The organism is Caballeronia sp. LZ065 (assembly GCF_031450975.1).
Classification (GTDB): domain Bacteria; phylum Pseudomonadota; class Gammaproteobacteria; order Burkholderiales; family Burkholderiaceae; genus Caballeronia.
On the sequence record NZ_JARUXV010000004.1, the window covers coordinates 1042054 to 1099724 of the forward strand.

The window sequence follows — 57671 nt, forward strand, 5'->3', positions numbered from 1 at the left end:
CGTCGGCAGCGACACGGATGCGCTGAACGTGGCCGTCGAACTGATGGCGCGCGGGGTGCGCATTGTCGCGGTGATTGAGCAAGCGGAGGCGATTCTCGGCGATGCGGCGCTCGCGTCGCAACTCGAAGCGGGCGGCGCGCGCCTGCTCGTGCGTCATGCGGTGCGGCACGCGCACGGCGACGCTTATGGCGTGACCTCCGTTGAAGCGGCATCGCTGGACACAGACACATCGACCTCCTTCGATTGCGACACGGTCCTGCTTGGCATCGCCGCTTTGCCCGCGATCGAACTGCCCGAAGCAGCCGGCTGCGCAACGGCGTTCGACGCCGCGCGCAGCGGTCATGTCGTATGCGTCGATGCGATGCAGCGCACGTCGCTGCCGTTCATTCATGCAGCCGGCGATTGCGCCGGTGTATGGGCCAGCAAGAGCCGCGATGAAGACATCGCGCGGGAAGAAGGCCGCCGCGCGGCGCGGGCAGCGCTCGATGCGTTGGGCGCGACATCGGACAGTACCGCCGCAACGACGCCGATAGAACCCGACACGCCCGCCTACGACATCGCGCAGGCCCGCGTGGCATGGGTCCGGGCGAGCGTCGTGGGCGCGGCGGGCGAGCCGTTCGTGTGCCAGTGCGAGGAAGTGACCGCGCGCGAAATTCTCGATGTGCGTCCGCCGCGCTATCTCGACTGGCATCCCGCCGATGCCGCGCACGACACGCGCGGCGTCGCCGGGCTGGCGCGGAGCGGCCCGCCGAATCCCGATGCGGTCAAGCGCCTGACACGTGCCTGCATGGGTCCGTGTCAGGGCCGCCGCTGCCGCGAACAGGTGGCGGCGCTCCTGGCCATCGGCTCGGGCTGCGCGCTGCCGCAGATTCCGCTCGCCACCTTCCGAGCGCCAGTGCGTCCGCTCGCGCTGCGCCAGCTGGCGGAGGTCGCCGAAGCCTCATCGACCGCCGCGCATTGGGACAGCTGGTTCGGCATGGCCTCGCAATGGGTGCCGTTCTGGCGCGTCGAGCCGCTCTATCGTGCGGGCACGCGCCAGGTCGGCGAAGCGGTGGCAAGCGAATAGCGTTCGATGCCATGGCTTCCCACAGCAACTCTCAATCGCAATCGAGGCACGCAGGCATGAACACATCGGCAGCAGGCACAAGCACGGACGGCGGCACGGTCAAGGGCGCATCGGTCGTCATCGTCGGCGGCGGCGTGACGGGATTGTCGGCGGGATGGTGGCTCGCGCGCGAGGGCATCGACGTGCTGGTGCTCGAAGCAGGCATGCTGGGCTGGGGCGCGTCGGGGCGCAATGGCGGCGGCTGTTCGCATCATCACAGCCCGCTTTTCATGGAAGAGCAGCGCCTCTGGCCGATGATGGACGAACTGCTCGGCTATCCGACCGAGTTCTGCCGGGAACGCATCCGCATCGCGCTCGACGAACAGCAGTTCATCCTCTACCGGCGCGCGCTGGAGAACGGCGAGCATCACGGACTGCGCTCCGACGTGCTCGACGCCAAGCAGGTGCGCGAACTCGTGCCGCTCGCGGGCGACAACGTGCATGCCGGTTACTTCTATCACTTCGGCGGTCATGCGAATCCGCATCGCACGTTGCAGGCTTATGCGTGGGCGATGGAGGATCACGGCGGACGCATCCTGCAACATACGCCGGTGACGGGTTTCGTCTCGCAAGGCGGACGCGTTTCCGCGGTCAAAACGCCCGCAGGCGAATTTGCCTGCGACCATCTGGTGATCGCGGCCGGACCGCATACCGGTGTGCTGGCGGCGCAGCTCGGCATCGACGTGCCGCTGGCGGCCGCGCGCGCGGAGATGATCGTCACCGAGCCGCTGCCGCTCATGCCGCTGGGCGGCATCGACGGCAACGGACTGTATGGACGCCAGACGCTGCGCGGCAATCTCGCGTATGGCGGCGGTCCGCACGAATGGCTCGCGCTCGACGACGTCCCCAAGGTCCGCCCGCATTCGACGCCGCTCCAGTGCAGCATCGCGGCCCGGCTTGCGGCGCTGCTGCCGAAGGCCGCGCATGCGAAGGTCATCCGCAGCTGGGCGGGCTATATCGAGAACACGCCGGATGGACGGCCCGTGATCGATCGACCGGCAGCGCAGGGCAACGTGACGGTCGCGACCTTGTCGAGCGTGGGCTTTGGGTTGTCGCCGGCGAGCGGGCACGCGATCCGCGATCTCGTCGTGGACGGGCATTGCGGGTTCGCCGATTTGTCGTCGTTGTCGCTCGCGCGCTTCGCCGAGCTGGAGCCTGAGTGGCGCGAATTGCAGGGCTGGCTGCCCTTGCCGTTGCGCGCCACGGCGCCGGTGCTCGAAGCGGCGTAGAGGCTCAAGACCGCGGCTGCGCCGCGCGCAACTCCGTCGGACTGATGCCATACGCCCGGCGCACCCAGCGCGCCAGATGTGACGGCGACGCAAAGCCCGTCGCCACCGCCACATCGGCTACGGGCACGCTCGAATATGTCAGCATGTCGTGCGCGCGCTCCAGCCGCAATTGCACGTAATAGCGCGCGGGGGTGGCGTTCAGATGCCGCAGGAAGAGCCGCTCCATCTGCCGCGACGTCATGGCGATCGCCGAGCCGATATCGTTGATCTGCACCGGCGTCTCCACGTTCGCACGCATCATCTCGATCGCCCGGCGAATGCCGCGCGGCAGGCTCGCGTGATTCTGGTCGCGCCAGCCGCGCTGGTTGTCGGCGGTGTCGCGCATGCGTTCATGGTGGAACTGGTTGGCGACGCGCACCGCCAGATCGCTGCCATGCTGCGTCTTGATGAGCTGCAGCATCATGTCCATCGCCGCGATGCCACCCGAGCACGTCATGCGGTCGCGGTCGATGTCGAACAGCCGGCTGCTGCACAGCAGATCGGGAAAGGCCTCCGTGAAGGCCGGCAGGTTCTCCCAATGAATGGTGCAGTGATAGCCGTCGAGCAGGCCCGCGAGCGCGAGCAGCCAGGTTGCCGTGGACAGCGAGCCGATCACCGCGCCCGTGCGCGCCGCCCGCTTCAGCGCCGCGACGAAGGCCGGTTCCTGCGCGGGCGCGAGACGCAGGCCGCCGCAGATGAACACGTAGTCGGCCTCCTTGACCACGTCGTCGAACCGGCGCGTTGCCAGCGTAATGCCGTTCGATGACTCGACCGGCTCGCCATCGAGGCTCGCGAGCGTCCAGCCATACAACGTTTCTCCAGCAAGGCGATTGGCCGAGCGCAGCGGCTCGATGGCGGACGAAAGGCTCATCATCGAGAGGCCTTCGGCCAGCAGGAACACGAACCGGCGCGGCGGCACGGCGGCGGATGAAGAAGAGTGAGTGACCAAGGCGCGCGACGTGGGGTTGACGATGCATGCCTTCGCTGAGCAGCAAGCGCACCCGCGAAGACGCCGTGTTCGAAGCTTGTGCCCGCTATTATGGCGCGCAGGAGGAAGCCATGCGAAATACATTCGTCGGGGTGGACCTGCGTGCCTTGCAGGCATTCGTCGCCGTGTGCGAGACGCGCTCGATGACCGAAGCCGCCCGCGTGCTGGGCGTCACGCAGAGCGCAGTGAGCCAGCTGATCGCCGCGCTGGAGCGTGAACAGGGCGTCGCGCTGTTCGACCGCGAGTTCCGGCCCGTGCGGCCCAACGCAGCGGGACGCATTCTGTTCGAGCAGGCGGGCGGGTTGCTCGAACATGCGCAGGCGGTCTCGCACAACGTGCGGACGGCGACGAGCGAAGGCGTGTCGAGCCTGCGCATCGGCTGCGTGGATTCGTTCGCCGCCAGTGTCGGGCCGTTCATCGTGCAGCGCCTGTCGGAGCGCATGAAGACGCTTTCGATGTGGTCCGGTCTCACGCCGATCCTGAGCGAACAACTCGCCAACCGCGAACTCGATCTCGCCATCTGCACCGAAGCGACACTCGATCCACGGCGCGTCGAATTGCGTCCGCTGTTTTCGGAGAGCTTTGTCGCCGTCGCGCCGAAGGCGTTCTGCGCGGAACGCACGCCGCGCGACTTTCATGACGTCGTGCGTGAACTGCCGCTGCTGCGCTACACCGGGCGCTCGTTGATCGGGCAACAGGTGGAGCGGCTGGTCAAGCACATGAACTTCCATGCGCCGAACCGCTACGAGTTCGATGACACCGATCCGCTGCTCAGCCTCGTCGCGTCCGGCTTCGGTTGCGCGATTACTTCGCCGCTGTGCCTGTGGCAATCGCGTGCGCATCTGCCGGACGTGACGGTCGTGCCGCTGCCTCTCACGCGCATCGGGCATCGTGACTTTTACATCCTCACGCGGCGTTCCGAATGGTCCGCGATGGCCGAAGCCGTGTCGCGCGAGTCCATCGCCGTGACGCGCGACGTGATCGCGCCCAGACTGCATGCGGCCCTGCCCGGCATGCCCGCGCATCTTTTCAATGCCCATGCGGCAGAAGCCGAAGCAGCGTGCAATGCAGCATCGAATTAGCCCAACTGCTTCAAAACATAAGAGTTGCTGATTCGGCAAACCGCTTTATGGCGAGCACGCGTTCGCCCCTACCATCGATGGCGGACCAGACCACGCCGGGCACGCCGCCGGTTCAAACCTTTCATTCGGACGGACATAACGATGACCAGCAATCGCCGTACATTTCTGAAGCAGGCTTCCTGGATCGGCGCCGCCGCGGCCACGGCGGGCATCTCGGCGGGCTTCGCACCGCTGGCGCGCGCGGCGGCCGTCCCCGTCAACTACGGCGGCTCGGCGTGGCTCGGGCATTACGCGGCCTATGTCGCGATGAAGACCGACATCTTCACGAAGCTCGGCATCGACTGTCGCTGGCAGTCTTTCTCGACCTCCTCCGCGCGCATGGGCGCGGTGATGTCCGGCAACCTCGATATCGCGGGCACGGGCGTCGTCTCGGCGCTCGCGCTGATGGCCAACGGCGCGAAGCAGTTCCAGCTCATCACCACGCCCAACAACTTCGGCAAGTCCGAAGGCCTGCTGGTGCATGCGAATGTGAAGTCGCTCGCGGACCTCAAGGGCAAGAAGATCGGCGTCACGTATGCGTCGAGTTCGCATGTGTTGCTGCTCGACGTGCTGCGCCAGGCCAACATGGACCCGAGCAAGGACGTCAGCATCATCAACTTGCCGGCCACCGAACTGCTCACCGCCTATCGCGGCAACCAGATCGACGCCGCCGCTGCGTGGACGCCGACCTTCGACCGCATCCGCGCCCTGCCCGACACAAAGCTGCTGCTCGACGACTCGTCGTTCTCGCTCTACAAGCAGTTCCAGCTGACGCCGGGACCGGACGTGCTGCTGGTCCGCACGGCGTTCGCGAGCGCGCATCCCGAGGTGCCCAAGGCTTTCCTGCAAGGCATCGCGCAAGCCAACGACCTGATGACGCAACAGCCCGAGAAAGTCGCGCCGATCCTGATGACGCTCACCAGCCTGTCCCAGGACGAGCAGATGGCCGTCCTCAAGCAGACCCAGTGGTATTCACACGCGCAGCAAAAGGCGCTCTTCGTGGGCAACGGCGGCAAGCCGGGGCCGTTCGTGGACGGCGTGCAGAAGCTCTCGGACATGCTCGTCGATTTGAAACAGATCGATCAGTCGCCGAAGGTGGCGGACTGGATCAACGCCACTTATCTCTGAGCGCGCGCGGATGGCCTCCAATCGTAGATGGCGTGACGGCGGCGGTCTCTTCGTCGTCAGCGCATGCTCGTTGATCGGCTTCCTGCTGCTATGGGAACTCATCTGCCGCGCGGGACTGGTCGACGCCGTGTTCCTGCCTGCGCCGTCGCAAGTGCTGGCGCGCGGTATTCGCATGTGGAACCAGCATGCGCTGCTCGATCACGTGCTCGCTTCGACGCGCCGCGTGATGGTGGGCTTCCTTGCGGCCGCGCTGGTGTCGATCCCGCTTGGCATCATGCTCGGCACGTCGCGCGTGGCGCGCGCCGTGTTCGATCCGCTGCTGTCGTTCCTGCGCCCGCTGCCCTCGATGAGCTGGATCCCGCTGTCGCTGCTGTGGTTCGGCATCACCGAAACGCAGAAGTACAGCATCGTGTTCATGGGCTCGTTCGCGCCCGCGCTGCTCTATGTGATCGACGCGACGCGCAGTATCGATCCGATCTTCATCCGCGCGGCGCGCAATCTCGGCGCGAACCGCTGGCAGGTCATGGTCGAAGTGATCCTGCCGGGCTGCATTCCGCAGATCCTGTCCGGCATGAAGGTGATTCTCGGCCTCTCATGGACCTGCGTGATTTCCGCTGAACTCGTCGCCGCGCAACAAGGCCTCGGCTTCATGATCATGAACGGACGCGAGTTCTTCCAGACCGACACGGTCGTGCTCGGCATGGTGCTCATCAGCATCACGGTGCTGATTACCGATGCCGTGTTTCGCCTCATCGAACGCGGGGTGCTGTCATGGCAACGATGAATGCGCCGATGATCCGCCTCGAAGGCGTCGCGAAAAGCTATGGCGCGCTGCAGGTGCTGAAGGAAGTCAACCTCGATATCGCCCGGGGCGAATTCGTCGTGCTGCTGGGCGCATCGGGTTGCGGCAAGTCGACGATGCTCAACGTGATCTCCGGCTTCGAGCAGCCGACGCAAGGACGCGTGCTCGTCAACGACAAGGTCGTGAAGGACATCGAGCCGGCCTGCGGCATGGTGTTCCAGCAATACGCGCTGTTCCCGTGGAAGACGGTCAGCGAGAACGTGGCGTTCGGTCTCAAGATGCGCGGCGTGAGCAAGGCGGAGCGGCGCGAAGCCGCGCGCCGTCATATCGAGGCGGTCGGCCTGAAGGGCTTCGAGGACAGTTATCCCGGCAGGCTCTCGGGCGGCATGAAGCAGCGCGTGTCGATTGCGCGCGTGCTCGCCAACGACCCCGACGTGATGCTGCTCGACGAACCCTTCGCCGCACTCGACGCGATGACCCGCCAGGTGCTTCAGGAACAGCTGCTTTCGCTGTATGAGAAGAGCGGCAAGACCATCGTCTTCATTACGCATTCGATCGACGAAGCGCTGATGCTCTCCACGCGCATGATCGTGATGGGCGCGAAGCCGGGGCGCATCGTGCAGGACATCCACAACGACCTGCCGATGCCACGCTCCGCCGAAGTGCAGCTCTCGCCCGCGTATCTCGAGATGAAGAAGTCGATCTGGGAAACCGTGCAGGCCGAAGTCATGAAGGGGCTGGAAGGCACCGTCTGACACCGTGGCGTGCCCGCGCTTCTGCTTAGCATCGTTGTTCCTTATGCACGCCGCGCGGCAGAGGCGGCGCGGCACACTGCATCCATCATCCGCATCACAAAGGAAGCGCAACCGTGAATACTTATGACGTGGTGGTGATCGGCGCCGGCGTAGTCGGCACGTCGGTCGCGTTCCACCTGCAAAAGCTCGGCGCGAAGAACGTGCTCGTGCTGGACCGCGCGACCATCGGCGCGGGCACGACCTCGCAATCGTCGGGCATTCTGCGCACACATTATTCGGTGAAGGAAAACGTCCAGCTCGCGCGCAAGTCGTGGGCCGTGTTCAACGACTTCGCAGCGTATCTCGGCGATGACGAAGCGTCGTGCGGCCTCGTGAAGAGCGGCTACATGATCGTCGCGGCCGAGGGCGACAAGGTCGAGCCCCTGCGCGCCTCGCTCGAACAGCAGCAGCAACAAGGCATTCCGCTCGAATTGCTGAGCGCGCAGCAGGCGCACGAACTGATGCCGATCGCCCGTTTCGACGATGCCGCGCTGATCGGCTTCGAACCCGAAGCCGGTTTCGCCGATGCCTACCTGACCGCGACGAGTTTCGCGCGCGCCGCACGGCGCGGCGGCGTGACGATTCGCGAGAACGTCACGGTGAACCGTCTGTTGATCGAAAACGGCAAGGTGCGCGGCGTCTCGACCAGTGCGGGCGATTTTGCCGCGCCGATGGTCGTCAGCACGCAGAACATCTGGACGCCGGAACTCGCCGGCTGGACCGGCCAGGCCTTGCCGGTCTCGCCCGAACGTCACGCGGTGCTCGCGCTGGAATGCGAAGGCGCGGCTTACACGTATCAGATGCCGGTGTTCAAGGACCTCGCGTCGCCGGGCATGCTCTATTACCGCAGCTACGGCGGCAATCAGATGCTGGTGAGCGAGGGCACCGCCGGCGAAAAGCTCGACCACGCCGACACCGAACAAGGCGACATTTCGATGGACTATGTCGTCGAAGTGGGCGCGCAGGTCGCCGAGCGCTTTCCGGCCTATGAGGCGGCGGGCATTGCCTCGTCGTGGACCGGCGTGTACGACGTCACGCCCGACTGGAATCCCGTGCTTGGCGGCTTGCCCGGCATCGAAGGGCTGGTGATCGGCTACGGCTTCTCCGGTCACGGTTTCAAGCTCTCGCCGACCGTCGGCCTGGTGCTCGCGCAAGCCGCGCTCGGCCTGCCGACCGAGGTTTCGCTCGCGCCGTATTCCATCGAACGTTTTGCGACTGGCGCCTTGCTGACCGGCAAGTACGGCGTCGGCGCGGTTTCCTGAAGGAAGGTCCAGGCATGAAAGTCATGGCAGCAGTGAAGCGTGTCGTCGATTACAACGTGAACGTCCGCGTGAAGGCGGACCACAGCGGCGTGGAGACGAGCAACGTGAAGATGTCGATGAACCCGTTCGACGAGATCGCCGTGGAGGCCGCCGTGCGGCTGAAGGAAGCCGGTCACGCCAGCGAAGTAATCGCGGTGACCTGCGGCCCGGCGCAGAGTGCGGACACGCTGCGCACGGCGCTGGCCATCGGTGCGGATCGCGGCGTGCACATCCACACGGATGTCGAATTGCAGCCGCTGGCCGTCGCGAAGCTGCTGAAGGCCGCGGTCGAGCGGGAACAGGCGCAGCTGGTGATTCTCGGCAAGCAGGCCATCGACGACGATGCGGGCCAGACCGGCCAGTTGCTCGCCGCGCTGCTCGACTGGCCGCAGGCCACGTTTGCCAGCCACATCGAGATCGGCACGGACACGGCCACGGTCACGCGTGAAGTGGACGGCGGGCTTGAAGTGATCGAACTCACGTTGCCGGCCATCGTCACCACGGATCTGCGTCTGAACGAGCCGCGCTACGTCACGCTGCCCAACATCATGAAGGCCAAGAAAAAGCCGGTCGATACGCTGAGCCCGGCGGATCTCGGCGTCGATCCTTCACCGCGCCTGAAGACGCTCACCGTGAAGGAACCGCCCGCGCGTCAGGCGGGCGTGCGCGTGACCGACGTGGCCGCGCTCATCGACAAACTCCGCAACGAAGCGAAGGTAATCTGAATGACCACTCTCATCATTGCCGAACACGAAGGCGCGCGCATCAAGGCCGCGACGCTCAACGCGGTGAGCGCCGCGCAGCAGTTGCAGAACGGCGTACATGTGCTGGTCGCGGGTCACGATGCACGCTGCGCGGCGGAAGCGGCGAGCGCCATTGAAGGCGTGGAGCGCGTGATCCTGATCGACGCGCCGCAACTCGCCGACGGCCTCGCCGAACCGCTCGCCGCGCAGGTGCTGATGCTGGCGCCGTCGTACACGCATCTGTTCTTCGCGGCGACGGCGACGGGCAAGAATGTCGCGCCGCGTGTGGCCGCGAAGCTCGATGCCTCGCAGATCTCGGATGTCATCGCCATTCATGACGCCGATACCTTCGATCGCCCGATCTACGCCGGCAATGCGATCGCCACCGTGCAGTGCGGCGATGCAATCAAGGTCGCGACGATCCGCACCACCGCGTTCGATGCAGCCGCCGCGTCAGGCGGCACCGCGCAAATCGACACGCGCGAAGCGGTGAGCGTGACCGGACGCGCCCGTTTCGTGCGCCGCGAGATCGCCGTGAGCGAGCGGCCCGAACTGACCTCGGCGCGCATCGTCGTGTCGGGCGGGCGCGGACTCGGCAGCGCGGATAACTTCGCCATCCTCGACCCGCTCGCGCACAAGCTCGGCGCAGCCGTGGGCGCGTCGCGCGCGGCCGTGGATTCGGGCTTCGCGCCCAACGACTGGCAAGTCGGGCAGACGGGCAAGATCGTCGCGCCGCAGTTGTATGTCGCGGTCGGCATCTCGGGCGCCATCCAGCATCTGGCCGGCATGAAGGACTCGAAAGTCATCGTCGCGGTCAACAAGGATGGCGAGGCGCCTATTTTCAGCATCGCGGACTATGGACTCGTCGGCGACTTGTTCGAGGCCGTTCCGCAACTCACGCAAGCGTTATGACCCGCGCGCGCCCTCACGCGCCCGTCAGATAGCCGCCGTCCACGGGCAAGGTGACGCCCGTGACGAACGCGGCGGCCGGCGACGCGAGAAACGTCGCCGCGCCCACCAGATCGTCCGCCTCACCCCAGCGTTTGAGCGCGCTGCGCGCCGCGATCTTGTCCGCCTTCGCCGGGTCCTGCCACAACGGCTTCGTCATGTCCGTGCGATGGTAGCCCGGCGCCACCGCATTGACGCGCACGCCCGCCGGTCCGAACGCATGCGCCAGCGCGCGCGTCAGCCCGACGATGCCCGACTTGCTCGCGCAATACGCGGGCACGTCGGCGTCGGCCATGAAACTCAGCATCGACGCAATGTTGATGATCGCGCCGCGCCGGGCTTCGAGCCGGTCGCGCGCCGCCATCGAAAGACGCATCGCAGCGCTCAGGTTCACGTCGAGCACTTCCTGGAAGACGGTGTCCGTGTACTCGTCTGCGGGACGCGCGACGCCCGCGGCATTCACCAGCACATCGAGTTCATCCAGTTGCGCGACGAAGTCCACGATGTCGCCGGGACTACGCACGTCGAGCTTCTCGAAACGGATACCTTCCAGCGTGCGGTCCGCGCGCAGGGCCGCGAGCTTCGTATCGGAACTGCCCGTGGCAATCACCCGCGCCGAGAGCGCCGCAAAGCCGCTTGCAATCGCGAGGCCGATACCGCTCGTCGCGCCCGAGACGAGCACCGTACTGCCTTCAAAAAGTCCTGCGCGAAATGCCTGTTCCATGTGATCGTCCTCGTTCAAAGGGTGGTGGCAGGTTCAGCGTGATCCATCAACGCGGCGTAACGGTCCATCGCGTCGAGCGCGGCGACGACCATGCCGGGATGCACCGGATACGGCTCGTTATGAATGATTTCACCCTCGCGGCACGCACGCTCCGCGACGCGCAGCAAGGCCGCGCGGTCCGCCCCGTCAACGTGGATGTCGGCGAGACGCGTCGGCAAGCCCACCGCCTTGCAGAACGCGAATACGCGGCGGCGTTCGCTGTCCGCGCACGGCCACAGGAACAGCGAAGCCAGCGTGCCGATCGCCACCTTCTCGCCATGCAGGACGCCATGCGCGCTGTCGAGTTGCGCCAGTCCGTGATGGATCGCATGCGCCGCCGCGACGCCGCCCGATTCGAAGCCGAGTCCTGACAGCAGCACCGTGGCTTCCAGCGTCGCGTCGAACGCGGGCGTCACCGTCTTGCGCCTGCAATCGGCGACAGCATCGACGGCATGCGCGAACAGCGTGTCGCGGCACAGCCGCGCGGCCTCGAAGGCGAGCGCGGTGCCCACGCCGCCGCATAGATTGCGCGCGCCGGAGCGCCGGCAGGCATCGGCTTCGTAGAAGGTCGCGAGGGCGTCGCCGATCCCCGCGATGAAAAAGCGCACCGGCGCCACGACGATCAAGGCAGTATCGAGCAGCACGAGATCGGGATTGCGCCGCACGAAGCGGTCGCGCACCACGCGCCCCGCTTCGTCGTAGATGACGGCGAGCGCGGAACACGGCGCATCCGACGCGGCGATGGTCGGCACGCAGACGAACGGCAGCCGCAGATCGTCCGCCGCCGCGCGGCCGATATCCACGACCTTGCCGCCGCCAAACGACACGACAATATCCGCGCCGCATTGCCTGACCCACGCGGCAGCATCGGCGATGGCGCGTTCGGTGCAGGCGGCGTCCTGCTTGCGCATCTGCACGCGCACGCCGTTGGTCTTCGCCAGCGCGGGTTCGAGCAACGCGGCAACGCTGCTGTCGACGAGACACGCCGCCTGCGTGCCGAGCCGCGCGAGTTCCGCGCCGAGTTGCTCGAGCGCGCCCGCGCCCTGCACGTAGCGCGACGGAAAGATACTGGTTCTAGGCATGATCGTCCGTCTGTCCGGAGAGGGAGAAATCAGTGAGTCCAAGCGCCCGCGCCAGTTCGTGCGGCGTGAAGACGATCTGCGCTGGCGGCGGAAACAGCGCGGCGCCGGCTTCGTCAGGCGGCCAGCCGAGCACGCGCATGTTCGCGGCGATGGCCGCGCGCGCGCCGGTCGGACTGTCTTCGACGACGATCACCTCGGCGGGCAGCGCGCGCATCAGCCACGCGGCGCGCTCGTAGGGCTCGGGGCTGGGCTTGCCCATGCGCACGTCGTTGGCGCTCACGGTCACGAGTTGCGGCGCTTCGAGGCCGAGCGCGCGCAGGTTGGCTTCAAGCAGCATGCGCGACGCATTCGACACGATGCCCTGCGCGATGCCTGCCCGTTGCGCCGCGCGATACACCTCCAGCGCACCCGGACGCGGCACGAGATGCGGCGCGCCGTCGAGATAGGCGCGGGCGCGAAACGCCGACCACGCGGCAAACGGCGTGGACAAACCGAAACGCTCGCGGCACAGCGCATGCACTTCGCGCCCGGTCTTGCCGAAAATGAGCGGATGCATTTCGTCGCCCGCTTCGATGCCATGTTCCGCCAGCACCGCGATCAACGTGCGCAGATGCAGCGCCTCGCTTTCGGCGAGGGTGCCGTCCATGTCCCAGAGAATGGCTTTGATCATTGTGCGTGCTCTTGAGAGTCGAGGGCCAGCCGGTCGAGGTCGTCGTAGAACTGCTGCGCGTTCAGGTACAGGCGCTCAAAGATCGGCATCATGCGGTCGTAGGTGTCGCTCGCGCGCTCGTCGGGCAGCACTTCCTGCTCGAAGCTCACGAACGCGTCGACGGCGTCGGCGAGACGCGCGAATTGTCCGTGCGCGGTGGCGGCGAGAATCGCGCAGCCCGTCACGCCGCATTCCACCTGCGTGGGCACCAGGATCGGCGTGCGATACATGCTCGCCTTGATCTTCAGCCACAGCGATGCCTTCGCGCCGCCGCTCGCCGCCACGAGCCGATCCATCTTGGCGCCGTCCGGTTGCAGCAGCGCAATATGCCGCCGCACGCCAAACGCGACGCCTTCCAGCACCGCGCGATGCAGATGCGCCAGTCCATGCTTCGCCGTGATGCCGAAGAACTGCGCGCGCGAATTGGTGTGCTCGCCGAGACGCTCGCCAGTCAGGTACGGCAGGAAGAACAGCCCTTCGGCGCCCACCGGCGCGCTCGCCGCCTTCTGCGCGACACTTTCGTAGGACAGCGCGTTTTCGTGGAAGGCGCGGCGCGCCCAGCGCATCGCATCGCCGCCGGAATCGAGCAGCATGAAGCGGCCCCACGAACCATCGCAGGTCACGAGGTTCGATACTTCGGGATGCAGCATCGGCGTATCGGCGATCACAGTAATGATCGACGACGTGCCCGTGATGTCCGACGCCTGGCCCCCGCCATACACGCCCGAGCCCAGCACCGACACTGGATAATCCGCGCCGCCGACCAGCACCGGCGTGCCTTCGCGCAGGCCCGTCGCGGCGGCGGCTTCCTTCGTCACGGCGCCGAGCAGGTCGAGCGGCGCGCGGATCGGCGCGAGCTTCGCGGCATCGAGTCCGAGCAGGTCGAGCATGTCGCGCGACCACGTGCGCGTGACCGGGTCCATCAGGAAGCTCGTCGATGCATCGCTCCAGTCGCAGGCGCGCTCGCCGGTCAGGCGGAAGTTCACATAGTCCTTCGGCATGAACACCGTGGCCGCGCGTTCGTAGGCCTCCGGATCGTGCTCCTTGATCCATTGCAGCTTGAATGCGGGCCACGCGGGCGTCGCGGGATTCGCGGTCTTTTGCAAGTACGATGCCGCATCGTGCTGCGCGCGGAACTGCGCGACCTGACCGAAAGTGCGCTTGTCGTTCCAGAGCGGCGCGGTGTCGCGCGTGAGCTGCCCGTCGGCGTCGATCAGCACCGTGCCGTGCATCTGCCCGCACGCGCACACCGCCACCACGTTTGAAGCCGCGCCGGGCACGCTGTCAAGCGCCTGTCGGATGGAACGCGCCGCGCCCGCCCACCAGTCGGCGGGACGTTGCTCCGACCAGCCGTAACGCGGCACGATCTGCTCGTGCTCATGCGCCGCGATGTGCCGCACCACGCCGCGCGAATCGACGAGCGCGGCGCGCACGCTGCCCGTGCCCACGTCGATCGCGAGATAGAAGGTCTCCATGTCATTTACCCATTCTTGCGCGCCGAAGGTCCGATACGCCACGCGCAACCGGTCTGCGCGCGGTGTATCGACAGTGCGCCGTGTTCACGTTCAATGTCGATGCGTAGGTCGATCGCTTCGGGCGCGAGCGTATTGAAGTCGAACAAGCCGTGATGATGTGCGATCAGCGCGGGAATGTGCGCGGCGCGCGCGAGTTCCACGGCTTCGTCGAGCGTGAAGTTGCCCGGCACGCCGTTGCCACTGCGCGCGGCGTCGCGGCCATTCACCGGCAACAGCGCAACATCGGGCGCGGCCTGCCGCACGCGCTCGTGCAACTGCGGATACGGCACGCAGTCGCCCGAATGATAGAGACGCACGCCATGCAACTCGATCACATAGCCAAGCCACGGATGACGCCCCGCTTCGTCCGTGTCGAGCGTTTCATGCGCGGACGCGATCGGCGACACCGTGCAGCCGTCGAAGAGCGGCACGCGCTGTCCCGCATCGACCGGGATCAGTCGCTCGCGGCCCGCGCCGGTGCGCCTGAGCGCTTCATCGAGCGACGCTTCCGGCACGACGAAGCGCAGCGACGGAAAACGTTCCGCCAGCGGTTGCAGCGTGCCCGGGTCCATGTGGTCCGTATGCCGGTGCGTGCACAACACGGCATCGAGGCGGTCGAAATCATGCGGCGCGATGGGCGCGGGCATCATGCGCTCATGCGGAAAGCGTGTGCCGCGATACTTCTGCGCGAGCGAGTCCGACAGATACGGATCGATCAGCAGCCGCGCTTCCAGCGTCTCGATGACGAAGCCCGCCTGGCCCAGCCAGTACAGCACGACCTCGCCTACACCCGGCGCATGACGGGCATCGGTCAGACGCGCGGCGAGCGGCGTATCGAAGGGTTCGGCGTGCATCACCAGCACACGTAGCCGCCGTCCGCGAGCACGATGGCGCCCGTCATCAGACTCGCCGCATCGCTGGCGAGGAACAGCGCCACGGAGGCCACTTCGTCCACGCGTCCGAGACGATTCATCGGCGTGCCGCCCACCCAGTGGCGATACATCTCCTCGTTCTCTTTCTTGTACACGTACTGGTTCATTTCGGTGTCGATATAGGTCGGCGCGACCGCGTTCACGCGCACGCCGCGCGCGCCCCATTCGGCAGCCAGCGAGCGCGTCAGGTGATGCACGCCCGCCTTCGACGCGTTGTAGTTCGCTTGTTCCTGCGGCCGGTTGACAATGAAACCCGACATCGAGCCAACGTTTACGATGCTGCCGCCGCCGCGCTCCAGCATGCCCTTGCCGAACGCGCGGCAAGCACGGAACACGCCATTCAGGTTCACGTCGATCACGCGGTCCCACACTTCGTCGCTCATGGTTTCGGCGGGATGGTTCGAGATCGCGATGCCCGCGTTGTTGACGAGCACGTCCACGCGTCCGTGCCGCGCGACCACGGCGTCGTTGACGCGTTGCGCGGCGGCGGGATCGGTGACGTCGAACAACTCGCCTTCCGCCTGCGCGCCCGACGACGTCAGTTTCGCGAGCGCTTCGTCGAGCGCTTTCGCGTCGAAGTCCGTCAGCACGACGCGCGCGCCCGCTTCGGCAAGCGCTTCCACAATCGCGAAGCCGATGCCGCGCGCCGCGCCCGTCACGACCGCGATCTTGCCGTCGAGCCGGAATTTGTCCATATACATGTTCAGCGTCCCCTTGGTGACGAGTGCCGTTACGAGCTTGCGCGCGGCGCGGGCTTGCCTGCGTCGGCGGCGATGCGGCAGATTTCATCGAACGCCGGACCGCTTGACGCGATCTCCCGATGAAACACTTCCGCGATCACGCGTGTCCAGCCATAAATGAAGTAAGTCCAGCCGTCTTCCACCTGCAAGCGCCGCTCGCGCTCCTGCGCGCGCGCCTGATCGAGAAACACCAGGTCGCCGCGATAGTTCAGATCCCACGCGATAGCGCGTTCAGGAAACACAGCCGCATCCGTCAGCGGCGAACCGGGCGCGTCCTTGCCCAGCCCGGTCGCATTGATCACGAGCGCGCCGGGAGACAGCCGCGCGAGCACTGCGTCATTGTCCTCGGGGCGCGGCGCGGTCACGTACTCGCACGGCACGCCGAGATCCAGTTCGCGATGGATGCGTTCGATTTCCTCCAGCCGCCCCGCCGAACGGTTCGACACGATCACCTTCGACGGCCGGTCCGCGCCGCGACTGCGCTGCATCAGATGCCAGGTCAACGCGATGGTCGAACCGCCCGCGCCCATCGAGAAGACTTCCGCGCCCGTGGCCGCGAAATGCCCCTCGGGCAGGAAGCCGTCGAGCGCGAAGCCCGACGTGATCGGATCCTTCGCGTGGCAGACGAACTTGCCGTCGCGCTTCGAAAGACAGCTCGTCTCGCCCATGATGCGCGCGTAGTCGTCGATCTCATCGAACAGGTCGCGGCAGGCCGCATACAGGTCGATCTTGTGCGTCGTAACCAGCGCGCCGACTGACAACGGATCGTCGCGCAGGAAACGCACCGCCTCCCGGTAGGCTTCCGGGCTCGAATGCGGCTTGAAGTCGATGCCCTTGATCTCGACATCGCCCAAACCCAGATGTTTGGCCCATGCCGGAAACACCCGCATGATCGAACTCTGCGCCGTCGTCACGCCGATGAAATAGAAGGTCGGCCGGCGTGCTGCTTCGTATGTCGTCGTTGCAACCTGACTCATCGCGGGGCTCCTTCGCTCGCGCGCTCGATCAACTGGTCGATGTCCGCGCCGCTGCGCGCCACATATGCCGGATTCGGTTCGGTGCGATAGCCGCCCGCGCCGTCATCGACGACGCGCAGCTTCATGCCGTTCGACTTCTCGATGATCGCGTAGTCCTGGCCCGAATCGGCGGGATAACAGAACAGCATCACGAAATCTTCGCCGCCGAGATTCACCGAGCGATGGATCCAGCGCGGCGGCACATAGCACACCGTGTTCGCGCGTATCTCGATGATGCGCGTGTCGCCGTCCGGCGACTCCATCAGCATCAGCCCCGAGCCCTTCAGGCCGAAGTACAGCTCCGGCCGGTCGATGTTCGCGTGGATATGACCGCGCGTCATGAAGTACTCGTTGCCCACCTTGCCCGGGCTCATGCGGGTCACGCCGGTAATGAGATCGCCGGGCGCCGCGCTCGGGCGATGGTCGGTCACGTCGTACACCACATCGTCACCGCGTTGGGCCGCGAGCGCGGCGAAGGCGGCGGCGTCGGCATAGAGGCCGTCGAGATCGCGCAGGTGCTTCCGGTAACGCGTGTCCGTGCCGTTCATGAGACCGGTCTTCAGATCGACGTCGAATGCTCGGGGTTCAGGCCAGCTCATGAGGCGCTCTCCAGGATCAATGTCCCGCCGATTCTAACGTTACTTTTAGTAAAGTTAAAAGATAAGTTTTTGCGTTTTATGACCGGGTTTTCCCCAGCAAATTGCTGCTTCACAGCAATCAAACGCTAGTGATACGATCTGTCAACGTTCACATAACTAACGATATTCGTTGGCGCTAGGGCAAGCATGTCCGCCTCGCCGGGAGACATCCATGCACGATTCAGATTTGCCTGCGGTAGTGGCCGCGCTGCATGAGGCGCTCGGCGCCGGCATCGTGACGCTGCCCGCTGATTTCGCCGGCCGCAAGCACGCCGACTGGAGCCGCACGCCGAGCGCCGATCCCATCGCGTTGATCCGGCCGCGCACGACCGAGCAGGCGGCCACGGCGCTGCGCATCTGCCATGCGCACCGGCAAGCGGTGGTCACGCAAGGCGGCCTGACGGGCCTCGCGGGCGGCGCGTGCATGCTGGGCGGTGAGGTCGCGCTGAGTCTGGAGCGCATGACCGGCATCGAGGAGATCGATGCCGTGGGTGCTGCGATGACGGTGCTGGCCGGCACGCCGCTGCAAACCGTGCAGGAAGCAGCCGATGCCGCCGGCTTCATGTTCCCGCTCGATCTCGGCGCGCGCGGCAGCGCCACCATCGGCGGCAATCTCGCGACCAATGCGGGCGGGAATCGCGTCATCAAGTACGGAATGATGCGCGAGCAGGTGCTCGACCTCGAAGCGGTGCTGGCGGACGGCACCGTGGTCGGCGGCCTGCGCAAGATGATCAAGAACAACACCGGCTATGACCTGCGCAATCTGTTGATCGGCAGCGAAGGCACGCTCGCGGTCATCACGCGCGCGGTGCTGCGGCTGCGTCCGAAGCCGCGCGCCGTTTCGACCGCGTTCTGCGGCGTGAGCAGTTACGACGCGGTGACCGCGCTGTTGCACGCCGCGCAGGCGCATTTGCCCGCGGGCGTCTCCGCATTCGAAGTGATGTGGCCGGGCTATTACGACTTCGTGCTCAGCCGTCTGCCGGAATTGCGTGCGCCGCTCGAAGAACGGCACGCGTATTACGTGCTGCTGGAGAGCAGCGGCGCGGACCCGGCGCGCCAGGCGGAAGCCTTCGAGGACTTCCTCGGCGAGATGCTCGAAAACAGCGTGATCGCGGACGCGGCGCTGGCCGCGAGCGAAGCGGACGCCGCCGCGTTCTGGGCGATCCGCGACGCGCCCGGCGAATATCCGCGCCTGATTCCAGGCCGCGTGTCCTTCGACGTGAGCTTTTCGATCGCCGATGTCGGCGCAGCGGCGCGCCGTGCCGAAGCGAAACTGCGCGAGCAATGGCCGCGCGCGACGATCCTCATCTACGGCCATCTCGGCGACGGCAATCTGCATATCGTCGTGCAGGAACCCGACTGGCCCGCCGATACCGCGCCGCGCGTGCAGGCGGTCGTGTATGGCGTCACGGCGGAGTTCGGGGGTTCGGTGTCGGCGGAGCATGGCATCGGGCTCAAGAAGCTCGGCGTGATCGCGCTGTCGCGTACGCCCGCCGAACTCGCCGCCATGCGCGCGGTGAAACACGCATTGGACCCGCTGAATCTGCTGAATCCCGGAAAGCTGCTTCCGGCCTGACCCGCTTCATTCGACGACGCAGCAGTCGATCACTCGCATCACACCCGCGCGCTCGCGCTCATAAAGGAGGAGACATGTCCCGAGTCATGAAGAAAGCAGCCGGCGCCATCGCACTTGCGGTTGCGGCCCTTGCGCTGTCGTCGTCCGCGTTCGCCGCCGACAAGATCAAGGTCGGCATCTCGATGAAAGTGCTCAACGCGCCCTACTTCGCCGCCGCGATGGAATCCGCCAAGGCACGCGCCACCGAACTGGGTCAGGACGTCATCGTCGCCGACGCGCAGGGCAAGATGCAGAAGCAGATTGCCGACGTGGAAGATCTCGTGACGCGCGGCATCAAGGTGCTCATCATCGATCCCGCCGATCCGAAGGGCCTCGTCAACGCGGTGAACGCCGCAACGGCTGCCGGCGTGAAAGTTGTCGTGATCGACAGCACGCTCGATCCGAAGGCCAACTATCTGACGCTGGTGCAATCGTCGAACCGCGAGAACGGTTCGCTGGTCGGCCAGTGGGTCGTCAACACGATGGGCGACAAGCCGCTCAAGATCGCGCTCATTTCCGGCGAAAAGGGCAATCCGGTGGGCAAGGAACGTCGCGACGGCGTCCTTGAAGGCATCATCGAAGCGCAGCTCGCGAAGACCGGCAAGGTCAACGTGCAGGTGGTCGGGCAAGGCTGGGGCAACTGGTCCGACGAAGGCGGCCTGAAGGCGATGGAAGACCTGCTGGTCGCCAACAAGGACATCAACATGGTGCTCGGCGAGAACGACAGCATGGTTCTCGGCGCGCGCCGCGCGATTGAAAGCGCGAACCGCCAGGGCATCACGCTGGTGGCGGCGGCGGACGGCCAGAAGGAAGCGCTCGCGCTCATCAAGCAGGGCAAGTACGGCGCCACGGCGCTCAACGACCCGGCGCTGGTCGCGCGCACGGCCGTGGATATCGGCGTGAAGGCGGCGCAAGGACAGGCCGTGAGCGTGCCGAAGATCTCCTATACGCCTTCGGCCGTCATCAGCAAGGACAACGTCGACAAGTTCTACAACCCGAAGGCGATCTTCTAAAGCCGGACCGACCGCACGCTACACGCGCCGTCATGCGCGCGCAGCGTGCTGGAGAACCCATCATGCTTCCGTTTATCGCTCTCTCGGGCATCGCCAAGCGCTTCGGCGGCGTGCACGCCATCGAGGGCATCGACTTCGACGTCCACGCGGGCGAGGTCCATGCGCTCGTCGGCGAGAACGGCGCGGGCAAGTCCACGCTGATGCGCGTGATCGGCGGCGGCCATCAGGCGGATGCGGGCACGATTCGCGTCGAAGGCCGCGAGATCACGTTCCGCAATCCGCATGCGTCGCTGGCCGAAGGCATCGCCGTGATTCATCAGGAAACCGCACTCGCGCCCGATCTTTCGGTGGCCGAGAACGTGTTCCTCGGCGCGATGCCCGCCGTGCTCGACTGGCGCGCGCTGCGCACGAAGGCTCGCGCGTTGATCGAGAGCCTCGGCTTCGAGATCGATCCGGCCGCGCTCGTCGAAACGATGTCGGCGGCGCAATGCCAGGTCATCGAGATCGCCAAGGCGCTGAGCGGCACGCTCAAGCTGCTGGTGCTCGACGAACCGACCGCCGCGCTCGCGCCATCGGACGCGAACCGTCTGCTCGATATCGTGCGCGACCTGAAGGCGCGCGGTGTGGGCATCGTCTATATCTCGCACCGGCTGGAAGAAGTCTTCGCGATCGCGGATCGCATCACCGTGCTGAAGGACGGCAAGCGCGTCGATACCGTCACGCCCGGCGAGATCACGCGCGACGAACTGATCCGCAAGATGGTCGGCCGCCCGCTGTCCGTTCTGTTTCCCGAACGCCATGCGACGCTCGGCGCCGACGTGCTGAAGGTGGAAGGGCTGACGCGCGGCCGCGCCGTGCAGGATGTGTCGTTCTCATTGCGCGCCGGCGAAGTAGTGGGCCTGGGCGGGTTGATCGGCTCGGGACGCACGGAAGTCGCACGGCTCATCTTCGGCGCGGATATGCGCGATGCGGGGCATATCGAGCTGAAGAACAAGCCTCTCCACGCGCGCTCGCCGATGGCCGCAGTGCGCGCGGGCATCGGCTTCGTGCCGGAGGACCGCAAGGGCCAGGGCGCGGTGCTCGGGATGCCGATCCGCATCAACGCGACGCTCGCCGCGCTCGACTCCGTGAGCGGCCCGTTCGGCTGGCTGGCCTTCCGGCGCGAGCGCGCGGCGGTGGCGAAGCTGATGGACGCGCTGCGCATCAAGGCCCGCTCGATGGACGCGGATGTCTCCACGCTGTCCGGCGGCAATCAGCAGAAGGTCGTGCTGGCGAAGTGGTTCCACGCCGACGGCGATCTCATCATCCTCGACGAACCTACGCGCGGCGTCGACGTGGGCGCGAAGGTCGAGATCTACACGCTGGTCAATCAACTGGCGGAACGCGGCAAGGCCGTGCTGGTGATCTCGTCGGATCATCAGGAACTGATGGGCCTGTGCGATCGCATCCTCGTGATGGGCGAAGGCCGCATTCGCGGACAACTGAATCCCGACGACTACAGCGAGGAACGCATCCTCGCGCTGTCGCTGCAACGCGAGGCCGGCGAAGCGCCCTCGCTCACTCATACCCATGCGGAGATGACATCATGAACCAAAGCGCCGCCACGCCGGAATCGTCCAACGCGCGCACGCAGCGCGCTACGGCCGCCTCATGGTGGACCGCCGCGCGCCGCTTCAACACGGTCGCGATTCTTCTCGTGCTCGTGATCGCGGCGTCGTTCGTCTCGAGCGACTTTCTCTCCGTGCCGAACCTCGCGAACATCTCGCGGCAGGTGGCGGGCGTCGGCATCATGTCGGTGGGCATGCTGCTCGTCGTGCTCACGGGCGGCATCGATCTCTCGGTGGGGTCCGTCGCCGCGCTCGGCAGCGTGCTGTGCGCGCTGCTGATCCCCGAACACGGCCTGTGGTTCGCGCTGCTCGCCACGCTCCTCACCGGCGCGCTGTGCGGCTTCGTCTCGGGCGCGCTGGTGGCGTGGTTCCGGCTCACGCCGTTCGTCGTCACCCTCGCGATGATGACCGTGGCGCGCGGCATCGCGCTGATCGTGTCGAACGGCTCGCCGATTCTCGTCGACGATCCCGGTCAGGCGCTGCTCGACTTCGGCCGTCATTCGTATCTCGGCATTCCAGGTCCGACACTCGTCATGCTGCTGGTGTTCATCGGCGGCGGCGTTGCGCTGAACCGGCTGCGCGCGGGCCGCGTGGTGCGCGCGATCGGCTCCAACGAGGAAGCCGTGCGCCTGTCCGGCGTGCCGGTCGCGCGTCACGTGCTCGGCACCTATGTGGCGTCCGGCGTGCTCGCGGCAATGGCCGGCATCATCTCGACCTCGCGCGCGGGCGTCGGCGCGCCGACCGTCGGCGTGGGCGACGAACTGACCGTGATCGCGGCGGTGGTGATCGGCGGCGCGAGTCTCGCGGGCGGCAAGGGCGGCGCGCTCAACACGCTGATGGGCGTGCTGATTCTCGGCGTGATCGGCAACATCATGAATCTCGCGAGCGTGCCGGGCTATCACCAGCAGGTGGTGATGGGCGTCATCATCGTCGCGGCGGTGCTGTCGCAGCGCGGCGGCGGCTTCTGGCGCCGTTTCACGTTCCGATAAACTGTTCCTTTCGTGTGACCCCGCGTGACCCCGCCGGACGCGCCGCTGTTGGAGCCTGCGCGTCCGGCGTCCTTCAAAGGAACATCGAGTGTCCGACATCAACGTTCTCGAACTGATCGACCGCGCACGGCCGGGCCTGAAGCGCGGCAGCCGGCAGGTCGCCGAGTTCATCCTCTCGAATCTCGATACCCTCCCCGACCTGAGCCTCGCTGAACTCGCGCGGCTCGCGAACGTCAGCGAGCCGACCGTGCTGCGCTTCTGCACGACGCTCGGCTGCAACGGCTTTCGCGACTTCAAGATCCGCGTCGTGCAGAGTCTCGCGCTCGGCGCGCCCGCCGCGCACTCGGTGCTCGCCAACGACGACACGCCTGAGGCCGTCGCCACCAAGATCTTCGACTACACCATCACGAGCCTCGACTGGGCTCGCAAGAAGCTCGATTTCGCGGCCGTGGGACGCGCGGTCGATCTGCTCGCGAAGGCGCGCCGCATCGAGTTCTTCGGCTTCGGGGCGTCGGGCATCGTCGCGCAGGACGCGCAGCAGAAGTTTCCGTTGTTCGGCGTGCCGTGCGTCGCGCATCAGGATTCGCATCAGCAGTTCATCGCGGCCTCGATGCTCCAGGCGGGCGATGCGGTCGTCGCCATCTCGAACACGGGTTCCACGCGCGGGTTGATCGAGATAGCCCGCACCGCGCGCGAACGCGGCGCGGGCGTGGTCGTCATCACCGGCTCGGACAGCCCGATCACGCGTTACGCCGACGTCGCCGTGATCGCCGAAACGCTCGAAAACACCGACGTCTATACGCCGACCACGTCAAGGCTGGCGGCGCTGGTCGTCATCGATATTCTTTCGACCAGCGTGGCGCTCAGGCGCGGCGAGAACCACACGCGTGACGTCATGCACATGAAGAAGCGGCTCGCGCATTTGCGGGCTACGGGGGAAATCTGAGCCTTAAGCGAATGGCTTTCGAAGCATAAGAAAGCGTAAAGCCGGCACGGAGTTCAGCCCGTGCCGGCTTTTCAGGTGTGAAACTTGAAGTTATCACCTGCGGCTGTTCACCAGCGCCGCAGGCACGAACAGCACCAGCACCCCGCCGATGACCAGACTCACCGAGAGCGCCAGCACGCCCGCCCCTGCCGATCCTGTCGCTTCCTTCACCAGACCGATCAGCGACGGACTCACCACACCAGAAATACTGCCGACCGAATTCGCCAGCGCAAGCCCCGCTGCCGCCGCCGCTCCGCCGAGGAACGACGGAGGAATGACCCAGAACTGGGAGATGGTGGTCATGACGCCCATCGTACCGATGGTCAACGCAATCATCGCGAGCATCGTGGAGTGGGCGAACACGACGCTCATCGTCAGACCGAACGCAGCCACCAGCCCGGGCACGATCAGATGCCATCTTCGTTCACCGGTCCGGTCCGAGTTGTGGCTGACGAACACCATCGCCAGTGCGCCGGCCGCATACGGAATTGCCGTCAGCAAGCCGACATGCAATGGATCAGCCACGCCGCTGGACTTGATGAGCGTCGGCAGCCAGAAACTGACCCCGTACAGTCCCATGGTGTAGAAGAAGTAGATGACGCTGACGAGCAGCACCTTCGGGTTCATCAGGCCATCTCGCATCGAGTGCAGCCCGCTCTTGGGCTGTTCGGCCTTGAGCGCGGTCTCGAGCGTGTCTTTCTGCGACTCGGTAAGCCATTTGGCGTCGCTTACCTTGTCGTCGAGGTAGAAGAACGCCATCACGCCGAGTACGGCCGTTGGAATGCCTTCGACCAGAAACAGCCATTGCCACCCCGCAACACCATGCGAGCCGTTCATCGCGGTCATGATCCAGCCGGACAACGGCCCGCCGATCACCCCGGACATCGGGATGCCGGTCATGAACAACGCCGTCACCTTCGAGCGCCGCGAAGCCGGGAACCAGTACGTCAAGTAGAGAACGATGGCCGGAAAGAACCCAGCCTCCGCGACACCGAGGAAAAAGCGCATGACGTAGAACATCGTCGGTGTCTTGACGAACATCATCGCCGCTGAAATCAGGCCCCACGTGACCATGATCCGCGCGATCCAGCGGCGCGGACCCACGCGGAGCAACAACAGGTTGCTGGGCACTTCGAACAGCAGATAGCCGACGAAAAACACGCTCGCGCCGAATCCATAGATGGCCTCGCTGAAGCCGAGGTCGCTCAGCATCTGGAGCTTGGCGAACGCAACGTTGATCCGGTCGAGATAAGCGAACAGGTAGCAGACGAATAGAAAGGGAACGAGACGCCACGCTGCTTTGGTGAAAACAGACGTGTCGGCGCCTTCCACGAAGGTGGCTGGGCTTTGGGAACTCAAGGTGTGTCTCCTGTGGGGCCATCGTGTGACCAGCGGGTGTCCTGTACCGGACGCTTCTCCGCCAGCGCTGGAGACGCACGCGCCAGAACTGGCGCGCGCATCCCGCACTTCCTGCGTACTCAGTCGAACATGTCCGGCTGGGTTTCGACCAGCTCGCTCCAGATGGTCTGGAAGTGCAGCCAGCCGATGTAGTCGCTGCCCACGTGCTCGCGGCTATAGCGGGCGCGCTCGGGCGTGACTTCCTTCGGCGTGATGCCGGTGGCTTCGATCATCAGTTGCTGCTGGCAGCAGCGCTCGAGCGCGATGAACCAGAACGCGGCCGAGTCGATGCTGTGACGGCTCGCCGTCAGCAGGCCGTGATTCTGGTGAATGGCCGCTTTCACGCCCTTGAATGCGTTCGCGACCTTGTTGCCGCCCTTCACTTCCACCGCGACCTTGCCTGCTTCATCGCCGATGACCACGTGGTCTTCGAAGAAGGCGGCCGCGTCCTGCGAGATCGGCGCCAGCGGCTTGCCGAGCGAAGCGAAGGCCGTGCCGTAGACGGTATGCGCATGACACATCGCGACGATGTCCTGATGCTGCTCGTGCACCGCGGCATGCAGGACGAATCCAGCGCGATTGATCGCGTATTCGCCTTCGACCACCTTGCCCTCGTGATCCGCGCAGATCAGGTTCGACACCTTCACTTGCGAGAAGTGGACAGCCATCGGATTGGTCCAGTACAGACCCGGATGCTCCGGATCGCGCACCGTCAGGTGACCCGCGAAACCGTAGTCAAAACCTTGCAGCGCGAAGGCGCGACATGCGGCGACGATACGTTCCTTCAGATACTTGCGATGTTCGGCGTGGTCCTTGAACTCGGGCATGCGCGGGAAGATCACGCCTTCCTGATCCGGCTCGTAGATCGAGATCTTGCCGGGCTTCAGAATCGATTCCTGCGTGGCTTGCTTCGGTTCATCGATGGTGGACATCAGATACTCCTGTTGTTGATTGGGGGACACTGAGACTTCAAGAGAGCGGCGGCCTAGTTTCTGGAGCGATCGACCAGCGCGTCCCGCGCGATCCACGGCATCATCGCGCGCAGTCTGGCACCGACGATTTCGATCGGATGCGCGGCGGTGATACGGCGACGCGACTGAAGGGTCGGCGCGCCCGCCTTGCTTTCGAGGATGAATTGCTTCGCGTACTCACCCGTCTGGATGTCGTGCAGCACGTCCTTCATCGCTGCCTTGGTCTGCGCGGTGACGATGCGCGGGCCGGTGACGTATTCGCCAAATTCGGCATTGTTGGAAATGCCGTAGTTCATGTTGCCGATGCCGCCTTCATAGATGAGATCGACGATGAGCTTCACTTCATGAAGGCATTCGAAGTACGCCATTTCCGGCGCGTAGCCGGCTTCCACCAGCGTTTCGAAGCCCGCCTTGATGAGGTCCACCAGACCGCCGCAGAGCACGGCCTGCTCGCCGAACAGATCGGTTTCAGTCTCCTCCAGAAAGCTCGTCTCGATGATGCCGGCGCGACCGCCTCCCGTTGCCGCCGCATACGCGAGCGCGATGTCGCGCGCCGAGCCCGAGCGGTCCTGCGCCACGGCGATCAGATGCGGCACGCCGCCGCCTGCGGCATACGTGCTGCGAACGGTATGGCCCGGCGCTTTCGGCGCGATCATGATGACGTCCAGATCCGCGCGCGGGCTGACCTGGCCGTAGTGGATGTTGAAGCCGTGAGCGAAACCAAGCGCCGCGCCTTCGCGGGCATGCGGTTCGACTTCCGCGCGATAGACCTCGGCAATCTGCTCGTCGGGGAGCAGCATCATCACGATGTCGGCTTCCTTGACGGCATCGGCGATGCGCTTGACGGTCAGGCCGGCGCGTTGCGCCTTCTCCCACGAAGGGCCCTGGCGCACGCCGACGCAGACGTTGACGCCGCTGTCTTTCAGGTTGAGGGCGTGCGCATGACCCTGCGAACCGTAGCCGATGATGGCAACGCTGCGGCTTTTCAAAAGGGCAAGGTCTGCATCCTTGTCGTAAAAGACTTTCATGCTGTTTCCAGATAGGTGCGATGAAGCGTTGATGTCCGGCCACGCGAGATGCGTGGTCTACAGGTCCAGGATCAAGGTCTTGCTGATCGGCCTGGAAACGCATACCGTCAGGAATTCCTTGCGTTCGTCCTCGTCCAGAATGAAGTCGTTGTGTTCGACTTCGCCTTCGAGATAGCGGACCTTGCAGGTTGCGCACAGACCGGCGCAACAGGACGTGGGCACTTCGACGCCCGCCTCGCCCAGCGCTTCACTGAAGTTTTGCTCCGGTCCCACATGAATGACCTGACCCGTGCTGGCAATGGTGACGTCGCAACCCTCGGCGTTATCAGTGCCCGAAGGCTCGCGCTTCGGCTGGTCGGGCGCCTTGAAGTGCTCGAAGTGCACGGTGCCCTTCGGCCAATGACTCGCCGCGTCCGCGCAGGCCGCCATGAATCCGCCCGGCCCGCAGTAATAGACATGCGCGTCCGGTTGCGGCTCGGCGAGCAGCGCGCGCAAGTTCAGACGATCGGCTTCCGCGCCATCGTCGAAGTGATAGTGCAGCTTGCCCGCGCTCAGCATGCTGGCGAATTCAGGACCGAATGCCGCCGCATCCTGGCTGCGCGCGCAGTAGTGCATGTCGAAATCCACGCCGCGCTGATCCAGTTCATGCGCCATCGCCTTCAACGGCGTCACGCCGATACCGCCCGCAATCAGCACGACCTTGCGCGCGCCTTCGGCCAGCGCAAAATGATTGCGTGGCTTGCTGATGGTGACGATGTCGCCAGCGCCGATGCTCTCGTGCACCGCGCGCGAGCCGCCGCGCCCGCCTTCATCCTTGAGCACGGCAATGACATACCGGTTGCGCTCGGCAGGCGAATTGCACAACGAGTACTGTCGAATGACGCCGTTCTTCAGATGGACGTCGATGTGCGAGCCCGCCTCGAAGCGAGGCAGCGCCTGGCCGCCCGGGTTCGTGAGCTCGTACGAGTTGATGCCCTTGCCTTCATAGCGAATCTGCTTCACGCGGACATCGAGCGTACCGGCTTCGATGTCCGCGACCGCTTCTTCCTGTTCCAATCGTTCCAATACCGTGTCCATGATCCTTGCTCCGTGGCGGATGACCGGCCGCGCGTACAGGCGACCGGCACCGAGTGCGCCGATTAACTCTTCAGCGACTGTTCGAGGTCCTTGAACTTGTTGCGCACGAAGTCACCGCGCGCTTCGCCCTTCAGGCTGTCGCTCTCGGTCAGGATCTGGACGACGGTCTTCAACACCTTGCGACGGCGCGCCACTTCTTCTTCGACCGTCGCGCCCTCTTCGATTTCGAACACGTTGCCCGAGCAGAAGCTGTTGGGCGCACCACCCAGGGCCCGGAACCATTCGGCGAAGCCCTGCGCCGATGCCGCTGCGTTCGTGCCGCGCACCGCATCGCGCAGCATCTTGCGGAACTGATACAGGCCCGCGTCGAACTTGGTCGGATTCTCGAGTGCATGAACGGCGATGGACCGCTGGCTGATGATCGCCTCGTAGTCGCCCGGCGCGTATTGAGCCTGCTTGTAGATGTCGCGTTCGCGATGGTTCGGGGGAATCGGCGGCATGTCTTCAAGCTTGTACTTGCCGAAGCGCTCGGGACGGCGCATCGCTACCTGTCCTTCGAGGAAGTCGATGGTTTCGTAACCGACCATCTCCTTGTTGCCGATGCCGCGCGTGTCGATTCCCGGGCCCATGACGCGCCAGCCGATCATCTTGCTGTTCTCGTCATCGACAGGCACGGTCCAGCGAATGATGTGGAAGCGGCTGAAGTACTTCTTTTTCGAACCATCTTCCGACGTGTACGCATGCAGGCTCAGGTTCGGCAGCACCTGATGCTGGACCCGGACGAACAGCCGGTCCTTGTTGACGCGGCGCGCGCCGGCGCACGCCAGACTGCGGCCGCCCTGTACCGGCACGAAGTTCATGTCGGGCGCCACTTCCATGGACGCGGCGCCGACTTCGTCGAAGGTCGTACCCTGATAGTTGCCGTCGACGACGTTCTTGCCGGCGTGCAATGCGGTCGGATGATAGTTGTCCGCCGCGTTGTCCTGAACCTGCAGCCAGTTGCAATGCTGGAAGTTGCTATAGGGCACGAGCTCGTCGCCGGGCGACACCGTGTAGTCGCCTTCCCATTCCGGAAACGGCGGCTCTTCTTCCGGCGGCCCCATGTAGGCGAACACGAGGCCGTTGCGCTCGACCGCCTTATAGGCGCCCTGACGGATCGAGCAGGCATAGCGCTCAGCTTCCTTTTCCTCGCCCTTCGGGAACGGCACGTGGAGGCAGGCGCCGTCCACGTCGAACACCATGCCGTGATAGCAGCACATGATGCCGCGTTCCTGGATCGCGCCGTATTCGAGCGACGCGCCACGGTGAACGCAGTGCGCATGCAGCACGCCGACGCGGCCGCTCTTGTCGCGGAACGCGACCAACTCTTCGTTGAGGATCTTGAGGAAGCGCGGCGTGTCGGTCAGTTCCATCGACATGCAGACCGGGTGCCAGAAGCGACGCATATATTCGCCCGTCGGCGTGCCCGGACCGGTTTCCGTCAGTTCGGGATCATGCTCCGGCGTCTTGTTGGCGTAATAGCCACCGAACGGAATCAGCTTCTTCGCCACCGGCGCCGACCCTCCGGTGCGCTTCTGGTCGTCCATCTTGTCCGATTTGACGCTCATGTCCTGCCTCCAATGATTGTTAGGGACCACATCGGTTGTTGTCGTCAGAGCTGGTTTCCGTCGTCGGTGTTCCGTGCTCTGAACTCTGTATCCAAAGATTAGGCGCATGCGACGGCCTTGTCTCTATGGGTAAACACGGATGCGCGTCGTGTTCAGGAAATCGTGAAGGTGCTTCACCTGCGAGTGACGACGACGCGCGACATCACGCAGGTCTTTGCAGATGCTGCATGAGGCGGGAGAGTTGACGGACGCCGAGGGAGATGAAGCGAAGAAGGCCGCTTGATGCGCGTTCGACGATGCGCCGAACCGTCAAGCGGCCGAAGGACTCATGCAATACGTATTGCGACTCAGGAAGTAGCCTGAGCGATTTCGCTGTTCGTGCTCATATGCTTCACGAGATTGGCCCGCGCCGCTTCGACGTGCAGCACGCTCAGGCGCGCGGCGAGTTCTTCATCGCCTGCCGCGATCGCGTCCGCGATGGCCGCGTGCTCGTCCCAGACCACCTTCCTCTGGCCGACCACCTGATGCACCGCGCCCATTACGCGCCGAAGGTGCATCCAGTGAAGGCGGGCATTTTCCAGAATCAGCGGATTGCCCGAAGCGGCGTAGATCGCCAGATGGAACGCCATGTCGGCTTCGACCATGGCCTTGATGTCGTCGCCTCGCATCGCCTTGCGACCGTTGGCGATCAGCGACTTGTCGAGCCGTACGGAACGCCGGGCGGCGAGCTTGGCGGCAAGGCCGTCGAGCGCTTCCCTGAATTCATACAGATGACCGACCCGCTCGACGTTGAGCGGCGTGACCTGCAGACCGCGCCCCGGAGCGTCCTCGACCAGCCCATCCTTCTTGAGCAGACGAAACGCCTGAAGCACGGGCGATCGGGATACCGAGAGCTGCTCGGCAATCTCCTCCTGCACGATCCGCGTGCCAGGCGCGATGGAACCTTCGCTGATGGCGTCGAGAAGAATGTTGTAGACCTCGTCGACGTAATCGGTACGAGCCTGAATCTTGACGAGTTTGGCCGGCATGGCAAATCAGAATCGATATTGAATACCGAATCCTATCAGCTTTCCAGAGGGTCTTTGCTCGCGCAATTCGTCGCGCAATGGCGTTCAGCCCATCGACAGGAGCGCGACGCCAAGCGTTTCGTTTTCGACGGCATGCTTTTCGTAGAGCACGTCCGGCGCGACGTCACGCACCTGCAACACGTCCTCCATGACCACCCGCGCGCGTGCCAGACCGGATTCGGAATTGGCCTGCACGAGCACGAGCGATTGCGACGCGAAGTAGCGTCTTGCCTGCTTCAACACGAGATTCGCATCTTCGATGAACGCTGCTGCGGTGAAGTCGCGCGCGTCACGTACGAGGATCGACACCAGGCCGAACTTCGAGCGCGCCAGGATCCATGCGGCCTCGTAATCCGTCCGCGTCTCGGATCGCATGAGCACGCGCGAGAGCCCTTCGAGTTCCGTCAACGAGTCTTTTGCATTCAAAACGCATTGTGCCGAAGCGGGAAACGCGTCGGACTCCGTCCACTGTGCAAGGGCATGAGGGGGCCGACGGAGACCGCCGAAAGCGCCATCGCTATGGCTCAGGGTCTGACATTCGACAGGAACACTCGCATCGGACCGCAGAATGAGGTAGTTGGGGACGTCCATTTTCGGATCTGTCGACTGGCGCTGTGGAGATGTGCGATTGTCATGGCTTGAGACTTCATGACTACGGTACTCTAAATTCTGTATACAAAGAGTACGTTCGCAAAGAGGTCACTCCCATCAGGGAAAACACCATCTCTGTCGATGCGAAAGGGGTGAGTACTGAGGGCGGAAGAATTTGCGCAAGACAGAGTCTGGGAAAAGCCGAACGGGTTGACGACCCCTTTCTCAGGCGACGCTGATCTCCAGCCGTTTACCCAGCACAGCGAGCGCGTGCGCGATCGTGTCGATCTTGGTCGCATGGTTCAGCGTCATGATGCGGTTGACGTCTTGCGGCCTGGTGTTCAGCCGGCGCGCGAGCTCCGACGGCGTAACGCCCTGCGCGATCATCTCATTGAGAAGCAGGATCTTGACCGAGACGCTGGTCGGCAACGCAACCAACACTTCGTCCTTCTTTACCTTCGACGGCAGCGGCACCAGGCGCTTGTCCTCGAAGTAAAAGTCCATCGCCGTCAGCAGCGCGTCGGCTGCCATTTCACACGCCTCTTGCAGGCTATCGCCCTGTGTGATCGCTTCCGGTATATCCCGGAATGTCACTACGAAGCCGCCTGTGTCCGGCTCGAACCGGGCTGGATAACGCAACATATTGCACTCCATTGCTTGAGAAACGGTGCAGAGCGGGTCCTTTACTCAAGCGCGAGACCAGGTTGACCTGAGGGCCTGACGAAACAGAAGACAGGGTCCCATCGATCCCATACTGCGCCGGGGACGTACTCGCACCGAGTCATCCGGGCAGCGACTGCTGCCCAGCCAAGCGTGATGGATCGCATTTGATGCGCGGAATCAGGACTCGGCGAGCGCCATGATGTCCGGCAGCCCCATGTAAGGGGCCTGTTCCGCGAGCTGGCCGATGAAAGACTTCCAGTACAGATCGCCGTGATCCGTCCTGAACGGATCGTAGCTGCCATATCTTGTGGCGACGTCAGCCATGGCGACGGCATCAGCGAAATCGAGGAGGGCTTGGGCTTGGAGCTTATTCATGCCCGCAGTATCGGCACGTCCATGCACGAACTTTAGGAAGTGACATGCAGCAGCCTATCCAAGGATTCATGCGCGTCACGCGCGACTATCTGGAGAAGCACAATAAGTGACGCCTTCCTCAGCGGAGAAGAAGTCGCCGACTTCGCCAGCCTGAATGGCGGAAGGCAGCCGGAGTCGAACCGACCTGGGAATGTCTGACATTCCCAACTGAGTTTGAAGCTCAGCCGCACCACCGGATACGGATGCCTTCCGTGTTTCACACTGCGCCGCCCAACTAGAAACCTGCAGGGCGCGACCGATTATAACTACGTCATCCGTCAAGCATGAGTCAGGGTCCGCCGCCTTTGTCCTTCAAGTGCCGTCGCGGCTGACGCCTCCTCAGCAACCGATAGACGCAATAGAGCAACGCGACGGCCACGAGCAGATCGACCACAGTGGTGCCGTGCGCCTGCAATTCGAGCAGCGCGAGATGCAATTGATGCTCGAAGAGCGCGCCGCCCAGCAGCCAGAACGCCGCCCACGCCACGATCCCCGCCGTATCCCACATAAAGAACGCCGGCACCGCGATCTGCGTCGTGCCCATCAACGGCGGCGTGACCAGTCCGAGACCCGGAACGAATTTCGACAGCGCCACGATCGGCGGCCCATGCCGCTCGAACAGTTCGCCGGTCGTGCGCATGCCCGAATCCACCGCATACGACCTGCGCGACAGCGCCGCGACTAGCTTGCGTCCATAGATGCGTCCTGCGGCGAACCACACGCCGTCGCCCAGCAACGCGCCGCACACCGCCGCGAACAGCACGTGCGTGAACGCGAGCCGCCCGCTCGCCACCGCCGATCCCGCGAATATCAGCAACGGCGCCGACGGCAACGGCACGCCAAGACGCGTCAGCAGCACATTCGCGAAAACGGCCGCGCCGCCCCATTGCACGATGGCCGACGGCGGAATCTGGATCAAACGGCACCTCGCCAACACTGAAAACCAAGCATCATTGCGCCCTCGATTCGACGAGCATGACCGGCACATCGCCGCATCCCGCGCTGCGCGCAATTTCGATGCCTTGCCACGGCGAATTCTTGCCGTGGTCGAAGGCCATCGGATCGACGCGCCGGTCGGGCCTCAGCACGTTGAATGGCCACGATGGACGGCGAATCCGCTCGTGCACCACGGCGCCGAGCCAGATGGGCGTCGGCGCGGCGCCTGAGCGCTCGCGGACCTCGTATTGCGTCGACCAGAAGCGCAGCACGTCGCGCTCGTCAGTGCCGTAGGGCGAGCGCGCGAACACGAGCTTGGACGGCTCGCCATTGTTCAGGCGCGGCAGCGCGGGCAGATCGATGGCGGGCGCATTCGGCAGCACCACCGACAGCACGCTCTTCAGCGATACATGCGACACCTCGGTCCAGCCGCGGCTCAGCAGCTGCGCGCGGATCTGCGCGGGCGTCGCGGCCCATTGCACGGTGATCGGCTCGCGCCGGTCGCCCTCCATGTTCGCGCGGTAACACGAGAAAGTCCGCCACACCGTGTCGGTCCATTGAATGGGCGTGATGACGACAGACGCGGGCGGCGCGCTGCGCGCTTCGGTGTCGTCGCTCAGTTGCAGCGCCACGCTCGCGCAGATCACGACGAGTACCGCGACCGGCATCAGCGGCCGCGGCTTCGGTTTGGACGGATTGCGCCACACGGCCGTCAGCGCGATCAGGAACACCCACACGGCCGCGAGCGCCGCGCTGCCGAGCGCATCGGAGATCGTGAAGCGGCCGAAGTAGAGCCCCGCGAGCGCCACCGCCGTCACGATGGCCGACGTCGCCGTCGCAACCAGCACGCCGGTCAGCAATCGAACGCGGCGCAACAGCAGGAACGCGAGAAAGCCGTAGATCACGACCGTCGCCGCGACGTGACTGCTTGGAAAGCGATGCGTCGAAGGCGCGAACGACACGGCCAGGGGCTCGTGCGCGGTGAAACGGATCGCAACCACGAGCAGCTGCGAGAACGCCAGCGCCGCCACCCAGTAGGCGACCGTGCGCCAGCGCCGCTCGATGCTCATCCACACGATCACCATCACGCCGAGCACGAGCAGCGTCTCGGTGCTGCCGAGCGTGGCGGCGGCATCGAGGATGGAGTCGGTCCAGGTGGAACGGAACGATTGCAGCAGCCGATACACCGACACATCCACCTGCACGATCGACGCCCCGCGCGCGACATTCGCGAGCACCGAGAAGAAGATCACCGCCGAGACGAGCAACAGCGTCGAGATCATCACGATCAGGCCGGTGGCCGGATTGGCCGGATCGAGCGCGCGTGCGACGAGCCGCGCCGGCAAGCCGCGGCTGTTCCGGGCCCAGGCGAGCAACGCATCGCGCGACAGGATGCTCCAGCGCATCGCATGCGAAACGAGCACGCGCACGATGTTGAACACGACCCACGCAAGCGCGGTGAGGATGATGAGGATCACGACGAGCCGGATCGAGACCGCGCCCGCCAGTTCGATCGACGCGCCGAACACCACGCCCGGCAGGATATGCGTCGGCGCCCAGATCAGCGCGCTCAGGATATTGACGGCCAGGAAGCGCGCGGGCGACATGCCCGTGACGCCCGCCACCACCGGCACGACAGCGCGCATCGGCGCGACGAAACGCGCCAGCACGACGCTCTTCGCGCCGTGCTTCTCGAAGTACTTCTTGCCCGCTGTGAGCGCGCCAGGATGCGTGCGAAACGGCCACATCTGCGCGATGCGGTCGGCATAGCGCTGGCCGAACCAGAAGCTCGCGGCATCGCCGGCAATCGCGCCCGCAATCGCGCAGACGAATACCCAGCCGAGATTCAGCGCGCCCGTGCCGACCAGCGCGCCCGCGATGAACATCGCCGTGCTGCCCGGCACGAAGGTGCCGATGAACGCGACCGACTCCAGGAACGACGCAAGCAGCACCACGGCGAGCGCCCATTCCGGGTAACTCGACAGGACATGCAAGAGCTTGAAGTAGTAATGCTCCATCGCGGTCAGGGGTGAACGCGGCCAGGGATAGGATGGATCAGACGGACTCGTGCCAGCGGCTGTCGGTGCGCAACAGGTGGAGGTCGCGGTGGAATCGAGTGTATCCAACCCGGTCGAAGAACTCCAAAAGCTGTATGGCGCGCTTGCGGCCGAGGCCCGTCGCATCGCGGAAATGGGCCGCACCCAGCGCGCCGCCCTGCGCCGCCGCCTGTTCCGCCACGAGCCGCGCCAGTACGCCGATCGTCGCGCGGTCGTAGAACAGGTCGCGTACCACCTGGTACGCGTCGCCGCGTCGCCCGAGTTTCTTCAGCAGCCGGCGCATGTCTTCTTCAGCAACGCCGTGCGTTTTGGCAAGATCGCGCACCCACGGCGGATCGAAACGGCCTTGCTGCAGCGACGCCAGCACCGCGCGCGCCAGCGTGTCCTCGCGCGCATCGAGCGTCATCGCATGCGCCGGCAGATGCAGCCACGGACCGCTTCGCGCAAGCGTCTTCTGCGCCACGGCGTCGTCGACGAGCGCGCGCCACAGTGCATCCGGCGCAAGCGGCGCGGCCATGCGGCGCAGGCGCGCGACGTCGGGGCCCTGTTCGTCGGGGAAGCGTGCATGAAACGCGCCCAGCGCGTCGATGAGGCGTGCATGCAGCGCGTTCCAGTGCGCGGCCGACACATACAGGACATCGTTCTGCAGCGGAATCTCCCGCATATCGGCCGGCAACGCGAGCGCCGCCATCGGCAGGCCACACAGATGCTCGATCTGCGAGCGCGGCAGCCCATACGGCGCCTGTTCGAACAGCGCATCGACTCGTTGCGTATCGAGCCACGCCGCGAGCGCATCGAGCCAGGCGCGGCGCTGCGGCGTGCGGCGCTTCCTGGCCGGCGCGAACGGATCGAGCACGCGGCCCCCGCCGACCGTGCGGCTCGCCTGGGCATTGCGCACGATGAATCGGTCGCCGGGCAGCGCGCACACCGGGGTGTCGAAGACCAGCTGCACGCGCGCCGCGTGCCCCGACTGCAAGGTGTCGCCATCGAGCAGCGCGACGTGCGCCACCCGATGTGTCGTGCCGAGATGAATATGCAACGGCGACCAGTGCGCGAGCGTGACGGCCGCATCGTCGAGCAAACTCAGTTCGACATCGATACGCTCACACGCACGCGCCAGCCGCGCATCGACGATCCAGTCGCCGCGACCGAGCGCATCCTTCTCGATGCCGGCCAGATTCAATGCGCAACGCTCGCCCGCGCGGCCCGTCTGCGTCGCGCGATTCTGCGCATGAATGCTGCGCACGCGCACGGCCTCGCCCGAGGTTCCGCGCGGCGCGAGCGCGCACACGTCGCCCGTTGTCACGCGGCCCGCGAACACCGTGCCGGTCGCGATCGTGCCTTGCCCCGCCAGCGTGAACACGCGATCCACCGCCAGCCGGAACAGGCCGTCGTCACGGCGAGTACGCGCGTGCGCCGCCGCTTCGTGCAGATGCGCGGCCAGCGCGGCAACGCCTTCATCGTGTTCGCGGGTGGCGTTGGTCTCGAAGCGCGGCGCCGCATGCAACGGACTGCGCGCGAGCAGCGCGTCGATGTCCGCCTGCACTTCGCGGCGGCGCGCGGCGTCCACGCGATCGCCCTTCGTCACCGCCACCGCGCCCTGCGTCACGCCGAGCAGTTCGAGAATCGCGAGATGCTCGCGGGTCTGCGGCATCACGCCGTCGTCGGCGGCGATCACCAGCAGCGCGAAGTCGATGCCGCACGCACCCGCCGCCATCGTATGCACGAGCTTCTCGTGCCCGGGAACGTCGATGAACCCGAGCACGCCGCCGCTGGTCAGCGGCACATACGCATAGCCCAGTTCGATGGAGATGCCGCGCGCCTTCTCTTCCTTCAGACGGTCGGTATCGACGCCCGACAGCGCGTGCGTCAGCGTCGTCTTGCCATGATCGATGTGCCCCGCCGTGCCGACGATCATCCTTCTTCGCCTCGCGCCTCCGGCCCTCGCAGTTGCGCGATGAACGCGGTTTCGTCGGCTTCCTCGAGGCAGCGGAGGTCGAGCCGCAGGGCGCCGTCGGCGATGCGTCCGATCACCGGCCGCGGCAACTCGCGCAGCCGCTTCTCGATGCGGTTCAACTGGCTGCCCGGACGCTTGCCGTTCGCGAGACGCACGGCGAGGCCGTAGCTCGGCAGGACATCGACGGGCAATGCGCCGCTGCCGATCTGGCTGAACATCGGTTCGGCGCTCACGACGAAGGCGTCGACGATCCATTGCTGCAGCGCGGGCTGGATGCGTTCGGCGCAGAGGCGCATGGCGTCGGCGGGACGCGTGAGCAGGCGTAGCGTCGTCAGGCGCTCGCGGAGGTTCTCCGGCGTCCGATAAAGCCGCAACACGGCTTCGAGGGCCGCGAGCGTCAGCTTGCCGACGCGCAGCGCGCGCTTCAGCGGATGCTTCTTGATCTTCGCGATCAGCTCGCGACGGCCCACGATCAGCCCGGCCTGCGGGCCGCCCAGCAACTTGTCGCCGCTGAAGGTGACGAGATCCGCGCCAGACTCGACGGTCTCCCGCACCGTCGCTTCGCGCGGCAAGCCCCACTGCGCGAGATCGACCAGCGTGCCGCTGCCCAGATCCACCGCGATGGGCAGGCCGCGCGCTTTGGCAAGCGGCGCGAGTTCGGCGAGGGTCACTTCCTTGGTAAAGCCGGTGACCGCGTAGTTGCTGCAATGCACCTTCATCAGCAGCGCGGTCTTCGGGGTTATCGCTTCGTCATAGTCTTTCAGATGCGTGCGATTCGTCGTACCGACTTCGCGCAGTGTTGCGCCGGCGCGGCTCATGATGTCGGGAATGCGGAACGCGCCGCCGATCTCCACCAGTTCCCCGCGCGACACGATCACTTCCTTGCGCGAGGCAAGCGCCGACAGCGTCAGCAGCACGGCCGCCGCGTTGTTGTTGACGACAGTAGCCGCCTCTGCGCCCGTCAGTTCGCAGATCAGGCCGTTGATGAGGTCGTCGCGATCGCCCCGTGCGCCGGTTTCAAGATCGAATTCGAGGTTCACGGGCCGCGTGAGGATCTCGGCCACCGCGCTGACGGCTTCGTCCGGCAGCAGCGCGCGGCCGAGATTCGTATGCAGCACGGTGCCGGTGAGATTGAACACGCTGCGCACCGCGCTGCGCGCACGCGTCGAGAGCGCCGCGTTCACCGCCTGCGCAAGCGCGGCGTCGCTCAATGCGTCGACCGCCGCCCGGCCGGCCTGCGCATCGCTTCTCCATGTGTCCAGCGTGGCGCGCAAGGCCGCGAGCGTCTGCGTGCGTCCATGGGCGGCGATCACGGCCGTGAATTCCGCCGCCGCCAGTACGCGCTCGACCGACGGCACGCGTGCCATCAGCGCGCGCAGTTCGCCGCCGTCGCTTCCCCGGACGTCGCTCATGATTCGTCAGGCTGTTCGGGCCACAGCCACGGATGAGGCGCGGCACGGCGATAACCGGCATCGCCCATCAGGAGATCGAGTGTGAGGCTCGCGAGATCGTCGGCGTAGGGCTCGAAGTCGAACGCCTTGTCCTGGTAGCCAATCTTGCGATACGTGCCGCATTCGTCGCACGACTCCGCCTTGATCGCCGCACGCCTTGCGTGCGCGGCCTTGTCGTCCTCGCTTTCGTCGCCCGTGCCCATCGCGTGATAGGCGATGCCCTTGGTCGAATCGCAATTCGTGCACTTCGCGCGGACCACGTGCAGCTCCGTCGCGCACAGCCCGCACTGCGCGTAGCGATACCCTTCATACGGCCCGCCGACGCGCACGATACTCGCCACCGGCACCGAGCCGCACACCGGGCAGACGCCGGGCGCGTCGAGGTAAGGCACGTCGCGCGTGTTGACGCGGCTCGCCAGGTCCGTCCACACGACTTGCAGCGCCGCCGCAACGAAGGGCGCAGCAGCCGGGTCGATTTCAACGAAACGCAGCGTCAGGATGGCGTCGGCCTGGTTGTCGAGCGTGGCGGCATCCAGCGTGCGCAGACGGGCCACGAGTTGCACGAGCGCGGGAGTGAGCGCGCCGGCTGCCTCGATGCCGCCGAGCAGCATGAACAACACGTCACGCCAGGCGGGATCGCGATGATCGGTGAGTGCGGGGATGATCGGCATCGAATGCCGCTGATTCAATTCGATCGACTCGCGCGCGGGCATCGGCGCCTGGAACTGGGACAGGACGCGCTGCTGGGTGTCGGCGAGCGCGGACATCAGCCGTAGATAGCCGCCGATGGGACTGCTCGCCTCCGCGAGTTGCAGCAGACGCGCGGCGCGGGATGCGAACACCGTGGCACGCTCGGGCATGCGCAATCTAGGAATCGCCGAGGGATCGAGCGACTCGATCTCAGCGGCTTCGATGATGCGTTGGACCACACGCGGCTCCTGGGGAAGGAAGTATCGGGCAACAGACAGTCGGTTCGAACAGACACGCGCGTCAAGCATAGCAGTATCCATGCGCGCGCTCAGAGCAGTCTGAAATCACTGTGTTTTGCTTAAAAACACGGTAGAAACTTCTCTATGGAAGAAGAGACGCTTCGATGCGCGCTACGATTGAATGTAGACACATCGAGGAAATCGGGATGGAACTGTCGATTCAGAAGTGGGGAAACAGCGCCGCTCTGCGATTGCCCGCCGCGCTGCTTGAGCAAGTCCGCGCCGCCATAGGCGACAAATTGATCATCGAGATCCGTCCGGAAGGAATTCTGCTTGCGCCCGCACGGCCCAGGTACTCTCAGGTTCAGCTCATTGCGCGATGCGACGAATGCCTGGCCGAATGGACAGGCATCAAAGACGAAGGACGTGAAGCATCCTGCTTCGATTACCGCGAAGTCATTTGCGTGAGCCCAAGGCCGATTCCCTCTTAGCTCCCTACTTCCCGATCATCTCCCGAAACCACTTCGGATGATGCTTGCGCGCCCATCCGAACGTGACCGTGCCGCGCGTCATCGCACCGATGGATCCCTTGATCCACAGCGCCGCATAGATGTGCACGATGATCGACACGATCAGCACGAAGGCGGTCGCCGCGTGCACGACCGACGCCACGCGCACCACCGTGATCGGAAAATAAAACGCGAAATACCGCCGCCAGATCACGATCCCACTGAGAAGCAGCAGCACGAGACTCGCCACCATCACGAAGAACAGCAGCTTCTGCCCGGCGTTGTACTTGCCGATTTCGGGCAGCCGGTCCTCGCGATTGGTCAGCACGTCGCCGATCTGCTTCATCCACTGCACGTCGTTGCGGTCCAGATAGTTGTGATGCCAGAACCGCAGCGCGAGTATCAGGAACGACACGAACATCACGCAGCCGACGAACGGATGCAAAATGCGCGTCCATTGCCCGCCGCCGAATACCGCATAGAGCCACGCCATCGATGGATGAAACATCGCGAGTCCGGAGAGCGCGAGCAGCACGAACGTGATCGCGGTGATCCAGTGATTCGTGCGCTCGTTCGGCGTATAGCGCTGTATCAGCCGATGTCCCTTGATGTCACGCAATTCGCTATCGTGCTTCATCGCTTCGCTCCTCTCCGCCTTCACGGCGGCGACGCACTTCATCCGCCTCGCGCTGCGCTTCGACTTCGTCTTCCTCGCTGACTTCGTTCGGCCCGATACGCGTGTAATGGAAGAACCCCGCCAGCGCCGCAATGCCGATGCCGATCATCGCCAGCGGCTTCGTCACGCCCTTCCAGATCGACACCAGCGGACTGATGTGCGGATCCTTCGCCAAGCCGTGATAAAGCTCCGGCTGATCCGCGTGATGCAGCACATACATCACATGGGTGCCGCCCACGCCCGCCGGATCGTACAGTCCGGCATGCTCGAAGCCGCGTTCCTTCAGGTCCTCGATGCGGTCCGCCGCCTGCTGCTGCATGTCGACCTTGGTGCCGAACATGATCGCGCCGGTCGGGCAGGTCTTGACGCACGCAGGTTCCTGTCCCACCGCGACCCGATCCGAACAGAGCGTGCACTTGTACACGCGATGATCTTCCTTCGACAGCCGCGGAATATTGAACGGACAGCCCGTGATGCAATACCCGCAGCCGATGCAGTTCTCTTCATGAAAATCCACGATGCCGTTGGTGTATTGCACGATCGCGCCCGGCGACGGACACGCCTTCAGGCAGCCCGGATCCTCGCAGTGCATGCAGCCGTCCTTGCGGATCAGCCATTCGAGATCGCCCTTCGGGTTCTCGTATTCGGTGAAGCGCATCACCGTCCACGAGTGCTCGGTCAGGTCGCGCGGGTTGTCGTAGATGCCGGTTGTATGACCGATGTCGTCGCGCAGGTCGTTCCACTCCATGCAGGCCGTCTGACACGCCTTGCAGCCGATGCACTTCGACACGTCGATCAGCTTCGCGACCGTGCCCGTAGCGGGCACGCGGTCGCCGGGCGACGGCGTGGTGGTGGCCGAGAGGCGCTTGATATCCAGCGATTGCAATGCCATGCCGTCCTCCCTATGCCTTTTCGACTTTCACGAGGAACGACTTGAACTCGGGCGTCTGCGAGTTCCCGTCGCCCACGGAAGGCGTCAGCGTGTTGACGAGATAGCCCGGCTGCGCGAGGCCCTTGAAGCCCCAGTGCAGCGGCAGGCCGACGGTATGCACCTTCTTGCCCTCCACCATCAATGGCTTGATGCGCTTGGTGACGAGCGCCACCGCGACGATATGGCCGCGATTGCTCGATACCTTTACGCGGTCTCCCGCCACCACGCCCACTTCCTTCGCATGTTCCTCGCCGATCTCCACGAACTGCTGCGGCTGCACGATCGCGTTCAGGCGCGCGTGCTTGGTCCAGTAGTGGAAGTGCTCGGTCAGACGATAGGTCGTGCCCGTGTTCGGGAACTTGTCGGCCGTGCCGAACGCCGCGCGATCATCCGGAAACACGCGCGCGGCCGGATTGCTGGTCACCAGCTTGTTGTCCGGGAAGAACGGGTTATAGCCGATGGGCGTCTCGAACGGCTCGTAATGCACGGGGAACGGCCCTTCGTTCATGCCGTCGCGGGCGAAAAAACGCGCGACGCCCTCGGGATTCATGATGAATGGGCTCATGCCCTTGTCGGGCGGTTCGTCGACCTTGAAGTCGGGGATGTCCGAACCGGTCCACGCGCGCCCGTTCCATGCGATCAGCTTGCGCGACGGATCGAAAGGCTTGCCGTTCACATCGCACGACGCGCGGTTGTACAGCACCCGCCGATTCGCCGGCCACGCCCAGGCCCAGCCGAGCGTCTGGCCGATGCCGGTGGGATCCGCGTTGTCGCGCCGGCCCATCTGGTTGCCCGCCTGCGTCCACGAACCGCAGAAGATCCAGCAGCCGCTTGCCGTCGAGCCGTCGTCGCGCAGCAGCGCGAAGCTCGCCAGTTGCTCGCCTTGCTTTGCCAGCACCTTGGTCTTGTCGGTGGGATCGGTGACGTCGGCGAGCGCGCGGCCGTTGAACTCCATCGCGATCTCCTCCGGCGTCGGGCTTTCCGGATCGGCGTAGGGCCAACTCATCTTGAGGATCGGATCGGGATACGCACCGCCCTTCTCCTGATAAGCGCGACGCATGCGCAGCCACAGACCCGACATGATCTCCAGGTCGCTGCGCGCCTCGCCCGGCCCCGCCGCGCCCTGCCAGTGCCATTGCAGCACGCGTGACGAACTGACCAGCGAGCCGCGTTCCTCTGCAAAACATGTAGTGGGCAGCCGGAACACCTCGGTCTGGATCGTCGATGAATCGACATCGTTGAACTCGCCGTGGTTCTTCCAGAATTCGGACGTCTCGGTCGCGAGCGGATCCATGATGACCAGCCACTTCAGCTTCGAGAGCCCGAGCCCGACCTTCGCCTTGTTCGGCGTCGCGGCCAGCGGATTGAAGCCCTGGCAGATATAGCCGTTCATCTTGCCCGCGGCCATCAGCTCGAAGACCTGCAGCATGTCGTAGGGCTTGTCGAGCTTCGGCAGATAGTCGAAGCCGAAGTTGTTGTCGGCCGTCGCGTTGTCGCCCCACCATGACTTCATGAAACTCACGTGGAACGCCCGATAATTCTTCCAGTAGCTCAGCTGGTTCGGCCGCAACGGCTGCGACGCGCGCTGCGTGATGTATGTGTCGAAGTCCTGTTCGGCTTCCATCGGCAGGGTCATGTAGCCGGGAAGAAGATTCGACATCAGGCCGAGATCAGTCAGGCCCTGGATGTTCGAGTGCCCGCGCAGCGCGTTCATGCCGCCGCCCGCAATGCCGATGTTGCCAAGCAGGAGCTGCACCATCGCGCCCGTGCGGATCATCTGCGCGCCGACCGAGTGATGCGTCCAGCCGAGCGCGTAGAGAATCGTGCCCGCGCGATTCGGCGCGGCGGTCGTGGCGAGCATCTCGCAGACCTTGAGGAACTTGTCGGTCGGCGTGCCGCAGACCTGGGTCACCATCTCCGGCGTGTAGGCGGCGTAGTGCTGCTTCAACAGGTTGTAGACACAGCGCGGATGCTGCAGTGTTGGATCGGTCTTCACATAGCCGTCGTCGCCGCGCTCGTAGTCCCACGTCGACTTGTCGTACTTGCGATGCTCGGCGTCGTAGCCCGAGAACAAGCCGTCCTTGAACACGAAGTCCTCGCGCACGATGAACGACATGTCCGTGTAATTCTTCACGTACTCGTGCTGGATCTTGTCGTGCGTGAGCAGGTAATTGATCACGCCGCCCAGGAACGCGATGTCCGAGCCGGTGCGGATCGGCGCGTAGAAATCCGCCACCGATGCCGTGCGCGTGAAGCGCGGGTCCACCACGATGAGACGCGTCTTGCGATGCGCCTTTGCCTCGGTCACCCACTTGAAGCCGCACGGGTGCGCTTCGGCCGCATTGCCGCCCATCACGAGAATCACGTCCGCGTTCTTGATGTCGACCCAATGGTTCGTCATCGCTCCACGGCCAAACGTCGGGGCAAGACCTGCCACCGTCGGGCCGTGTCAGACACGCGCCTGATTGTCGAATGCGAGCATTCCCCAGCTGCGCACCGTCTTGTGCGTCAGATAACCGACCTCGTTGCTGCCCGCCGACGCCGCCAGATAGCCCGAGGTCAGCCAGCGATTGACCGTCTTGCCGTCCGCCGTCTTCCCGACGAAATTCGCATCGCGGTCTTCCTTCAGCAGCGTGGCGATGCGGTCGAGCGCGTCCTCCCACGACATCCGTTTCCACTCGCTCGACCCCGGCGCGCGATATTCCGGATAGAGCAACCGGCTCGGGCTGTGAATGAAGTCGATGAGCGAGGCGCCTTTCGGACAGAGCGTGCCGCGATTGACCGGATGATCCGGGTCGCCCTCAATGTGGATGATGCTCGCCTTGGCGTTCTTCGCGTTGTCGCCCAAGCCGTACATCAGGATGCCGCATCCGACTGAACAGTACGGACAGGTATTGCGCGTTTCCGTGGTGCGCGACAGTTTGTATTGCCGGACTTCGGCAAGCGCGGGAGCCGGAGAAAAGCCCAAGACCGCCAGGCTCGATCCGGCGAGCGTGCTCGCGGAGACCTTGAGGAACTGTCGACGTGACATTTGGAGCATGATTGCCCTCGGCGCGTCGTAGAGTGGGTTTCCAGAGTGTAAGGGCGCTCGATGACGCCTGCAGTAAAGATGCAGTTGCTTTCTGTACCGGTGTGCACCGGCGGCTCATGTCCGCAATCGTCAGAAGGGAGCAATGCGCGAGCCTGAGCCGCGCGTGCCGCCTCCAGGACTCTCCAACACGTTCTGGAATGGAACCTGCTCTCCCGCTTACGTCCGAGCGCCCCGCGCGTCGTATCGAACCGAGAGGTCCGCCATGAGTTCCGTATCAACGCAGAAGATCGAAGCCGTCGTCAGGAAAGATGCCTCATGGGCCGTCGGCGCACTCAAGAAATTTTCCGAGGACCGCTGCGCCGCCATGGCGGCGAGCATTGCCTTCTACTCCGCCTTCTCGCTCGCGCCGACGCTCGTCATGGTGATCGCCGTCGCGGGCTGGATCTTCGGCCCGGAAGCGGCGCGCGGGCAGTTGTTCCATCAGGTCAACGGGCTGATCGGCGATCAGGCGGCCGCGGGCGTGCAAAGCATCGTCGAGAATGCGCACCGCAGCAGCGGGACGGGCATCGCGGCGATCATCTCGTTCGTGCTGCTGGCCATTGGCGCATCGGCTACCTTCTCTTCACTCAACACCGCGCTCAACCTCGTCTGGCCGACGGCCGGCGAACAGCGCTCCGGCGTCTTCGCGATGGTCCGCGTCCGGCTCGTGTCGTTCGGGCTGGTGCTGGGCGTCGCTTTCCTGCTGATCGTGTCGCTCGTGCTCGATACCGCCATCCAGGCCGTCGGCATGTGGTTGTGGGGCGAGTCGCCGTTCGTGATCATCGGTGACGTCGTGCAGATGGTGGTCGGGCTCGCGATTTTGTCGGTGGCTTTTGGCGGACTGCTCAAATTCCTGCCGGACGCGCCGGTCGAATGGCGCGATGCGCTCGTCGGCGGTTTGGTGGCCGCGGTGCTTTTCTCCGCAGGCAAGAAGTTGTTCGCCGTCTATCTGACGCATGCGGGCACGGCCAGCGCATTCGGCGCGGCCGGTTCGCTCGCGGTGCTGTTGATGTGGCTGTATTTTTCCGCGGCTGTCCTGCTGCTCGGCGCGGAATTCTCGGCCGCGCGGGCGCGGCTGCATGATCCGCGCGGCGCCTGGGGCATGCAGAACAATGGCAAGGTGCCGCCCGGCAGCCGCGCGAAGATCGGCTCGCTGCTCGCGTCCTCGACGCGTCCCGCGACGCCCGCCAATGCGGCAACTGCTGCCGCCTTGCCCGTCACGCCCGCCAGCATGCGTCCGGACGCCCCCGTCAGCGCGAGCGCGCGACGCGCCATCGGTGCGCGCGCCCAGCATGCACAGCAATTGACCGGTCAGGCCCGCAAGAAGGTATCGGCGGTTGCGCGGGCGCTCGAACTGTCGCGCAAGATCGCGCGGGCCGAATCGACGGCAACACGCGCCACCGCGATGGCCATGATCGGCGCGAGCCGCAAGGCGTCGCACGCCAACCAGGCGGTGCGCCGGCATCCGTGGCGCGCGGTATTGGTGGCGGCAAGCGCCGGTATGGCAGTCGCGCTGCTGTCGCGCCGCGATACGCCCCGATCGTCAGAGGAAAATATCCGCGACTGACTTCGTGCGGCAATCATCCGGAACGGCCGAAAAGATCAAAGACAAGAAGGCCGTTTGTTATTCGAATCGAAGGTAATCGAATAAAGCCGTGTGAATGCTGTTTCGATGTTCAGCATTCGCGCGGAACTTTTCGAGATACCTTCTGTCCTCACTCGTCTGCTTTCAAACTTGCCGCAAACCCTTGACTGGCTTGCGTTGCGTCAAGTGTGTGTTTTTCGAGACAATCTATATTTTTTCATTTCTAATGTTTCGAAACGTTGCGTTATTCTCTGCGCCAGCAACAACATATTAAACATTCGCGTGGAGAATTCGATGAAGAAATTCGCACTGACGTCCCTGTCGCTGGCATTGCTCGGCGCGGCTGGCGCGGCTCAGGCCCAAACGAGCGTGACGCTCTACGGCGTGATCGATGCGGGCATTGGCTATGTGAGCCATGCTAACGCGAACGGCGACAAGCTGGTCGGCATGATCAACGGCAACCTGTCCGGCGACCGTTGGGGCCTGAAGGGTCAAGAAGACCTGGGTGGCGGTCTGAAGGCAATCTTCCAGTTGGAAAATGGTTTTGATGTCGGCACGGGCCAACTGGGCCAGGGCGGTCGCGAATTCGGCCGTCAGGCATTCGTCGGTCTGTCGGGTAACCAGTGGGGTACGGTCACCCTCGGTCGCCAATACGATCCGCTGGTCGACATGGTCCAGGGCATCACGGCTGACAACTACTGGGGCGCCATCTTCGCAACGCCGGGCGACATCGACAACTACGACAACTCGCTGCGCGTAAGCAACGCGGTCAAGTACGTTTCGCCGAACTTCGCAGGCTTCCAGGTTGAAGGTCTGTACGGCGTGTCGGGCGTTGCCGGCGCAACCGGTCAAGGTCAGACGTGGTCGGGCGCAGCGACGTACAACAACGGCCCGTTGGCTGTCGCAGGCGGCTACTTCTACGCGAACAACCCGAGCGCCGGCCGCACGCCGCCGACGGGCGCAAGCGGCTGGACCAGCTCGACATCCGACGCCCTGTTCGACGGCCCGATCAACAACGCCTACGCTTCGGCGCATGCCATCGGCATCGCTCGCGGCGCGGTGCAGTACTCGATCGGCGCATTCACGGTCGGCGGTTCGTACAGCAACTCGCAATTCAAGGCTGACGGTGGTTCGCGCTTCGGTTCGGAACACTTCAACACCGGCAACGGCTTCGTGAACTTCCAGGTCACGCCGGCTCTGTTGACGGGTCTCGGCTACACCTACACGAAGGCAGGCGGCGATACGTCGGCGACCTACCATCAGGTCAGCCTCGGCGCCGACTACTCGCTGTCGAAGCGCACGGACTTCTACGCTGTTGCGGCTTACCAGCACGCAAGCGGCGACCAGCGCGATGCAACGACGGGTGGAGTCAACTCGGCACAAGCGTCGATCGGCTCGTACGGCTACGAAAGCGGCCGCAGCCACCAGGAAATGGTCATCGTCGGCGTTCGCCACAAGTTCTAAAAACAACCGGCTCGCGCGGCATGCAGATGTCGCGCTGGCAGGACCGCAAGACGCTCGAACAGCCATCGGCATGCCGATGGCTGTTTTTTTTGCGCATCGGGAACGTAACAAAGAGTCGAATCGAGCGGGTCGAAGATCACATCGTTCGATGATCGCGGCAGAATCTCCCGAACCTCAAGCCATTCGGAGTGTGATTCGATGCCGCTTCGCCACGCCGCCACATTCGCCGTTGCGCTTGCCGCCTGCATCGCCGGCGCGGGATGCGGGGCCGCCCGCAGCAACCATTCCCCCGCCGCGCCGTTGATCATCGCGCATCGCGCAGGCGCGGCCGATTTCCCCGAGAACACGCTGCTGGCCATCGAAGGTGCGTTGAAGAATCATGCCGATGCCATCTGGCTGACCGTCCAGCTCACGCGCGACGGTGTGCCGGTGCTGTATCGACCGGCGGATCTGTTGGCGAATACCGAAGGCCAGGGCGACATCGCGGACACCGATCTCGCCTCGCTCGACCGTCTCAATGCAGGCTGGCGCTTCGCGCGCATCGATGCAGCAGGCGTCACCCGTTTTCCGTACCGCGAAGCGCCGCTGCGCATTCCCACGCTCACGCAAGCGTTGCGCGCGATTCCGCCCGGCGTGCCCGTCATGCTCGACATGAAGGCGCTGCCGGCCGAGCCGCAAGCCGCCGCGGTTGCGCGCGTGCTGAACGAGGAAGGCGCCTGGCCGCGCGTGTTGATCTACTCGACGGACGCGTCCTATCAGAAGGCCTTCGCCGCCTGGCCGCAGGCCGTCCTGTTCGAATCGCGCGATGCCACGCGAGCGCGGCTCGCGGCCGTCGCGCTGGAACAGACCTGCGAAGCGCCCCCGCCGCCCGGCACGTGGACCGCGTTCGAGTTCAAAAGGAAGGTGGAGCTCGTCGAAACCTTCACGCTCGGCGAAGCGCGCACGGCAGTGACGGCGACGCTCTGGACGCCTGACGCCGTGCAGTGTTTCGGCACGCGGGGCAGGACGCGGATCGTCGCGATCGGCATCGACACGGCGGACGATTACCGCGCCGCCGCGTGTCTGGGCATCGATGCCGTTCTGGTGGATTCGCCGTCCAGGATGAGCGCCGTGAAAGCGGCGTTGCCCTCGCCCTGTGCGGCGGGCACGAGCTGATCACTATTGCCGCGGCGCGTTGCCGGAGGGCACGTCTTCGGCCAGTGTCTGCGCGGGCGCCTCGGGACACGGCAGATCGCCGATGATGAGCCGCGGCACTGTGTTGCGTGCATCGCGAGGACGCAGCGGCACGTTGCCGGGCTCGGTCCAGGCAGGGTTCGGGATCTCGCCGAACAATTGCCGCAGCTGTTCGCCCCAGGTCTTGTTGATCATCTGGTAATAGGCGCTGTTGCTGTCGAGCGTGGCGAAGCGCGTCACGCACAGCGCGTCCTTCTCGTACACCAGCAGATCGAGCGGCAAGCCAACGGACAGATTGGAGCGCAGCGTGGAGTCCATTGAAATAAGCGCGCACTTGGCGGCTTCGTCGAGCGGCGATGCCGGCGTGATGACGCGGTCGATGATCGGCTTGCCGTATTTCGATTCGCCGATCTGGAAATAAGGCGACACCCGAGTCGATTCGATGAAATTGCCCGCCGCATAGATCATGAACAGGCGCGGCGGCTGACCGCAAATCTGTCCGCCGAGAATGAAGCTGCAATTGAAGTCGACGCTGAACTCCGCCAGCGATGACGCATCGCGCCGATGCACCTCGCGCACCGCATCGCCGACGACCCGCGCCGCCTCCGGCAGGGTCGCGACGCTGTAGAGCGTGGGCGCGTTCGGATCGGACGGTTCGGCAAGCAGTTGCGTGACGGCCTGCGTAATGGCCAGATTGCCCGCCGTGAGCAGCACGAGGACGCGCTCGCCCGGCTGTTCGAAGACCACCATCTTGCGCGCGGCGCTCACGTGGTCCACGCCGGCGTTGGTGCGGGTATCGGAGAGGAATACGAGTCCCTCGTCCACGCACATACCCACGCAATAAGTCATGTCGATCCGTCCTGAAGCAAGCAAAACGTCATTGTACTGAGCGCGCCGGCGCATTTCATCCGGCGTGCTTCTGAGGACTTATCGGCACGGCACGAAAGCTTTTTCAGGGCGTTCGGAAGGCAAAAAGGCGTTTCGCGCTAGACTCCCTGCTTCACGCCCCACGCCTCATCATGTCCGAAGTCCCCGACGCAACCGAATCAAACGACGTCCTCGCCGACGCCCTGCTCGCCGGACTGGCGCGTCCTATCGTGTTCGTCGATCTGGAAACCACCGGCTCTAATGCGACGGAAGACCGCATTACCGAAATCGGCGTCGTGGAGGCGAGCACGGCGGGTATCGAGCGCTGGAGCGTGCTGGTCGATCCCGGCGTGCCGGTGCCGCCGTTCATTGCGCGGCTGACGGGCATCGAAGACGCCATGCTGCGCGGCCAGCCGAGCTTCGCGTCGCTGGCCCCCGCGCTGGCCGAGCGGCTGCAAGGCAAGCTCTTCGTCGCGCACAACGCGCGTTTCGACTACGGCTTTCTCAAGAACGAATTTCGCCGCGCCGGCATGGCCTTTCGTGCGGATACGCTCTGCACGGTGCGGCTGTCGCGCGCGCTGTTTCCGTCGGTCGAGCGGCATGGACTCGACGCGCTCATCGCACGGCTCGACCTCGCGCCGACGGGACGCCATCGCGCGCTCGCCGACGCCGATCTGCTCTGGCAGTTCTGGCAGAAGATCCACGCGCTGTATTCCCAGGATCTCGTCGATAGCGCGATCAAGGCGCTGGTGCGCCGCGCGAGCCTGCCGGCCGCGCTGCCCGAAGGCGCGCTCGATATGCTGCCCGCGACGCCCGGCGTCTATCTCTTCCACGGCGCCGACGACATTCCGCTCTACGTCGGCAAGAGCATCAACCTGAAACAGCGCGTCGCGGCGCATTTCTCGGGCGATCACAGGCTTGCCAAGGACCTGGCGATCTCGCAGTCCATCCGGCGCATCGAAACCCGTGAGACGGTCGGAGAACTCGGCGCGCTGCTGCTCGAAGCGAAGCTCGTGAAGGATCTGAAACCGGCGCATAACCGGCTGTTGAAAGGCGCATCGGGTGCGTGCGCCTGGCAATGGCTGCCGGGCGCGCCCGCGCCGGTGCTCGTGAAGGCGAGCCGGCGCGATCTGTCGCGCGAGGATCACCTGTTCGGCGTCTTCGCGACGCGCGCGAAAGCGCATGCCTTCCTGCGCCACCTCGCTGATGAACACACGCTCTGCCCCGCGACACTCGGTCTCGAGAAAGCGCCGTTGTCGCGCGGACGCGGCTGTTTCGGCTATCAGGTGAAACGCTGCCAGGGTTCGTGCGCGGGCGTGGAAAGCTTCGCCGATCACGCCGCGCGCGCGCTCGACGCGCTGGAGAACGCGCGTCTCGTGCGCTGGCCGCATGAAGGGCCGATCGCCATTGCCGAACGCAACGAAGGTTCGACGCAGGAAGCGTGGCATGTGATCGATCGCTGGTGCTACCTCGGCACCTGTGCGAGACGCGAGGACATCGCCGCGCTGCTCGCCGATGCCCCCGACCTCCGTCCGTTCGATTGCGACGTGTATGCGCTGATCGCGAAACGCCTCGCGGCGGGCCGGCTCGAATGGATCGCGTGCGATGCGCGGCCGGGCTTCCATCTCATCGCCCAAGAGGTGCCCGCTGGCGTGCGCCGAGCGACGCATGCGGCAAAGGCAAAGGCAACGCACCCGGCGCGACGCCGCGCCCCCGCTGAGGCGCAGTTTGCGCTGAGCTTCTGAGCTTCGGAACGCGCGTTACGCGAGACCGCCGTTCGCGCGCAGCACCTGGCCGTTCACCCAGCCCGCGTCAGGCCCGACCAGGAACGCGACCACCGATGCGATGTCCTCCGGCTGCCCGAGCCGCTCCAGCGGCGCCATTTTCGCCATGCCCGCGATCTGCTCGTCGGACTTGCCGTCGAGGAACAGCGACGTGGCCACCGGCCCCGGCGCCACCGCGTTCACGGTGATGCCGCGCCCGCGCAGTTCCTTCGCGAAGACATGCGTCATCGATTCGACCGCTGCCTTGGTCGCGTTATAGATCGCATAGCCGGGCATGTTGAGGGCGAGCGCCGTGCTCGAGAAGTTGACGATGCGTCCGCCCTCGCCCATGCGCGCAGCAGCCTCGCGCAACGTGTTGAAAGTGCCGCGCACGTTGATGTCGAAGGTCTGGTCGTAGAGGGCATCGCTGGTGTCGGCGATAGGCATCGTCTTCATCACGCCCGCGTTGTTGATGAGGACATCGACCGTGCCGAGTTCGGCCTCGACCGTCGCGAACATACCGCGCACTTCCTCGCCATTCGCGACGTTCGCGCGCACCGCAAGGGCCACGCCGCCCGCTTCGCGCAACTCGGCGACGAGCGCATCCGCCTCTGTCGCGCTCGACGAATAGTTCACCGCGACTGCAAGGCCATCACGCGCGAGACGCCGGGCAAGCTCCGCACCGATACCGCGCGATGCACCCGTGACGATGGCAACGCGCTGACGTTCCGTCTTGTTCATGCTGCTGCTCCTTGAAGAGTGAGTTTCGATGAGCAGCATGATGAATCATTCCGTTTCCGCGATCATTGCGCGTGGCTTAGTATCATCGTTCCATCTGCTTCAACAATCCTTCATCGACATCGAACCACCATGGATCGCTTCCAGGAAATGCAGGTCTTCGTGCGCATCGCGGAGCGGCATAGTTTCACGCAGGCCGCCGACGATCTGCAGATGCCCCGCGCCACCGTCACCAATCTGATGAAGCGCATCGAGGAACGGCTTGGCGCGCGTCTGCTCGAACGCACGACGCGCACTGTGCGCCTCACGCATGACGGCGAAGCGCATTATCAGCGCTGTGTGCGGCTGATCGCCGACCTTGAAGAAGCGGAAGGATCGTTCCGTCATGCCGAACCCAAGGGTCTGCTGCGCGTGAACCTGCAAGGCACGCTCGCGCGCACCTTCATCATGCCTGGGCTGCCGGCCTTCATCGAACGCTATGAACAGATCGAGCTGCATATCGGTGAAGACGACCGGCTCGTCGACCTCGTGCGCGAAGGCGTGGATTGCGTGCTGCGCGCGGGCACGTTGCAGGATTCGTCGATGATCGGCAAGCGCGTTGCATTGCTCGAACAAGTGACGGTAGCGAGCCCCGCGTATCTCGCACGCGCGGGCATGCCGCACGATCTCGATGCGCTGATGTCACATCGCGCGGTGAACTATGTGTCGAGCGCGACGGGGCGCGTGGTGCCGCTGGAGTTCAGCGTGAAAGACCGCATCGAGGCGGTCGAACTCAAGGCGACGGTCTCGGTGACCGGCGTGGAGATGTACACGCAAGCGGCGCTCGCGGGCTTCGGCATCGTGCAGGTGCCGCGTTATCACATCCATGATGCACTCGCTGAAGGACGCCTTCAGCGAGTGCTTCCGGACTTCGCACCGCCGCCGATGCCCGTCTCGGTGCTCTATCCGCATAGCCGGCAGTTGTCGGCCCGCGTACGGGTTTTCGCGGATTGGGTGAGTGCGGTCTTCAGCCAGACCGATCACGCGTTGCTTGGCCGAGCGTCGAATCACGCTTGAAAACAAGCATGAAAGTCAAAGAGGCCAGTACCCCACGCATGGGGTACTGGCCTCTTTTCACGAAGCTTTGCGTGCGCCGAACCTGACGGACGCGAACTTCGAACGCAACGTCAGCGCGTCAACACACTCAGGCTGCTGCGTCCTTCAGCTTCTTCAGCGCGCGTGCCTTGATGCGGACGCTTGCCGGCTTGGCCGGGAACCAGCGCTCGGTACCCGTGAACGGGTCCTTGCCGAAGCGCTTCTTCTTCGCCGGAACGGTTTGAGCCGAGATCTTCAGAAGACCCGACAGCGTGAATTCGCCGGCGCCCTTCTTGTGGATCGAACCGAGGATGGTGTCTTCCAGCGCGACCATCACGGCCTTGACGGCCTTCACGTCCACCGCTGCACGCTCGGCCAGATGGTTCGCGAGCGATGCCTTCGTGAACGTATCCTTGACCGGCGACAGTGCGCCCGTGGTGGTCTTCTTCGCAGCGACTTTCTTGACGGCAACCTTCGGTGCAGCAGCTTTCTTCGCCGGTGCGGCAGTCTTCGCCGTGGCTTTCTTGGCCGGGGCTTTCTTGGCAGCGGTTTTAGCGGAAGTCGGCATGTTTCTCCTACCTGTTTTTTGGTCAGTGATATTCGAATACGTTCGCACCGATGCGTTCGTATCACGCCGGATTCTACATACGCCAAGCGAGTTCGTGCGAGTCTTTTGCGTTTTTATATCGCTTTTACAGGGGTTTTTCGTGGCGCCGCGCAAACATGCGGCTCATGAAGGCATCTCGATGCATGCTTCCTTGATGTTTACCGCGCGCCATGCGGGCGCTTTCATCATCGATGAGCGATGTGCGCGATGAGCGGATAGTGATCCGACGCGACGCGCGACAACGGCGTGCGATGCACGTCCACTCGCATCAGACGCTCGCCCGGATGCACCCAGATGCGGTCGAGCGCGAACAATGGAAAGCGCGTCGGAAAGGTACGCAGCGCAGTGGCGCGATGAAAGTGCGTGACGAGCCGCCGAAGCGTGCGGCCGTAAACGAACCATTCGTTGAGATCGCCGAGCAGGATCACGGGCAGTGCGGGCGTGTCGAAACTCTGCAGCACTTGCTGCACTTGCGCGCGCCGCTCGCTCGACGCCAGGCCGAGATGTGTTGCGACCACGCGCCACACTTCACCGCCGCAATCGATGTCGGCATCCAGCGCACCGCGCGGCTCGCGGCTCCTGAACGACAGGTCGAGCGTGCGCACCGCGCGCACCGGATAGCGCGTGAGCACCGCGTTGCCGTAGCGGCGCTCGGGCGTATCGAGCGTCGGCCCGGCGACGGCATGCAGACCCGTCATGCGCTGCAACACCTCCAGCACGTCATGCGCGCCGCTGCCGCCAAGCGGCACTTCCTGGAGCGCGAAGACATCGGCGTCGATCTCCGCAAGCACTTCGCCGATGCGCTGCGGCGCAAATTTGCCGTCGATGCCGACCGCGCCATGCAGGTTGTACGTCGCGATACGCAGTTCGCGCGCACGGCTATCGCTCTTGTTCTGCAAGTCGATCACGGGTTCGTGCAGCGGAGTCATGAGTTGACCTCGTCGGGCCGCTCGTTGTGCGCCGCCGGGTCGCGCGGCATCGCGCCGGTCTCGTGCAGCTCGCTCGCGCGCTTCGCTTCTTCGCTGGCGCGTGGCTTGTCGGCGTCGCCGGGTGCGCCTTCGTGCGCGTCAGGCTGAGCGCCGCCGAGGAAGCGCTGCAACAGCAGCGACACGCCGATCAGCGCCGCGCCGATGCCGATCAGCACCGCGAACGAGCCGACCGTCGGCTGGTGCAGGGAGGCGACGAGTTGATGCGCGAAGGCCACCGTGAGGAAGATGCCAGGTCCCATGCCGAGCATCGTGCCGATCATGAAGTCGCGCATGCGGATATGCGAGGCGCCCGCCACGAGATTGACGATCGAGAACGGCGCCACCGGCAACAACCGCAGCACGACGACGGCCACGATGCCGCGCTTCGCAACGCGTTCGGAGAGACGGTTGACGCGCGCCCCTGCGACTCTGCGCACGACATCGCGCCCGAGCCAGTTGCCCAGCGAATAGGAAATGGCCGCCGCGGCCATCGTGCCGAGGAAGGCGTACAGCCCGCCCCATGCCGCGCCGAACACGAGTCCGGTGGCCGCGATGAGCAGTGTGATCGGCACGGAAGCGACCGCCGCCACGACATAGGCCAGCACGATCCAGAGGGGCGCGAGCGGCAGCGCGTCGATGCGGCGCGTCGCGGTCGTCAGCGAGCGGAGATTCACGTAGTCGCCGAGCGAAGTCCAGTGCAACAGGCTCGCGACCACCACGACCAGAAGCGCAAGCACGCCGAGCAGCGCGAAGCGTCCGATCAGCGGCCGGGTCTTTTCCGCGGGCACGAACTGGTCGACGAGTTCGTCGGCGGCGATCGGCGTTTCCGGATCGATCAGCGCTTCGGTCGGAATCAGTTGATCGAGCTCCCTCGATACCAGCGGGTCCAGCGGCACCAGCGTGCGATGGTCGTCGCGCTCGCGCAGCAGCGCCTGGATCGCCGCGTTCATGCCGCCATGCGCGGCGCGTTCACGTTCGATGTCCGCGATATCGCAACCGAGATGCTCTGCGAGCAAGGTGTCGCGCATGCTGGCGATGGCGCGGCGGATGCGCGCGTCGGCGCGGGCATCGATGGAGATATTGCATTCGCTGTCCAGCACCATCGAACGATTGTTCAGGTTGGCCGAACCGACCATCAGCAATTCGTCGTCGACGATCATCAGCTTGCTGTGAACGTTGACGATCTCGTCGCCGAGCTTGGGCACGCTCGGACACAGGAGCCGGTAGCGGTCATGCGTGTCGGCGCGTTTGAGCAATGCATGCAACCGCGCCCGCAACACGCCCATCGTGACTTCCTGCAGCCAGCCGCTCTGATTGCGCGGCACGACGATGGCAAGGTCCGGACCGTCCTCGCGCGCGAGCGATTTGGCCAACGCCGCGCCGATCGTGCCCGACGTGAAGTACTGGTTCTCGATATAGATGCTCTGCCGCGCCCGCGCGATGGCGTCGAGATACTGCGTGCGGATCTGTTGCACGGGCTCGCGGCCGAGATAACCGGGCTCGGTCAGCGAGATGGCAATCTCGACATCTTCGAGATCGACCCGCCGCGACGGCGGCCAGGCATCGTGTTCGAGGTTCGCCCGATGCGCCCGGATCGCCAGCTGCTTGCCGCAGGCGCGCGCCCAGCGCTCGCGTGCGAGCAGGCCAATTTCGCGCGCGGCCGCGCCATCGAACATCGTGTGGACATCGTGAAAGGGTTGATAGCGCGTGCCGTTCGCATCGCGGCGCAGTGGCTCGTCGGGCGCATGCGCGGTGCTGTCCCAGCGCGAGCGCGTGAGATCCAGACCGCCGACAAAGGCGAGCCGGTCATCGATCACGACAATCTTCTGATGCTGCGAAGCGCCCATTGGATGCTTGCCGTCCATCTGGAACGCAATGCGCCGGCTGGTGCGCCAGCCCATCTTGTAGACGGGTAGCCACTCGCGCTCGAACGCATAGAGCATCGCGAAGTCCCACGCCAGGATGTAGATGCGCAGACGCCGCCTGTGATTCGCGACCGCATGCAGGAAGTCGCCGAGCGCTTCAGGAAAGCCGTCGTTCGCGCCTTCCGGCGTGAGCTTCATGCGGCTGTCGATGTCCCAGCCGAGGATGAACACGGTGCGCTCGGCGCGCGTGATCGCCTCGCGCAGCACGCGAAAATAATCCGCGCCGTCGATGAGCAGGCTGAAGCGCTCCGCGTGACGCACGCTCGCGCAGTTGCGTCCCGGCTGGAAAAACGGCTCGTCGTCGCTTGCCTGATTCATGCGTGTCTCACGCCTTCGCGTTCCCTTGCGTCGAATGAGACTTCTGTTTTGCAAGC

Annotated in this window: 51 protein-coding genes and 1 tRNA gene; 20 read left to right on the plus strand and 32 right to left on the minus strand. The window is 64.9% G+C overall.

Going from position 1 to position 57671, the window contains the following annotated elements:
• Together QCE63_RS31325 and QCE63_RS31330 are read left to right on the plus strand one after the other, a co-directional pair.
• A partial coding sequence (locus QCE63_RS31325; RefSeq protein WP_309838484.1) for an FAD-dependent oxidoreductase occupies positions 1 to 1066 on the plus strand: 1066 nt, incomplete at its 5' end.
• 56 nt (positions 1067 to 1122) lie between these two features.
• Positions 1123 to 2334: an FAD-binding oxidoreductase gene (locus QCE63_RS31330; protein WP_309838487.1), complete on the plus strand. Its 1212-nt coding sequence runs from the start codon at positions 1123 to 1125 to the stop codon at positions 2332 to 2334.
• Between the two features lie 4 nt (positions 2335 to 2338).
• On the opposite strand, the gene QCE63_RS31335 is transcribed toward QCE63_RS31330, so the two are convergent.
• A complete protein-coding gene (locus QCE63_RS31335) occupies positions 2339 to 3322 on the minus strand; it encodes a GlxA family transcriptional regulator (protein ID WP_309838489.1) in 984 nt (327 codons plus the stop codon).
• 110 nt (positions 3323 to 3432) lie between these two features.
• Here QCE63_RS31335 and QCE63_RS31340 point away from each other — a divergent pair, with 110 nt between their 5' ends.
• The 7 genes from QCE63_RS31340 (at position 3433) to QCE63_RS31370 (ending at position 10162) form a co-directional block, all read left to right on the plus strand.
• Positions 3433 to 4443, plus strand: a complete 1011-nt coding sequence (locus QCE63_RS31340; protein WP_309838490.1) for a LysR family transcriptional regulator — start codon at positions 3433 to 3435, stop codon at positions 4441 to 4443.
• 141 nt (positions 4444 to 4584) lie between these two features.
• A complete protein-coding gene (locus QCE63_RS31345; RefSeq protein ID WP_309838491.1) occupies positions 4585 to 5610 on the plus strand; it encodes an ABC transporter substrate-binding protein in 1026 nt (341 codons plus the stop codon).
• 10 nt (positions 5611 to 5620) lie between these two features.
• A complete protein-coding gene (locus QCE63_RS31350) occupies positions 5621 to 6394 on the plus strand; it encodes an ABC transporter permease (protein ID WP_309838492.1) in 774 nt (257 codons plus the stop codon).
• Positions 6382 to 7167: an ABC transporter ATP-binding protein gene (locus tag QCE63_RS31355; RefSeq protein WP_309838494.1), complete on the plus strand. Its 786-nt coding sequence runs from the start codon at positions 6382 to 6384 to the stop codon at positions 7165 to 7167. The genes QCE63_RS31350 and QCE63_RS31355 overlap by 13 nt, the downstream gene beginning before the upstream one ends.
• A 113-nt stretch (positions 7168 to 7280) precedes the next feature.
• Entirely contained in the window at positions 7281 to 8468 is a 1188-nt protein-coding gene (locus QCE63_RS31360; protein WP_309838495.1) for an FAD-binding oxidoreductase, read from the plus strand.
• 14 nt (positions 8469 to 8482) lie between these two features.
• Positions 8483 to 9232 (plus strand): electron transfer flavoprotein subunit beta/FixA family protein, encoded by a 750-nt coding sequence (locus QCE63_RS31365; RefSeq protein WP_309838496.1) that lies wholly within the window; start codon positions 8483 to 8485, stop codon positions 9230 to 9232.
• Positions 9233 to 10162 (plus strand): FAD-binding protein, encoded by a 930-nt coding sequence (locus QCE63_RS31370; RefSeq protein WP_309838498.1) that lies wholly within the window; start codon positions 9233 to 9235, stop codon positions 10160 to 10162.
• Between the two features lie 13 nt (positions 10163 to 10175).
• On the opposite strand, the gene QCE63_RS31375 is transcribed toward QCE63_RS31370, so the two are convergent.
• From QCE63_RS31375 to QCE63_RS31410, 8 genes are read right to left on the minus strand one after another with little or no spacing between them, the layout of a single operon-like run.
• Positions 10176 to 10922 (minus strand): SDR family oxidoreductase, encoded by a 747-nt coding sequence (locus QCE63_RS31375; RefSeq protein WP_309838500.1) that lies wholly within the window; start codon positions 10920 to 10922, stop codon positions 10176 to 10178.
• A gap of 14 nt (positions 10923 to 10936) precedes the next feature.
• A complete protein-coding gene (locus QCE63_RS31380) occupies positions 10937 to 12043 on the minus strand; it encodes a glycerol dehydrogenase (protein ID WP_309838501.1) in 1107 nt (368 codons plus the stop codon).
• The gene (locus QCE63_RS31385) at positions 12036 to 12713 is read right to left on the minus strand and encodes an HAD family phosphatase (RefSeq protein WP_309838503.1); all 678 of its coding nucleotides are present in this window, start codon (positions 12711 to 12713) and stop codon (positions 12036 to 12038) included. The genes QCE63_RS31380 and QCE63_RS31385 overlap by 8 nt, the downstream gene beginning before the upstream one ends.
• Positions 12710 to 14227, minus strand: coding sequence for an FGGY family carbohydrate kinase (locus tag QCE63_RS31390; RefSeq protein WP_309838505.1), 1518 nt, complete (start codon positions 14225 to 14227; stop codon positions 12710 to 12712). Before QCE63_RS31390 ends, QCE63_RS31385 begins: the two co-directional genes overlap by 4 nt.
• Before the next feature lie 5 nt (positions 14228 to 14232).
• Entirely contained in the window at positions 14233 to 15120 is an 888-nt protein-coding gene (locus QCE63_RS31395) for an MBL fold metallo-hydrolase (protein ID WP_309838507.1), read from the minus strand.
• Entirely contained in the window at positions 15120 to 15899 is a 780-nt protein-coding gene (locus QCE63_RS31400; RefSeq protein WP_309838508.1) for an SDR family NAD(P)-dependent oxidoreductase, read from the minus strand. The genes QCE63_RS31395 and QCE63_RS31400 overlap by 1 nt, the downstream gene beginning before the upstream one ends.
• A 29-nt stretch (positions 15900 to 15928) precedes the next feature.
• On the minus strand, positions 15929 to 16915 hold the full coding sequence (locus tag QCE63_RS31405; protein WP_309838510.1) for a shikimate dehydrogenase: 987 nt from the start codon (positions 16913 to 16915) through the stop codon (positions 15929 to 15931).
• Positions 16912 to 17553 (minus strand): glucose-6-phosphate isomerase, encoded by a 642-nt coding sequence (locus QCE63_RS31410; protein ID WP_309838512.1) that lies wholly within the window; start codon positions 17551 to 17553, stop codon positions 16912 to 16914. The genes QCE63_RS31405 and QCE63_RS31410 overlap by 4 nt, the downstream gene beginning before the upstream one ends.
• Before the next feature lie 211 nt (positions 17554 to 17764).
• On the opposite strand from QCE63_RS31410, the gene QCE63_RS31415 reads away from it, so the two are divergent.
• From QCE63_RS31415 to QCE63_RS31435, 5 genes are all read left to right on the plus strand, one after another.
• On the plus strand, positions 17765 to 19168 hold the full coding sequence (locus tag QCE63_RS31415) for an FAD-binding oxidoreductase (RefSeq protein ID WP_309838514.1): 1404 nt from the start codon (positions 17765 to 17767) through the stop codon (positions 19166 to 19168).
• Between the two features lie 74 nt (positions 19169 to 19242).
• Positions 19243 to 20220, plus strand: a complete 978-nt coding sequence (locus tag QCE63_RS31420; RefSeq protein ID WP_309838516.1) for a substrate-binding domain-containing protein — start codon at positions 19243 to 19245, stop codon at positions 20218 to 20220.
• 62 nt (positions 20221 to 20282) lie between these two features.
• Positions 20283 to 21809, plus strand: coding sequence for a sugar ABC transporter ATP-binding protein (locus QCE63_RS31425; protein ID WP_309838518.1), 1527 nt, complete (start codon positions 20283 to 20285; stop codon positions 21807 to 21809).
• Complete coding sequence (locus QCE63_RS31430; protein ID WP_309838520.1) at positions 21806 to 22816, plus strand: ABC transporter permease; 1011 nt, start codon at positions 21806 to 21808, stop codon at positions 22814 to 22816. Before QCE63_RS31425 ends, QCE63_RS31430 begins: the two co-directional genes overlap by 4 nt.
• Before the next feature lie 88 nt (positions 22817 to 22904).
• Positions 22905 to 23762 carry an SIS domain-containing protein gene (locus QCE63_RS31435; RefSeq protein WP_309838521.1) on the plus strand — a complete coding sequence of 286 codons (858 nt, stop codon included), beginning with the start codon at positions 22905 to 22907 and terminating at the stop codon, positions 23760 to 23762.
• Positions 23763 to 23855: 93 nt separating this feature from the next.
• On the opposite strand, the gene QCE63_RS31440 is transcribed toward QCE63_RS31435, so the two are convergent.
• The 15 genes from QCE63_RS31440 to fdhE all read right to left on the minus strand — a co-directional run bounded on the left by QCE63_RS31440 (position 23856) and on the right by fdhE (position 39947).
• Complete coding sequence (locus QCE63_RS31440) at positions 23856 to 25160, minus strand: MFS transporter (protein ID WP_309838522.1); 1305 nt, start codon at positions 25158 to 25160, stop codon at positions 23856 to 23858.
• A gap of 119 nt (positions 25161 to 25279) precedes the next feature.
• Complete coding sequence (locus QCE63_RS31445; RefSeq protein WP_309838524.1) at positions 25280 to 26131, minus strand: class II aldolase/adducin family protein; 852 nt, start codon at positions 26129 to 26131, stop codon at positions 25280 to 25282.
• 53 nt (positions 26132 to 26184) lie between these two features.
• Complete coding sequence (gene ilvC, locus QCE63_RS31450; RefSeq protein ID WP_309838526.1) at positions 26185 to 27198, minus strand: ketol-acid reductoisomerase; 1014 nt, start codon at positions 27196 to 27198, stop codon at positions 26185 to 26187.
• A 57-nt stretch (positions 27199 to 27255) separates the two neighbouring features.
• On the minus strand, positions 27256 to 28275 hold the full coding sequence (locus tag QCE63_RS31455) for a PDR/VanB family oxidoreductase (protein WP_309838527.1): 1020 nt from the start codon (positions 28273 to 28275) through the stop codon (positions 27256 to 27258).
• A gap of 62 nt (positions 28276 to 28337) precedes the next feature.
• A complete protein-coding gene (locus QCE63_RS31460) occupies positions 28338 to 29882 on the minus strand; it encodes a Rieske 2Fe-2S domain-containing protein (RefSeq protein WP_309838529.1) in 1545 nt (514 codons plus the stop codon).
• 347 nt (positions 29883 to 30229) lie between these two features.
• Positions 30230 to 30910, minus strand: coding sequence for a GntR family transcriptional regulator (locus QCE63_RS31465; RefSeq protein ID WP_309820977.1), 681 nt, complete (start codon positions 30908 to 30910; stop codon positions 30230 to 30232).
• Between the two features lie 84 nt (positions 30911 to 30994).
• Positions 30995 to 31357, minus strand: a complete 363-nt coding sequence (locus tag QCE63_RS31470; RefSeq protein WP_309838531.1) for a hypothetical protein — start codon at positions 31355 to 31357, stop codon at positions 30995 to 30997.
• Positions 31358 to 31765: 408 nt separating this feature from the next.
• Positions 31766 to 32182 carry a type II toxin-antitoxin system HicB family antitoxin gene (locus QCE63_RS31475; protein WP_309838534.1) on the minus strand — a complete coding sequence of 139 codons (417 nt, stop codon included), beginning with the start codon at positions 32180 to 32182 and terminating at the stop codon, positions 31766 to 31768.
• A gap of 198 nt (positions 32183 to 32380) precedes the next feature.
• A complete protein-coding gene (locus QCE63_RS31480) occupies positions 32381 to 32578 on the minus strand; it encodes a hypothetical protein (RefSeq protein ID WP_309838536.1) in 198 nt (65 codons plus the stop codon).
• A 155-nt stretch (positions 32579 to 32733) separates the two neighbouring features.
• Positions 32734 to 32829: transfer RNA gene (locus QCE63_RS31485), tRNA-Sec, on the minus strand.
• Positions 32830 to 32906: 77 nt separating this feature from the next.
• Positions 32907 to 33536, minus strand: a complete 630-nt coding sequence (locus QCE63_RS31490; RefSeq protein WP_309838538.1) for a DedA family protein — start codon at positions 33534 to 33536, stop codon at positions 32907 to 32909.
• 31 nt (positions 33537 to 33567) lie between these two features.
• Positions 33568 to 35571 carry a VTT domain-containing protein gene (locus QCE63_RS31495; RefSeq protein WP_309838540.1) on the minus strand — a complete coding sequence of 668 codons (2004 nt, stop codon included), beginning with the start codon at positions 35569 to 35571 and terminating at the stop codon, positions 33568 to 33570.
• A gap of 37 nt (positions 35572 to 35608) precedes the next feature.
• Positions 35609 to 37528 carry a selenocysteine-specific translation elongation factor gene (gene selB / locus QCE63_RS31500; protein WP_309838543.1) on the minus strand — a complete coding sequence of 640 codons (1920 nt, stop codon included), beginning with the start codon at positions 37526 to 37528 and terminating at the stop codon, positions 35609 to 35611.
• Positions 37525 to 38979, minus strand: coding sequence for an L-seryl-tRNA(Sec) selenium transferase (selA, locus tag QCE63_RS31505; protein WP_309838544.1), 1455 nt, complete (start codon positions 38977 to 38979; stop codon positions 37525 to 37527). The genes selB and selA overlap by 4 nt, the downstream gene beginning before the upstream one ends.
• A complete protein-coding gene (gene fdhE / locus QCE63_RS31510; RefSeq protein WP_309838546.1) occupies positions 38976 to 39947 on the minus strand; it encodes a formate dehydrogenase accessory protein FdhE in 972 nt (323 codons plus the stop codon). Before fdhE ends, selA begins: the two co-directional genes overlap by 4 nt.
• A 206-nt stretch (positions 39948 to 40153) precedes the next feature.
• Between fdhE and QCE63_RS31515 the strand changes: the two genes are divergently transcribed.
• Positions 40154 to 40438, plus strand: coding sequence for an AbrB/MazE/SpoVT family DNA-binding domain-containing protein (locus QCE63_RS31515; protein ID WP_309838547.1), 285 nt, complete (start codon positions 40154 to 40156; stop codon positions 40436 to 40438).
• A gap of 4 nt (positions 40439 to 40442) precedes the next feature.
• Here QCE63_RS31515 and QCE63_RS31520 read toward each other — a convergent pair whose 3' ends face one another.
• Genes QCE63_RS31520 through fdnG form a run of 3 tightly spaced genes read right to left on the minus strand, consistent with a single transcriptional unit; the run spans position 40443 to position 45103 of the window.
• A complete protein-coding gene (locus QCE63_RS31520; RefSeq protein ID WP_309838548.1) occupies positions 40443 to 41093 on the minus strand; it encodes a formate dehydrogenase subunit gamma in 651 nt (216 codons plus the stop codon).
• Entirely contained in the window at positions 41080 to 42024 is a 945-nt protein-coding gene (fdxH, locus tag QCE63_RS31525; RefSeq protein WP_309838549.1) for a formate dehydrogenase subunit beta, read from the minus strand. The genes QCE63_RS31520 and fdxH overlap by 14 nt, the downstream gene beginning before the upstream one ends.
• A gap of 10 nt (positions 42025 to 42034) precedes the next feature.
• Positions 42035 to 45103, minus strand: coding sequence for a formate dehydrogenase-N subunit alpha (gene fdnG / locus QCE63_RS31530; protein WP_309838550.1), 3069 nt, complete (start codon positions 45101 to 45103; stop codon positions 42035 to 42037).
• A 253-nt stretch (positions 45104 to 45356) separates the two neighbouring features.
• Here fdnG and QCE63_RS31535 point away from each other — a divergent pair, with 253 nt between their 5' ends.
• The 3 genes from QCE63_RS31535 (at position 45357) to QCE63_RS31545 (ending at position 49337) form a co-directional block, all read left to right on the plus strand.
• Entirely contained in the window at positions 45357 to 46700 is a 1344-nt protein-coding gene (locus QCE63_RS31535; RefSeq protein WP_309838551.1) for a YihY/virulence factor BrkB family protein, read from the plus strand.
• Between the two features lie 312 nt (positions 46701 to 47012).
• Positions 47013 to 48182, plus strand: a complete 1170-nt coding sequence (locus tag QCE63_RS31540; protein ID WP_309838552.1) for a porin — start codon at positions 47013 to 47015, stop codon at positions 48180 to 48182.
• A 198-nt stretch (positions 48183 to 48380) separates the two neighbouring features.
• Positions 48381 to 49337: a glycerophosphodiester phosphodiesterase family protein gene (locus tag QCE63_RS31545; protein ID WP_309838553.1), complete on the plus strand. Its 957-nt coding sequence runs from the start codon at positions 48381 to 48383 to the stop codon at positions 49335 to 49337.
• 3 nt (positions 49338 to 49340) lie between these two features.
• Here the strand turns inward: QCE63_RS31545 and QCE63_RS31550 are convergent, their stop codons facing one another.
• Positions 49341 to 50204, minus strand: coding sequence for a proteasome-type protease (locus QCE63_RS31550; RefSeq protein WP_309838554.1), 864 nt, complete (start codon positions 50202 to 50204; stop codon positions 49341 to 49343).
• 170 nt (positions 50205 to 50374) lie between these two features.
• On the opposite strand from QCE63_RS31550, the gene QCE63_RS31555 reads away from it, so the two are divergent.
• Positions 50375 to 51967 carry an exonuclease domain-containing protein gene (locus QCE63_RS31555; protein ID WP_309838555.1) on the plus strand — a complete coding sequence of 531 codons (1593 nt, stop codon included), beginning with the start codon at positions 50375 to 50377 and terminating at the stop codon, positions 51965 to 51967.
• Positions 51968 to 51982: 15 nt separating this feature from the next.
• On the opposite strand, the gene QCE63_RS31560 is transcribed toward QCE63_RS31555, so the two are convergent.
• A complete protein-coding gene (locus QCE63_RS31560) occupies positions 51983 to 52726 on the minus strand; it encodes an SDR family oxidoreductase (RefSeq protein WP_309838556.1) in 744 nt (247 codons plus the stop codon).
• 129 nt (positions 52727 to 52855) lie between these two features.
• Between QCE63_RS31560 and QCE63_RS31565 the strand changes: the two genes are divergently transcribed.
• Entirely contained in the window at positions 52856 to 53779 is a 924-nt protein-coding gene (locus QCE63_RS31565; RefSeq protein WP_309838557.1) for a LysR family transcriptional regulator, read from the plus strand.
• Positions 53780 to 53906: 127 nt separating this feature from the next.
• Here the strand turns inward: QCE63_RS31565 and QCE63_RS31570 are convergent, their stop codons facing one another.
• From QCE63_RS31570 to QCE63_RS31580, 3 genes are all read right to left on the minus strand, one after another.
• Entirely contained in the window at positions 53907 to 54365 is a 459-nt protein-coding gene (locus QCE63_RS31570; RefSeq protein ID WP_309838558.1) for an HU family DNA-binding protein, read from the minus strand.
• A gap of 224 nt (positions 54366 to 54589) precedes the next feature.
• On the minus strand, positions 54590 to 55333 hold the full coding sequence (locus tag QCE63_RS31575) for an endonuclease/exonuclease/phosphatase family protein (RefSeq protein WP_309838559.1): 744 nt from the start codon (positions 55331 to 55333) through the stop codon (positions 54590 to 54592).
• Positions 55330 to 57615 (minus strand): VTT domain-containing protein, encoded by a 2286-nt coding sequence (locus QCE63_RS31580; protein ID WP_309838560.1) that lies wholly within the window; start codon positions 57613 to 57615, stop codon positions 55330 to 55332. Before QCE63_RS31580 ends, QCE63_RS31575 begins: the two co-directional genes overlap by 4 nt.
• Positions 57616 to 57671: the final 56 nt, after the last annotated feature.

Excerpts from the sequence above, each read along its gene's own strand:
- QCE63_RS31555 (WP_309838555.1), top strand. The coding sequence starts at position 50,375 with ATGTCCGAAGTCCCCGACGCAACCGAATCAAACGACGTCCTCGCCGAC.
- QCE63_RS31545 (WP_309838553.1), top strand. The coding sequence starts at position 48,381 with ATGCCGCTTCGCCACGCCGCCACATTCGCCGTTGCGCTTGCCGCCTGC.
- QCE63_RS31380 (WP_309838501.1), bottom strand. The coding sequence starts at position 12,043 with ATGCCTAGAACCAGTATCTTTCCGTCGCGCTACGTGCAGGGCGCGGGC.
- QCE63_RS31495 (WP_309838540.1), bottom strand. The coding sequence starts at position 35,571 with ATGGAGCATTACTACTTCAAGCTCTTGCATGTCCTGTCGAGTTACCCG.
- QCE63_RS31375 (WP_309838500.1), bottom strand. The coding sequence starts at position 10,922 with ATGGAACAGGCATTTCGCGCAGGACTTTTTGAAGGCAGTACGGTGCTC.
- QCE63_RS31385 (WP_309838503.1), bottom strand. The coding sequence starts at position 12,713 with ATGATCAAAGCCATTCTCTGGGACATGGACGGCACCCTCGCCGAAAGC.
- QCE63_RS31570 (WP_309838558.1), bottom strand. The coding sequence starts at position 54,365 with ATGCCGACTTCCGCTAAAACCGCTGCCAAGAAAGCCCCGGCCAAGAAA.
- ilvC (WP_309838526.1), bottom strand. The coding sequence starts at position 27,198 with ATGAAAGTCTTTTACGACAAGGATGCAGACCTTGCCCTTTTGAAAAGC.
- QCE63_RS31455 (WP_309838527.1), bottom strand. The coding sequence starts at position 28,275 with ATGGACACGGTATTGGAACGATTGGAACAGGAAGAAGCGGTCGCGGAC.
- QCE63_RS31355 (WP_309838494.1), top strand. The coding sequence starts at position 6,382 with ATGGCAACGATGAATGCGCCGATGATCCGCCTCGAAGGCGTCGCGAAA.
- QCE63_RS31365 (WP_309838496.1), top strand. The coding sequence starts at position 8,483 with ATGAAAGTCATGGCAGCAGTGAAGCGTGTCGTCGATTACAACGTGAAC.
- QCE63_RS31430 (WP_309838520.1), top strand. The coding sequence starts at position 21,806 with ATGAACCAAAGCGCCGCCACGCCGGAATCGTCCAACGCGCGCACGCAG.
- QCE63_RS31330 (WP_309838487.1), top strand. The coding sequence starts at position 1,123 with ATGAACACATCGGCAGCAGGCACAAGCACGGACGGCGGCACGGTCAAG.
- QCE63_RS31560 (WP_309838556.1), bottom strand. The coding sequence starts at position 52,726 with ATGAACAAGACGGAACGTCAGCGCGTTGCCATCGTCACGGGTGCATCG.
- QCE63_RS31535 (WP_309838551.1), top strand. The coding sequence starts at position 45,357 with ATGAGTTCCGTATCAACGCAGAAGATCGAAGCCGTCGTCAGGAAAGAT.
- QCE63_RS31550 (WP_309838554.1), bottom strand. The coding sequence starts at position 50,204 with ATGACTTATTGCGTGGGTATGTGCGTGGACGAGGGACTCGTATTCCTC.
- QCE63_RS31340 (WP_309838490.1), top strand. The coding sequence starts at position 3,433 with ATGCGAAATACATTCGTCGGGGTGGACCTGCGTGCCTTGCAGGCATTC.
- QCE63_RS31350 (WP_309838492.1), top strand. The coding sequence starts at position 5,621 with ATGGCCTCCAATCGTAGATGGCGTGACGGCGGCGGTCTCTTCGTCGTC.
- QCE63_RS31410 (WP_309838512.1), bottom strand. The coding sequence starts at position 17,553 with ATGAGCTGGCCTGAACCCCGAGCATTCGACGTCGATCTGAAGACCGGT.
- QCE63_RS31425 (WP_309838518.1), top strand. The coding sequence starts at position 20,283 with ATGCTTCCGTTTATCGCTCTCTCGGGCATCGCCAAGCGCTTCGGCGGC.
- QCE63_RS31395 (WP_309838507.1), bottom strand. The coding sequence starts at position 15,120 with ATGCACGCCGAACCCTTCGATACGCCGCTCGCCGCGCGTCTGACCGAT.
- QCE63_RS31580 (WP_309838560.1), bottom strand. The coding sequence starts at position 57,615 with ATGAATCAGGCAAGCGACGACGAGCCGTTTTTCCAGCCGGGACGCAAC.
- QCE63_RS31345 (WP_309838491.1), top strand. The coding sequence starts at position 4,585 with ATGACCAGCAATCGCCGTACATTTCTGAAGCAGGCTTCCTGGATCGGC.
- QCE63_RS31420 (WP_309838516.1), top strand. The coding sequence starts at position 19,243 with ATGTCCCGAGTCATGAAGAAAGCAGCCGGCGCCATCGCACTTGCGGTT.
- QCE63_RS31480 (WP_309838536.1), bottom strand. The coding sequence starts at position 32,578 with ATGAATAAGCTCCAAGCCCAAGCCCTCCTCGATTTCGCTGATGCCGTC.
- QCE63_RS31520 (WP_309838548.1), bottom strand. The coding sequence starts at position 41,093 with ATGAAGCACGATAGCGAATTGCGTGACATCAAGGGACATCGGCTGATA.
- QCE63_RS31465 (WP_309820977.1), bottom strand. The coding sequence starts at position 30,910 with ATGCCGGCCAAACTCGTCAAGATTCAGGCTCGTACCGATTACGTCGAC.
- QCE63_RS31475 (WP_309838534.1), bottom strand. The coding sequence starts at position 32,182 with ATGTTGCGTTATCCAGCCCGGTTCGAGCCGGACACAGGCGGCTTCGTA.
- fdxH (WP_309838549.1), bottom strand. The coding sequence starts at position 42,024 with ATGGCATTGCAATCGCTGGATATCAAGCGCCTCTCGGCCACCACCACG.
- QCE63_RS31390 (WP_309838505.1), bottom strand. The coding sequence starts at position 14,227 with ATGGAGACCTTCTATCTCGCGATCGACGTGGGCACGGGCAGCGTGCGC.
- QCE63_RS31575 (WP_309838559.1), bottom strand. The coding sequence starts at position 55,333 with ATGACTCCGCTGCACGAACCCGTGATCGACTTGCAGAACAAGAGCGAT.
- selB (WP_309838543.1), bottom strand. The coding sequence starts at position 37,528 with ATGATCGTCGGCACGGCGGGGCACATCGATCATGGCAAGACGACGCTG.
- QCE63_RS31445 (WP_309838524.1), bottom strand. The coding sequence starts at position 26,131 with ATGTCCACCATCGATGAACCGAAGCAAGCCACGCAGGAATCGATTCTG.
- QCE63_RS31405 (WP_309838510.1), bottom strand. The coding sequence starts at position 16,915 with ATGAGTCAGGTTGCAACGACGACATACGAAGCAGCACGCCGGCCGACC.
- QCE63_RS31400 (WP_309838508.1), bottom strand. The coding sequence starts at position 15,899 with ATGTATATGGACAAATTCCGGCTCGACGGCAAGATCGCGGTCGTGACG.
- QCE63_RS31565 (WP_309838557.1), top strand. The coding sequence starts at position 52,856 with ATGGATCGCTTCCAGGAAATGCAGGTCTTCGTGCGCATCGCGGAGCGG.
- selA (WP_309838544.1), bottom strand. The coding sequence starts at position 38,979 with ATGAGCGACGTCCGGGGAAGCGACGGCGGCGAACTGCGCGCGCTGATG.
- QCE63_RS31515 (WP_309838547.1), top strand. The coding sequence starts at position 40,154 with ATGGAACTGTCGATTCAGAAGTGGGGAAACAGCGCCGCTCTGCGATTG.
- QCE63_RS31460 (WP_309838529.1), bottom strand. The coding sequence starts at position 29,882 with ATGAGCGTCAAATCGGACAAGATGGACGACCAGAAGCGCACCGGAGGG.
- QCE63_RS31370 (WP_309838498.1), top strand. The coding sequence starts at position 9,233 with ATGACCACTCTCATCATTGCCGAACACGAAGGCGCGCGCATCAAGGCC.
- QCE63_RS31415 (WP_309838514.1), top strand. The coding sequence starts at position 17,765 with ATGCACGATTCAGATTTGCCTGCGGTAGTGGCCGCGCTGCATGAGGCG.
- QCE63_RS31540 (WP_309838552.1), top strand. The coding sequence starts at position 47,013 with ATGAAGAAATTCGCACTGACGTCCCTGTCGCTGGCATTGCTCGGCGCG.